This window comes from Actimicrobium antarcticum (genome assembly GCF_039536745.1).
Classification (GTDB): Bacteria; Pseudomonadota; Gammaproteobacteria; order Burkholderiales; family Burkholderiaceae_D; genus Actimicrobium; species Actimicrobium antarcticum.
On record NZ_BAAAZE010000001.1, the window covers coordinates 230,687 to 288,357 of the forward strand.

Consider the following 57,671-nt stretch of genomic DNA (forward strand, 5'->3'; position numbering starts at 1 on the left):
GTCGCCAAAGAGGACGTTGCCGCCATCGCCGGCATCCAGCGTGTCGTCACCGACACCGCCCACCAGCACGTTGCGGCCATCCGCTGCGCGCAACTGGTCATTGCCGCCGATGCCGGTATCGGTACTGACGATCAGCGTCACCACACCCGCATCGCTGGCGATGATCTTGCCGTTATCACCGAACACGATATCGCGGCCGGTGCCCAACGTAATGCGGTCGTTGCCGATGCCGCCGATGGCGATCTTGTCGCCGTCGCCAGCCACGACGACATCATTGCCGCCACTAGCCGATGTATCGGTGGCCGAGACGATCAGCGTCATGATGCCAGCCGCATTCAGCTCGATACGACCGTTATCGCCAAACAGCACATCGTCGCCGTTGCCGGTCGTGATGCTGTCATTGCCCAAACCGCCGAAGACGACGTGGGCGCCGTTTCCGGCACTGATGATGTCGTCGCCACCGATGCCGTCAAAATAATTCTCGGACTGGATCAGCAAGGTGGTCACGCCGGCGGCATCAAGCGTGATGCTGCCGTTATCACCAAGCACCACGGCATTGCCATTACCGAGCGTGATACGGTCGTTGCCAGTACCCCCGATGACGGATTTATACCCATCGGCAGAGACGATGACATCCGCACCACCGCTGCTGTTGGTACCCGCAAACGCGGCGATCAGCGTCGGCACGCCGGCCGCATTGAACACGACCTGGCCGTCATCGCCGAACAGCACATCGGTGCCATTGGCGCTCGTGATGCTGTCGTTGCCGAAGCCGCCCAAAATCACGTGATCGCCATTGCCGGTGCGGATCGTGTCGTCACCGCCCAGGCCTTCCAGAAAGCCCTCGGTCATGACGCGCGATGGGTGAAGTCCTGCCGCATCGAGCGTGATGCTGCCGTTATCGCCAAGCACGATGGCGTCGCCAGTGCCGAGCGTGATACGGTCGTTGCCGGTGCCACCGATGACGGACTTATCACCATCGGCAGAGACGATGACATCCGCGCCACCGCTGCTGTTGGTACCCGCAAACGCGGCGATCAGCGTCGGCACGCCGGCCGCATTGAACACGACCTGGCCATCATCGCCGAACAGCACATCGGTGCCGTTGGCGCTCGTGATGCTGTCGTTGCCGAAGCCGCCAAAAATCAGGTGATCGCCATTGCCGGTGCGGATCGTGTCGTCACCGCCCAGACCCGCCAGAAAGCCCTCGGTCATGACGCGCGATGGGTGAAGTCCTGCGGCATCAAGCGTGATACTGCCGTTATCGCCAAGCACGATGGCGTCGCCAGTGCCGAGCGTGATACGGTCGTTGCCGGTGCCACCGATGACGGATTTATTGCCATCGGCCGAGACGATGACATCCGCGCCACCGCTGCTGTTGGTACCCGCAAACGCGGCTATCAGCGTCGGTATGCCGGCCGCATTGAACACGACCTGGCCATCATCGCCGAACAGCACATCGGTGCCATTGGCGCTCGTGATGCTGTCGTTGCCGAAGCCGCCAAAAATCAGGTGATCGCCATCGCCGGTACGGATCGTATCGTCACCGCCCAGACCCGCCAGAAAGCCCTCGGTCATGACGCGCAATGGCTGGAGACCAGCGGCATCGAGCGTGATGCTGCCGTTATCGCCAAGCACGATGGCGTCGCCAGTGCCGAGCGTGATGGCATCCCTGCCGACACCGCCGAAGATGCGCTTGGTGCCGCTGATGCTGCTAATGGTGTCGTTACCACCAGTGCTGTTACTCATGTCGATAGTCGTCAGCAACATGGCTTTTCCGGTGCCGGAATAGGTCACTCTGCCGTTGTCGCCAAAGACCGTATCGTCACCGCGATCACTGTGGATGATGTCTGCGCCGACGCCGCCGAACAGCAGGTTGCGGCCGTCATGCGCGGTCAGAGTGTCGTCGCCGCCGACCGTGAAGTCGCGTGTCGCTACGGCGACCAGCAACTGTGCTGTGGCATCGAACTGCACCGTGCCGTTATCACCGAGCACGATGTTGTCGCCACTGACCTCGACCTGGTCGGCACCATTGCCGGCGATGACGATATTGCGCCCCACCAGATCGGTGATGACATCATTGCCGCCCATCGTGTCGGCAAAACTGGCGACCTGCACCACGCTGCCGCTGTCGCGCAGGCGGATAGTGCCGGTGATCTGCGTGATGACCCCATGGTCGCCCAGCAGAATATCGTTGCCCAGTCCGCCATCGAGGATGTCGTTGCCGGTGGCAAGGTTGTCACGCGTGGCGAGCGTGTCGCTGCTGGCGGCCTGATTGACCACTGTCAGCAGATCCACCGAGGCGCGGGTCAGGCGCTTCGAGACATCGAGGTTAAAGCCGGCATCGCCGTAGAGTTGGTCGTCGCCGGCACCGCCAATGATGGTGTCGTTGCCGGAACCACCCGCAAGCTGGTCGTTGCCACTGCCGCCGTAAATCACGTCGTCGCCTTGCCCGCCGTACAGCGTGACACCGGCCGTGGCATTGCGTGCATCGAGGATATCGTTGCCACCACCGCTGAAGGCAAAGGCGCGTCCGGTGATGGCCGTTGCCGTCGAATTGTAGAAGCTGCCATCCTGGCTGGTGTCGCCAAACACCACCAGTGGTGCGGCTGCACCGCCGCCGCCATTGACCGTGATGGTGTCGTTGCCGGCGCCACCCTGCACCAGAGTCAGGACGTCATTGACCGTGGCGTTGACAGTGAACTGGTCATCGCCCCGGCCTAGCATGACATCCACCACTTCGATGCCGTGGTACGTGATACCGGCATCGAACTGACGCACATCGGGACGGGCTGGCGTACCCAGGTTGAGCGACAGTGCGTTGCCCATGCCCAGACCACTGAGGTTACCGAAGCTGGCGAGATCGACATCAGCTGCGCTGGCCAGGCCATACAGCGAGGCGATACCCGAGGCATTGCTGGCATGGCCGAGCACGCCGGTGTCGTTCGACAGACTGCCGTCATTGAAGACATTGAGCGTATCGGTATTGCTGCTTTCTGCCGATGGCAGGCTCAGGACAGGCCGGGCGCCATCGGTTTCGGTCGGCAGCATCAGCGCTGTTTTCAGGGAGCGATCGCGCCCTTCGATGATACTGCCTTCGATGAACAGCGGCCCCTGGATGCGACTGACAAGATGCTGCTGAACCGGGAAAGTCTGCACCGTGACATTGCCGACCGCGCTGGCGGCAGCCGGATTGACAGCCACCTTGACCGTGAACGGGATGTTCCAGTTGGCCGTGGTGAACGTTACGGTCGGTACGCCATTAACCAGCGCAAAGCGGTCGTCGATGGCGCGGTTGTTGACGAAGTCGGACAGCGTGGTTTTGCCATCCGACAGCAGCTGCACCGTCACCGGCGCAGTTGGTTGCTTCGACAGGCTGATGGTGTAGCTATCGGTGGTGGTGGCCGACACCAGCGTGCTGCCGTCAGTCTGCGACACCAGCAAGCTGCCAATGTCGTTGTCGCGGATATCGACCGTCAGGTCTTGCGCCGACACCGCCGCATACGCCTGACCATGCCCGCCGTCGGTGCTGCTGACACTGTGGGTAATGACGCGCGAAGTGCGGTTTTCGGGGATGCTGTCATCGACTGCGGTCAGTTTGACGACAAACTCCTGATTCCAGTTGCTGGCATCGAAGGTGATGGTTCCCAGCGCGACATCGATACGACCGGCCTGCGCCGCATCGTTGGCGGCGATGATCAGTTGCGCCGCATCGAACTGCAATGCCACCGTGACGACTTCGCCGGCCAATGGCGGCCGGGTCAGCGACAGCGCATAGGTGTCACCACTCGCCATGCCTTCGACCACCTGGGTTGCGCCATCGGTCTGGCGCACGATCAGGCCGGCCAGATCATCATCGATCACATGCACCTGCACGCTGGCGATGGCCAGGTGATTGAAGGCCGCGTTGGTGCTGAGGATCGCGTGGTTGACCAGCGCCGTACGCTCGCCTTCGGCAGCGGTATCACCAGTGGCGCGCACATAGATTTTTTGCTGGCGGCCCCAGGCATTGGCGCCGCTGGTAGCACTGGAATCAAAGGTCAGTACCAGCGCCTGCGTGTAACTGATACCGTCGATCGAGACTTCGATGCTGGCGCCGCCGATCGCGCGGTCCTTGCTGCTGGCCTGCGTGGCAGACACCGTCAGGTAGGCCAGCGTGCCGGTGGTTGGCGCAGGTACATTCATGCCGATGAAATACCAGTCGGTGTCGGTGCCGTTCGGACCGCTTTCGACCAGTTGCAGGTCGCCCTTGTTTTGCTGGCTGATACCGACGGTGCCGGCGCTCTGGCCTGCCACATTGAGCTTGATGCCATCGGCATAGATGCCGTTGTAGGCCGGGTCGCTGCTGGTGATGGCGTGATTGACAAAACCGCTGCCGCCTTCGACTTCACTGGCCACGATCGGCGTGGTGACATCACCACCGATATCGATGGTGTCGTTGCCCAGGCCACCGATCAATGTCGTGACCATGCCGGCGGACGTGCCCAGCACAAAGAAATGATCATCGCCTTCGAGGGCATCGACTTCCAGCTTTTCGGTATTGCTGAAGTCCACATTCAAGCCCGCGCCCTGCACGCCGTGCTCGGTGATGACGAAGTTATCCGCCAGTTCGGTACCGATCACGACGACCGAGTCGACACCGCTGCCGCCGTCGATGCTGACCGGCGCATTGATGTTGTATTCGATGTGGTCGTCGCCGCTGCCGCCACTGAGCAGCGTATTGGTCACCGACATGCTGCCGCTGCCATCCTTGATCGCAAAGGCACGCACGATGAACTGGTCATTGCCGTCTTCGCCAAACAGTTTCAGTGGCGCCTTGTTGCTGTACACCGAAAAACTGTCGTCACCGTCGCCACCGAACACGGTGGTCGCAAAACTGATGCCACGGGTCAGAAAGCCGAGCGTCGTTTCGACGGTCGCGACCTCATCACCGGCGGCGACCTGCGGCGCGATACGGTCCTTGCCGAACACCTGGCCGAACTGGAAGAAGTCGGCACCGCTGCCGCCATCGAGCGTGGTCAGCGTGGCATTGTCATCGACATAGAACGCGTCATTGCCATCGAGCGCATTGACCAGCAAACGCCCGTTGATCGAGTCGTTGTAATTGATCCGTTCGACCAGCGCGTTACTGCCGTGGAGCAGTGCGACGAATTTGCTGCGCAACAGGAAGGTGTCGGCTTGCGCCGTGCCGTTGATGGTCAGCTGGTCGGCGCCATCGTCGGCCGCACCGCTGTCGTTGACATTGATGATGACGTCGGCATTGCCGTTCACATCGACTGTGTACAGATCGGTGCCGCCATTGCCATCGAGCGACACCTGATCACGCACGCCGTTGTGGATCGACAGCAGCGACCCGAGGTGGCTGACCGTGATCCGGTCTTCGCCGGCGCCACCGCTGATGACGGTGTTGGCCGTCAATGCCAGGTTGTAGGTCGCGTTGAAGCCCGGCGTGCTGCTGTCGGGATTCAGTGCGATCACGTCGTCGCCGTCATTGCCGGCGATGGTGAACGTGGTGGCGTCGACCGTTCCCCAGACATGGATGGTGTCGTTACCGGCCGCGCCCGAAATGCTGATCACTGGCGCACGCAGCGTGCCTTGCAGGTTGATGGTGTCGGCCTGCGATTCGCCGAGAATGTTGATGCCGAATGCAGAGATCACGGTGCCGCTGACACTGATGGTGCTGCCCGCCGCGTCGATATTGGCCTGGCCGGTGGCGTTGCCATCGGTATCACCCTGGTAATCCCCCGCCAGCGTGATCTGGCCCTGTGCCTGCACCAGCGCACCGGCTTCGATCAGCAGATCATCACCCGCCAGCAAGCGTACCGTCGCACCGGTACTGCGGATGGTGACGCCGGATTTGACGATCAGGTCGTCGGCGATGACATCATTCTTGTCATGGGCGACCAGCAGGATCTCGCCACCGGCAATGATGTCGTGACTGATGGTCAGCGGACTCATGGTGGCGATATGGATCGCACCACCGGCAACCAGTGCCGGACCGCTGCCGCCATCGATCGTGCTGGCATCCATCGCGCCGGTATTGACCAGCCAGGTACTGCCGAGTGTCGACTGGCCCTGCAGCGTACCAACCGCGGTGTGCAGCACATTGCTGGCCGCACCGATATCGTTTTTGGCGAACAGATAAGTCTTTCCGCCGGTGACATTGCCGCCAGCCAGACTGCTGCTGCGGCCGTTGAGGATGCTGCCATCCGGTGCGGCGATGAACGCGGTATAGGTACTGCCGGTGCCGACCTGATTGATGAGCAGGTTGCCAGCCACTTCGATCAGGTGGGTGCCAAGTGCGCTAATGGAGGTGAGCGTACCGCTGCCCGAATAGCTGGTATCGATATCGAGGTCGTTGCCCGAGGCGCCGATCGTACCGAAATCGGTGGTCAGCGTGATGTTGCGGGCACGGATGTCCACACCGGGACGCGAGGCCAGGCCGCTGCCGTCAATGCCGGCATCGACCAGCGAGACATGCGCACGCAGATCCACGTCGCCGGTGTCGGACGTAATGCCATCGATGTTCATGTCGCCCAGCGTCTCGTGCAGCCAGATGCTGTTGACGGCGTGGGCGGTGATGGTGCCGGTACTCGACAAGTCTGTTTCCAGCACATTGCTGCTACTGCCGATGGCATCACCGGCCTGCAGTTCGATGCGCTTGCCGGCGAGCTTCGGCATGTCGCTGTTGGGGATGCCGTCGAGGATCGAACCGGCCGCGACCAGATGCACCACGCCTTGCACCGACGAGACACCTTCGACCAGCATGTTGCCGCTGGCTTCGGTGACATACAGGTCAAACAGAGACCGTGCGGTCAGCGTGGCGCCGACGTTCAGGTCCAGCAAAAATGGCGTGCCGATACTGCCGATGGCACCGCGACCGGCTTCGAGGATCAGGTCGCCACTGACGACGTTGACGCCGCTGGTGGCGGCATTGACGATCCCGTTCTTGCCCTTGATGCGCACGTCTGTTGCGGCCACCACGTGCTCGATATTGAGCGTCAATGCCGAACTGCCGGAACCGAGCAGGACGCTACTGGTATCGGAGGTGACATTGATCTTGCCAGTGGCGTCGACATTGATGTCGTCACGCTGATCGATCAGGATCGCAGTAATGGCCGGACGTCCCGACGCCACCGTCGGCGTGACAACGATAGTGCTGCCGACTTCCGGAACCAGAGTCGTGTTCCCGACCACCGTGATGTGCTGTTCATCCAGGCTGGCGATGGTATAGAACGTCGCGCCGCTATTGCTGTTGGCGACACTACCGGTAATCGAGAATCGCATGCCGACGCTGTAGCCATCGGCCAGCCAGTCGCCGCCATCGGTGCGGGAAATCGTCGACCCGGAAAAGTTCACCGTGGCCGACACCACATCCGAGCGATTCGGGTTCAGCGCAATCGGCGTGATCGTCACGGCGCGACCCACTTCGTTCACCAGCGCGGCGCTGGCGGTGAGCGTGATGGTGCTGGTGTATACGCTGCCATCAAAGGTTTCGGTGTAGCCCTTGATCTGATAGGACACGCCCTTGCCAGTGATATTGCTGCTGGTACCGGCGATCTGAATATGCATCCCGACCTGCAGGCCGGTGCTGGTGGCACTGGTGAACGTGATGCTGTCGTTGGCGCCGACGTTGTCGTGGAACGTGGCATTTGTCGCGATCACGGCCCCCGCCAGATAGGTCACGTCGATGCGGTCGGCGGCGGCAAACGCGAGCTGCTGCGCATCGGTCAATACCAGCTTGGTGCCGTTGGTCGGCAGTGTGATGAGCACCGGAGCGCCTGTACTGCCGACAGATTTGCTGGCCCATAGCGTGACGTTGTGGCCGGCAATGTTGGGTGCCTCGATATTGATCTGCGTATCGGCTACCGGCTTGAGCAAGCCGGCGCTCATGGTGTTGAGCAGTTCTTCCTGGGTCCAGATTTTAATGCTGCCGGTCAGGGCCGTGATCTCGGCCTGATTGGCGGCGATGCTGGTGTCGAACGTGTACGCCGCGTCGTAGGTCGGGCCGACTCTGCGATAGAGGCCATCGAGGCGCGCGTAATCGGCCGCGATCTGATTGTTCAGCGTGGTAATGCTGGCCGTGTCGTAGTTCAGCGTGGTGCGGTAATAGTCTTCCTGTTCCGCAGTCAGGGTCGGCGCGGTCTTGCCGCCGGTGAGCTGATTGCGGTAGTCCCAGTAGGTGCGGTATTCCTGCACCTTGGCGGCTTTGAACGCGTCAACGGTTTCGGAGACTTTACTGGCGGCATCGGCACCGGTCAGGCGCAAGTCTTTCCAGACGCCGTTGAGCAATTCGGCGACGGTGCGTTCATCCCGCTGCTGGATCGTGTTGGCATCGATCAGTGCGCCGTCATTGACGCGGATCGAAATCGTGCCGGTTTCCGAAGTCGAGATGATGCTGTTGACGCGCAGGTTCCCGGCCGGTGCGACCAGGTAAATGTTATCTGCCGCCAGTGCGCTGACGCTGTTGTTGAGCGCCGTGCCAGCATACAGCGTGATGGCCTGACCGGCCTTGCCGATGCTGCCGCTGGCGGCATTGAGGCTGATCGAGCCACCGGCCTGGCTGGCCTTGCCGATGGCGCTGGCGGCATTGTTGGCGAGGATGGAACCCTGTGCGGTGAGCGTCACATCCTGCCCGGCACCGGCGACGATGGTGGCAATCGTCAGGTCGCCGATGATCTCGTTGATCTGGACCTTGCCGGTGACCGAGGTGGCCGTCAGGCCCGGGGTCGAGGCGACCAGTGCCCACTTGCTGGTGTCGGTGTAATCCTGTGCCGACAAGTCCATCTTGGCGGGCGTACCGGTGTAGCTGTAGACCGCCCCTGCCGTGCCGTGGCCGGGCGTGTAGTCGTTACCGACCAGCACGCGCTGGCCGTGGATGACCGGGCTGCTGTTGGTGGCGATGTAATTGAAGCTGTTCGGACTGGCCGATGTGCCGGCGCTGGCCAGCACCCACTTGGCGGCATTGGCAAAATTCTGCACGCCCAGTTCGAGCGAGGCCGCGCTGCCGGTGTAGACGTACACCTTGCCGGCGACGCCGCCGCCGAGATAGCCGGCGCCAATTTTGACCTGCGTGCCGGTAACCAGTGCGGTCAGTCCGCCACCGGTGGTGAAGTCATGCACCGGCGTGTCGACCAGGTCGACATTGAGGCCGATGGTCGGTATCAGCGCATTGCTTGTCTGTAGCAGGCCGATGCTACCGCTGGCAGTGAGCACGATGTTGACGCCGCTGATATAGGCGTTGTCGGTCAGTTGCTCGATGCCTTTTCCGGCGATCAGCGTGGTGGTGCCGGAGCTGTTGAGGATAGGCCCCTTCAGCAGGATCGCACCTAGCGACTTCACCGTCACATTGCTGGTCGAACTGCCAATGAATTCAATGCCGATGACATGCGACGCATTGATCGAGTTGGTATGGGTGTCGGTGAATTTCTGTTCGACGACGAAGGTGGTCCACTGGGTTTCCTTGCCATACCAGGTGCTGGTGGTGTGCTGGTCGGTCTGGTAGGGCGCCGGGGTCGGATCATTGACGCGGTTGTACGAATACTGGTACTCGTAGTCAACATCCCCGCTTTTCAGCAAGGGATCGACGTAGTAGTAGGCGGCATCGCCGACCAGTGTCGGCGTGCCCAGCGCTTCGGTGTTTTGCCAGGTGATGGTGCTTGGATCCTTGGCGAAAGCATCGATGCCTAGCCATGAGCTACTGCCAAATGTCGCGGATTTACGCTCTGCGGCCTGCTGCGCCACGGCCCAGCCATAGCGCTGTCCGGTCAGCGGGTTGTAGCTAGACGAATTGCCGACGGTAGATAATATCGGTGCCGTCCCGCCGCCGGTATCGACAGTTTTGGTGACGACATCGCCGGCCTTCTGGTACAGCGTAGCGGTGAAGGCGCTGCCGGCCGAAGCCTTGGAACGGTCGACGATGAGCAAGGTACCGATGCCGCGCTGCGAGGCATCGAGCCGGTTGATCTCCATGTCGTAGCCGGTCTGGTTATCGATGGTGATGTTGGCAAAACCGCCCAGCACATTGATCTTTCCGGTACCGGTATTGGTGATGTGGCCATCGAGTTCGATATAGCCGCCGCTGACGCGCAGTTCCTCGACCTGGATGTGGCCGGTGGCGTTGTTGTAAAAGACCGAGAAATCGGCGGTCGAGACCGTCCCCAGCTTAACCAGCCCGCCGGCAAACTTGGCCAAAGTAATCTCCAAGGCGGCCGACGCGCCTATGGTTAGCGTGTAATCGGCGTGACCGCTCTGCATTACGCCGTCGACATTGATGTACTCGGCACTGATATGAATGCGATCGCCGTAGACGTTGATGCCGGGATAGGTCTGCGTCTGGGCGGCACTGATCGGCGTACGCGTATAGGTTTGTGCCAGCACGTCGCTGATCGCCGCCGTGATGCCGGTTGCATTGAGGCCGGGACCGGTACTGCCAGGGCTGGTGCCCATCGCCAGGTTGCTGACGGTTTTCCAGGTGCCGTAGGCTTCGCCGCCGACCGAGTACGAGGTCACACCATCGATATAGACATTGCCGCCGGCGACGATCGCCATGTTCTTTGCGCGCACTTGCGCCGTGATGCGGACATCGCCCTTGCCGCCGGTGATTTCCAGCAGCAGGCTGCCGGACAGGTTGCTGATGGCGCCGATGACGGTGATGTCCGGAGTCGGATCGTTGACCGTGGCCGTGAAGGTATTGCGCACGATGATGGCCGGCTCGGCGCTGGTGCCAGGCTGGGTGATGCTGGCGAACTGCGCCACCGTACCGTCCTGATTGAACCCGGTCAGCGCAGCGTTGTTATTGACCAGCACGCCGTTCATGTACAAGCCGCCGTTGGTGTCGGGAATCGTGATGCCTTCGAGCTTGAGGAAAGCTTTGGAATTATTGATGATCATCACCGTGGCATCGCCCGGCGTATCGAAGACGCCGCTGCCCTTGAGGACATCAGCGCGGATATCGATCAGGCCGGCCTGCGCCCAGATCGGATTGACGTAGACCGTCAGCACGGTTTTGCGGATCTCTGCACCGGGAACGATGACGCCACCGGCGGTGGTGCGCGTTGCACCGAGCAGGCCATCAGCGGCCAGCGCGGCGCGGATGCGCACGATTTCATTGGTGTAAAACGTGATCAGCGTGTTGTTGCCTGAGGTGGCGTAATTGTTGAGCTGCGCTTGCGCATTGACCAATTGCTTGGACAGGTCGCTTTGCAAATCTTCCTGCACCACGCTGTAGCTGATGCCGCCGGTTCGGGTGGCGGCCTGCAGCGCATCGGCCGGGGTCGCACCGTTGCTGCTGGTCTTGTCGTTCAGTACCAGTGTCTGGTTGCGGGCGATGCCGGTACGGATCGTGCCATCCATCGTGACCGTGCCGACTGCGTCGCTCGACAGCGATCCGCTGAACGATTCCGAGCCGTTGATCGCATCTGCAATCGCGCTGGCCCAGTTGGTGGCCTTGGCGCGACTGGTCATGTTGGCATAGCCGAGGCGCTCGGCATGCAGCTTGGCATCGCGTGCGGTTTCCAGGATGACGCCGGCAGCTACCGTGATGTTGTTGGTCTGGGCCAGCGTGGCGCGTGAATCGACATCGTCGATCGGGATCGCGCTGCCGGCAAACGTATCGGTGCGGGCGCTCAATGTGTATTGGTCGCGGTCGAACGTGATGCTGGTACCGGCCGAGATATTGAGGTTGCCATCGGCATGCACGACTGCATTGGCATCGATCAGAATTTCATTGACGGGCAGGATCTCGACCACGGTCTTGGCGACCGCCACGGTGGCAACGCCGTAGGTTTCGGCGGAGACGGTGGCCGACACGGCACCCTGCCCGCGTGCCGACAGATTGACCGTGCCAACGCCGGTCAGCGCCGCACCCTGGCCGATATGAACCCGCGCGACATCACTGAGAGTTTTGATGGTCGAGAACGCGCCGGCACCAGACAGCGCGCCGCCGGTGATCAACGTGACCTTGTCGTAGACGACCAGGTCATTGAGGGCGGCAAGATGCAAATCGCCGGCGGTCGCAGCCAGTCCGCGCACGTCGAGCAGCGCAGTGGCACCGACATTGACGACGGTATTGAGCGTCATCACGACACTGCTGTTGGCCCCTGCTGCCGACGCCAGGCCACCCGTGACGCCGATGATATTGGCGCTTTCCTGATAGGCCTTGAGGACATGGCTGGTCGCATCGATGGCGATCTCTTTGGCATGCACGATGACATTGGTGCCGACGCCGGCCGTGGTGCTGGCAGTGACAACATGATTGGCCACCGCACCGGCACCGGCAATGACGCCGCCAGCGATGGCTTTCTGGTTGCTGTTGAACGCCGCCATGTGATTGGCCGAAATGGTCAGTTTGCCGGTGCCGTCGAGTATGCCGATGGCGCGCCAGTAGTTGGTATTGCTGAAATCTTCCGTAGCCAGGTTGATCGAGGCGGTGGCCGACCGGCCGGGACCGACCCGCACCCAGCGCGTGGTGTCGGTGTAATCCTGCGTCGCCAGGCTGACGCCGGCAGTTTGCCACAGGTGGGTATCGCTGTAGTCGGCGGTACTCAGATCGAACCCCGTGACGAACGTGCCGATGTATTTGTAGGATTTCGGCGTGATACCTGTTTTGACCGAGACCGTGTCACCGGTGTTGAGCGTGACAGATGTCTGCGTCGACGCGTAACCGGCCCCGACCGGACCGACATAGCGATAGCGCGCACCGATCTCGCCGGCACCGGCAAAGCCGATGAAGACGTCGACAGTGTTACCGGTTTGCGGCGTCTGGGTGCCGCTGTTGGTGGTGTAGTTGGCGTCGGCATCGGTACCGAGATACTGGTAGCGGGTGCCGGCATCGCCACCGCCACTGCCACTGCCCAGATGGGCCGCATCGACATCGACGGTCTGATCGCGACCGACGACTTGCAAGCCGTCGCCGGTGTCGAAAGTGGCGTGCGAACTCGACACCAGAATCGGCAACTGGTTGTCAGCACCCAGCTCGATGCGGCGACTGTTCGCGCCGTCATGGATGGTCGCGCTGGTGACGCTGATGTTGCCGGTATCGGCCTGTGCACCGGCACCGGCCAGGATGCCGCCACTGCCGGCCACCGTATTGGCGAGGTTGTTGTCATTGCCCAGCGCGGTGATCCGCAAGCTGGCACCGGCGAGGCTGACGCCGCTGCCGAGGTAGGCGGTCGTGACGGTATTCGATTCGGCCTTGCTGCCGGCAGTGCCGGCAGCAACCAGGGCAATGGTAGCGCTGAGTGCCTCGGCATTTTGCTGCGACTGGCTGTTGGCCGTGACACTGGTGGCTCCACGGATGACCAGCGTGGCGTTGTCGGCGACGTAGCTGCTGACGGTCGATGGACGGGTGCTGTTGCCATTGCCGGCATGGGCATAGGTCGACGCGACGCCGATCAGTGCACCACTTGATGCCACGGCATAGGCCATGGCCGAGTCATCGCTGCCGTCTAACAATTGCGCGGCGCTGACCGTCAGCGTGCCGGTCGTGATGCTGCCACCGGCATGCGCGGTGACGGTCGGAGCGACGCTGGCATCGGCCGACGAGACACCGACGGCGATACCGCCGATGGCAATCCCGAAGGCATTGGCGATAGCCTTGGGCGTGGCACTGGCCGTGACCGTGACCACGTTGCTGGTGACGATACTGTGCAGCGCGGACCCGGCAGCGGCATCGACGACGGAGGCGACTGTGGCGTAGGCCATCGCGCCGCTGCCGGCTAGTGCGCCACCAGCCGCCGAATTGGCATTGGCAGTGGCGTTGTCGCTGGCATGGGCCGTGATGATCAGGTCGTGCGCGGCAGTGATGTTGCCATCGACATGCGCGCTGACCGCGCTGGCCGCGCTGGCGTTGGCCGTGCTCACCCCGATCGACACCAGGCCGCCGGCGACGCCGATGGTAGTGCTTTTGGCGGAACCGGTCGCGGTGGCTGACAACGTGATATTGCCTTTGGCAGACAGGATGGCCGCGCTGCCTACGCGCACTTCCAGCGTCGGCCTGACGGTCGAGGTGGCGCTCGCGCCCGCACCGGCACCGCCGATGGCAACGGCCACTGCCGTAGCGATGGCCTCGGTGAAAACGGTATCGCTGGCAGTGCTGGAAAGGTCGATGGCACCATTTGTCGAGCTCACCGTGGCACTGTCAATCGTCGTACTCACGCTGCTGGAAACGGTGTTACTGGACAGCGAGACGCCGATCGAGGCACCGCCAACTGAGCCGGCGAGCGCGCCGGCACCAACACGCGCCGTGATGCTAGCGGCTTCATTGGCGCTCAACGCAATCCGACCATCTGCCGTGGCGCTGCCGCCCCGTATGAAACTGGCGATGGTGCTGTGGACGGTATTGAACGAATTTGCACCGGCACCGGCGAACGAGGCGCTGTCGGCCCCGGCCGCGATGGAAACTGCCGCAGCCACGGAGAGGGCCACGATCTCGGCCGAGGCACTTGTCGACAGCACCATCTCGCCGGCTGAACTCAGCACCGCATTGTCACTGTAAGCGCGCACGGTGTTGCCGATATCGTTCTCGGCGATGGCCGCGCTGATGGACATGGCCTTGGCGTCGGCACCACTGGCAATCGCGACCGCCGCGGCGATGGTCTTGGCATGGATGCTGCCAGCGTCGGTGGCACCGAGGCTGATCTTGCCGCCGCCACTGGTGGTGACGACCGAGCCGCCACTGACGAAGGCTTCGACCGTATTGGTCAGTTTGCCGATGGACGAGCCGCCGGCACCCGACGCCGCCGTGCCACTGCCCCCAGCGGCAATCGCGATCGCACCGCCGAACGACAGCGTATCGATGCTGGCTGTTTCGCTGGCATTGAGGACGATATCGTGGTTTTGCGCGGTCGCGGTCGATGCGGTGATGCTGGCGCGGACCGTGTTGCCGATGGTGTTGCTGGCCGTCGCGAAACCGATCGCACCGGCTGCTGCGACGCCGCCACCGGCGATGCCGATGGCAACGCCACCCGCATTGGACAGCATGGTCGAGGTATCGGTGGCGGTCATGGTCAGGGTGCCGCCATTGGCGCGCACGCCTATGCCGTCAGCGCTGCTGTTACTGATCGTTGCCAGGACCTGGTTGCCGATCGTGTTCCCGGAAGTCGCACCTGCTACGGCGGCGGCACCGCCGCCCACACCACCGGCGACGGCCAATGCACCGCCAAGGCTGAAGCTCTGGATGGTCGCGTTTTCGGTGGCTGTCAAGCTGACTGCGCCACTCGAGATGACTGTTGCCGCATCGATCTTCGCCTCAACGAGGTCGTGGATCGTATTTTTGGAAAACGCCACGCCCAGCGATACGGCACCACCGACCATGCCGGCACCCAGCGCCAGGCTGACACCGCCGGCATCGGCCTTGATGGCGGCGCTGTCGGTTGCAGACAGCACGATGCCACCACTGGCAATGGTGCTGACAGTGCTGCCATTGCCGATCATGGCGCTGACGCTGTTGCCGATCGTGTTGCCGGAATAAGCACCGGCGGCGCCGAAACTCAAACCGCCACCGCCACCGGCCGCACCTGCCAACGCGCCGCCGATCGACAGCGCCTTGATGACAGCGGTTTCATTGGCACTGACAGAGATGTCGCCGCCGGTGGCCGTCACGCTGGCGCTGTCGATGGTTGCCAGCACGGTGTCGGCAATGTCATTGATCGCGACCGAAATGCCGATCGAGGCAGCCACGCCATCACCGGCCACCACGGCCAATGCCAGCGCCCCGGCACCGGCCAGGATTTTCGCGTTATCGGTAGCCACTAGCTCGATGGCACCGGCGGCCTTGATACCTTTGCCATTGGCGGCAAGGCTGTTGCGGATGCTGGCCGAGACATTATTCTTGACGGTATTGCCGGAGCCGGAACCCGCCGCCGAGCCGCTCAGACCCGAGCCGCCCGAGCCGACGCTGAGCGCCACGCCGATGGTCAGCGCTTCGATGGTCGCCTTTTCATTGGCGGTCAATTTCACACCGCCGGCCGATTTGACCCAGGCGTTGTCGATACTGGCAGTGGTCGTGTTCTCAATCTCGTTGAGCGCGACCGAGACACCGGCGGCAAGCGCCGGTCCGCTCTTGGACAGCGCAATGCCGATGCCGCCGGCGAGCACCCGGATCGTGGCGTCATCGGTGGCGCTCAGAGTAACACTGTCGGCGGCGGTGCCGGTCGTGGTGATCGCACTGGCATTGAGAATACGGGCGTCGGTGGTGTTGCGGATGCGATTGATCGATATGGCGCCACCGAGCGCGAAGTTGCCGGAACCGGCACCGGCGACGGTGATGTTATTGATCTGGCCGTTGTAGGTCGCGCCGACGTCGAGGGTGCCGGCGGTGATGCTGCCGGTGACGTTCTCGATCGAGGCGCGCACCAGGTTGTTGGTGCGGGACGTCGGATCGTTGGGGTCGCCGCCCAGATAGTTGTACGACACCGACGCACCGATCGCGCCGGATGCAGCGGATGCACCGATGCCCGAAATCGCAATCGCGCCGGCCAGCGAACTGATGGTCGAATGGTCTGATGCGGTTACGGCGAGTTTGCCAGCCGCATTGATGCCATCGAGTGCAACGATGTTGGACACTTTCGCAGTGACGCTGTTGCGGATGAAGTTCAAGGCGACCGAACCGGCCCCGGCCACCGCGCCGGCACCGGCACCGCTAACAGCCATCGCGGCGATCTGTACATCCAGCCCGGCTGGCAGGCTGGTCGGCTTGGCGAACGTCGCGTCGACCGTGATGTCGCCGGTCGTGGTGCTCACGATAGAACTGTCGATCAGTGCGCTGACAGTGTCCTGCACGCTGTTGACGGCGAATGCAAAGCCGGCCGCAAAACTGCCTCCGAAGGTGGCGCTGATATTGCCGGCCAGCGTGGCGATCGAGGCGGTGTCTTTGGCCCGCACGGCGACATCGCTGCCGGCCTGCACGGTCGATCCGGAGTCGATGGACGCATCGATACTATTGCCGATCAGGTTGATGGCAAACGAACCGCTGAGCGACACCGCACCGCCAACCGAGGCAGCGCCACCGAGCACGACATTGATGATGCGCGCCGATTCTTCGGCGCTGACGATCACGTCACCGGCACTGGCGCGGACCTTGGCGGCACTGATCTGCGCCAAGATGTTGTTGCGAATGTCATTGACGCCAACCGACGCGCTCACCGCCGCGCTGTTGAGCGAAATGCTCAGTGCGCCGGTGCCCGAATTGACCTGCGAGACATCGTGCGCCATCACGCGCACATCGTCGGTCGTCGCGACGACTTCATGCACGGTACCGGTATTGCTGATGTATGCGCTGATATTCATGCGCACGAAATTGAGCGTGATGGCACCCGCACCGGAGGCACTCGTGCCACCCGCACCGGCCAGCGTGACGCTGGTGATTTGCGCACCGACCGACGACGGCAGCGCCAGGTTCAGGCCGCCCGCATTGATCGCACTTTTCTTGATGACCAGGCTTTGCGCAATACCGCTGCCCACCGAGGTCAGGAAAATGGCCTTGGCCGTGGTGGCCATTGCATCGGCATAGGTTGCTGCAAGACGCACATGGTTGGCATCAACATTGATGACGAAATAAGTCGCGCCATCGATCAGCCCGCCGATAGCGGTATTGCCGATCGCGCCAGCGCGATAGACCAGTGCGTCGCCGCTGTGCAGGCCATGCGCAGTCAATAGGATCGTGTCGCCCAGTGCCTCTGCCAGTTTTACGGCGAACGGATCAAAGGTTTTTGCATGTGCGCCAAGGTTGGCTGTTTGCTTGAAGCCGACGCCTTGGACTATGCCGTTGCTGGTCAGCGTAATGGCTGTCCCCGACGTGGCATCAGCCGCGGTGGCAGCGAGCTTGATGGTGCTGGCATCGACGCGAATGACATAAAACTGTGCGCGCGGATCGCTACCGAGTCCTCCGGGACGTTCCCCTGCCGTGACGCTGTAAGTGATCAGGTCCCCGGTGTTGTAGCCGTGTGCGTTCTTGAAGTGAATGCTGCTGGTGGCGGTGTCTACGTTATCGACCGCAGCGGCCGGACCAGCGACGGTGACTGTTTGGTTGAACTTACTGATCCCGGCCGTGCCGTCGCTGGTCAGCGTAATAGCTGTCCCCGCCGTGGCATCAGCGAAAGTGGCAGCGAGCTTGATGGTGCTGGCATCGACGCGAATGACATAAAACTGTGCGAGCGGATCGCTACCGAGTCCTCCGGGACGTTCCCCTTCCGTGACGTCGTAAGTGATCAGGTCCCCGGTGTTATAGCCGTGTGCGTCCTTGAAGTGAATGCGGCTGGTGGCGATGTCCACGTTATCGACCGCGGCGGCCTTGCCAGCCAAGGTGGCTGTGAGGGAATGATCTGCGCCGATGCCATTGCCGGTCAGCGCGATGGCGTTATTGCCCAGTGCATCGGCTTGCGTGGCGGCGAGCTTGAGGGTGGTGGCATCGATGCGGATGACATAAAACTTCGTCAGCGCGTTGCTGCCAAGTCCGCCAAGCCGTGTGCCGGTACCGGCACTGTAAGTGACCTCGTCGCCGGTATTGAAACCGTGCGCACTATCAAACTTGATGGTGCTGGCGGTGATGTTCACGTCAGTTGCTGGCGTGATGGTCTTGATGCCGGCGACCAGCGGATTCGATTCCAGCGTCGCCGACGGATCATCAAAACCGGCCAGCACCAGTACGCTGCCGCCGGCATGTACCGCAGACGAATCAATGTACGCAGTCACGCTGGCGGCGGAGGCTGTGTCGGCACCCGCGACCGTGACCGTCTTGCTGCCGTCAGCACCCAGCGCGGGCGCATCAGCCATGCTGATCAGGTTCGGATCGGCGGCATTGGTCGGCGCGCCGACATAGTTATAGGCCAGCATCGCGCCAACTGCCGAGCTTTGCGCCGATATCGCCACCGACAGCGACGCCGCGTACAGGGTGGCCGCTTCGCTTGCCGTGACGGTAACATCGCCATTGGCCGTGACGATCGCGTTATTGCTGATGTGCGCATCGATGGCGTTGGCGATCGAATTGATCGAGAGCCCGCCCGCACCAGCGGCACTGCGGGCGCCACTGCCGGCGACACCAACGCCGACCAGCAATGCAGTAGAGCGGGCCAGCAGCGTGACCGATCCGCCGCTCGTGACGGTGGCATTGTTGACGTACGCCGTGATGGCATTACTGACCCGGTTCCAGCCGATCGAGACACCCAGGCCGCCGCCTTGCAGCGAGACCGCCACCGCACCGACGACCGATACCAGCGTGGATTTGTCGAGTGCATCGAGTGCAATGGTGCCGGTAGCGTTGACTGTGCCGCCAAGGATATGGGCGTCGGTGCCATTGGTGATGACGTTGATGCCGAACGAACCGGACGCAGCCGTGTTGGTAGCGCCGGCCAGGGATGCGGCGATGCCGATGATGCTGGCGCTTTCCTGCGCGTTCAGGCTAGCCGTGCCGGTGGTATTAAGGGTCGAATCTTCGATCGCTGCCGTGGTGCGGTTGTTGATCACGTTGAGGCTGGTGGCAATCCCGAAAGCGCTGCCGCGACCGACCGCAAAACCGCCAGTGAATGCAAAGATACCGGTACCGTCGGTGGCCTGAAGATCGATGGCGCCGCTGGAACCGGCATCCGTGCCGGTGTTGAGGATGCGTGCCGATATCACGTTGCTGACCATGTTCACGGCCACGGTGCCGCCCAGCGCGGTGGCCTGCCCGCCAATACCGCCAGTGGCGACGCCGAGAGACGCCGCCACCGAGACGATATTGGCATCCGAAACCGCATGCACCGACAGACCGCCAACATGCACGAGCTTCGCAGTATCGATGGTCGACGTGATGTTGTTGCCGATCAGTGTCACGCCAAGCGCAATGCCGTAACCACCCTTGCCGCCGAACGCCACCGCGCCGGCCACGCTGATGAGATTCACGTCATCGTGCGCCGTGAGCGCAATCGCGCCGCTGACCGTACCGGCCACGTTGGCCAGCCGGGTACGGGTATTGTTGCTGGTGCTGGTGACGGCCACCGAGCCCGCCAGCGCACTGCCAGTCGAGCCGACTGCGCCGCCGATACCGGCAGCCAGCGACACGATCGAGCCGCTGCGTTCGCTCTTGAGCGTGACGCTGGTGGCAGTCAGTCCGGTCACGCCATCAATGAAGGATTCGGTATTGCCACCCATGAAATTGAACCCGAATGCGCCGGCCATCGCCTTGGCATCCTTGCCCGGCGACGCCGTTTTGGCGAACGAGGCCGAGCCGGCCAGCGACGCGACCAGTGTCGTGTCGAGCGCGTTGAGTTGCAGGTCCTGCACCTCCAGCGTGCCGAGATGGTGGATGTAGGCGCGTGCATTGTCATAAATCAGGTTCAGCGTCACGGCACCCGAGACAGCGGTGCTGCCTTTGGCTTCGGCGGGTTTGTCGAGGCCGTCGGTGCCGGCTGGCGTGGCCGACTTGATAGCGGTGTCAGCCTGTTTCAGGACAGCCGCCATGCGGGCTTGCCAGCTTACCAGATCCGCCGCACTCTGTGCCGTGCCATCGGAACCCTGGGTGCCGCCGGTGCCGGTATTAGCCGGTGGTGTCGTCGCCGGAGGTTCGGTGGCGGGCTTGCTGGACGCGCTGGCGCCAGCGGCCGCCAGGCTACCGATGAAACCGGCATTGGTGGCGTTGACGTCGACCAGACCGCCGGCGTTAAAACTGCCAAGCGTGCCGACCACGATGCTGTCCCTGTCATTGCCGATCAGCGCCTGCGTATCGCGGGTGACCAGGTTGCCGCCCAGAGAGATACCGACACCGGTATTTTCACCGGCAGCGACTGCTCCGGCGACGGTGAACAGATAGGTCGTGTCGAGCGCACTCACCGTAGACGAACCGGCAAGGAAGATGGTCGCGCCGTTGTCGATGTGCGCGATTGTCGTGTTATCGACCAGATTCATGACCAACACGCCGTTGCCGGCAGTCGCGCCGCCGCTGCTGCCAGAAGCGCCCAGCACGATGCCCATCACGCTGCTGCTGGCAGTCACTTTGAGGTTGTTGCCATACAGCGCGACGCTGTCCTCGATGCGGGCCGTGACGGCATTCTTGTAGACGTAAAAACCGGCCGAGGCGCCGACCGAGGTTCCGCCCGCGGCTGGTGCGACGCCGCCGCCCGGACCGGTGGCTTCGAGTTTGTTCTGGAATTCCTTGCCACTGACGCCCAATGCAACGCTAGGCAATTTGATATTACCGACCAGATTGACCGTTTGCGCGATGCTCTCTGCATTCAGCAGGACATCCTGACCAACCGTGCGCAACTTGGCATCCTGATTGATCTGCGCACCGTTGCCGATGATCGCGCTGGCGGTGTGATCCATCACCAGCGTCGTCACGGAGACGGCACCGGCCTTGACCTGGCCTTCGGCCGTTGTATTGCTCCAGGTATCGACCAGACGATCATCGAGTCCGAGATTGTTGTTGAAGTAGGCGCCGATACCCCGCAACAGGTTTTTGGCGGCGGCCGTTGCCGGTGCGCCCAGGTCTTGCCACTGGGTCGTGTCGGTGAAGTCGGTCGTGCCAAGGTCGATATTGCGGGACGACGGCAAGCCCAGGTACTGGTAGCGACTACCGACATCGCCGCCGGCGCTGTGACCGGTGCTGACTTCGACGGTGTCGCCAGTCGTCACGTAGCTGAGGCCGACGGCATTGCTGTTGAAGGTCGCAGCGGCTGTGGTCGCATTGAACTGCGTGGCCAGCTCTTTCCCCCAGATCGGTCCAAGCTTGCTGTGCGTGAGTGCGTTGACGCTCAGCTTGCCGCCGGCATTGACGGTCGCGTCGCCGGCGATGTGGGCGTCCGTGTTGTTGGTATAGATGCCGATCGCCACCGCCAGTGAAACGCCTTTGTCGGCATTCTTTTGAGTTGCCTCGGCGGTCTCGTTCTTGATCGACGAACTGGCCGACACATCGGGACGCATGTCGATCGTGGCAGTGACGTCGATGGTGCCGTCGGCGTTTACGTCGGCAACCGAGGCACTGTCATCGCCGTCACCAATGCGGGCAGTTACCTTGTTGGTGCTGAGCGCAAAGGCAAGCGCACCACCGGCGTCGTAGGTATTGGTAGGCTCTGATTCGATCTTCTTTTTGAGCCAGTCCCATTTCTTGGCAATACTGGTGACGCCTTCCTCCATTGCATTGGCAGCCTTGGAAATAAAGTCGATCGATTTTGTTGCTGATGACTTGAGATCGTCGATCACATTGCCACTGGACTTGGTTCCGACGCTGCTGCTGGCACCGATGCCGGACACGTCTCGCGTGACAAGACCCGGAATCACCGACGCCTTGATGACGTCCTGGGTGCGCTTCGCGCTCACCGTAACGTTGACTGCCCTGGCGTATCCGTCCAGCGTGGCCTTGGTCTCGGTATTGGCAACGCTCACCGTGAAAGCCAGCGCCACCTTGCCATCGGTGCCGGCGACAGCTTGGGCCAGCGTGCGATTGTGGTCAGTGGTTTTGGCCTCCACCGTCAGCGCGCCACCGCTGGTAAGGTGCGAGGTACCGGTGGCTTCGGCAGTCGATATCGAGTTCTCGATGCTGACCGCGATCCCGACCGCATAGCCGGCTACGCTGCTCGGTTTCGCGACCACGTTGAGCGTATTGTCGGCATTGCTGCGCAACATGATCGAGCCGGTGGCATCAATGTTGCCCGCCACGGTGACGATGGCCGTCGTGTCGACAATCCCGACGGAAATGCCAAGGATGAAGCCAATCGGATTCGGATTAACTTTGGTCGTGGCGGTGGCTTCCGCGGTGAAATCACGCGCATTGACGAAGCTGGTCGCATCGATCGTGATCGTGGCACTGGACGTTGCGATCGACACACCGGCCATCAGGGCCAAGTTGTCAAGCGCGCTCAGCGCGCCGTGGGCCGCCGAAGTCAGGTTCTTGGTGACCCACGAATCGCCGAAATCGACGTCGTAACGCGCCGCTGCGGCGGTTGAAAGCAGCGTGACAACCTTGCCGGTGATGTGGGAATTAATGACATTGATGCTTGCGGCGTTGTAATCGATGTTGGCAAAACCGAGACCCGTGATCTTGTCGGCCAGGTCTGTCGCAGTGATACGGATATCACCATTGTCGCCAATGGACTTGATTTTGCCCGAGGTGTCAGAAGCAACACCGCCGAGGGCAATCAGGCTGCCATTATCGAGATTGATATGCTCGCCGCGCAGCGTAATGCTGCCTGCAGCCCCGCCGACCCCGACGGTCCCCTCAATGCCGCTAAGGCCGCTGGTATCGATCGTGTGGCCATTTAGATTGATCGTGTCGTACTCGAAGGACAGGTTTCTTCCGGCGGCAATGACGTTCGCGCCGAAGGTCTGGGTCACGCCTTTGCCGCCCTGGAAAACAAGCTGCGTGCTGTTCGTTGACAGCGCGAAACTGACCCAATCCTGGTCGGCCAGGACAAACCCGAACACACCGCCCGTCTTCAGATACACCGTGTTGGACGTCCCCACGTCGTCATGGACGGCGACTTGCTCACCGCTCATGAGCTTGCTGGAATCGACATGAAACACGTTGGTGGCCGTACCGCCGGTGAGACTATCCTTGCCACCTTCGCTAAACAGCGTGACATTGCCCGTAAATGCCGAAGCGTCGAGCTTATTTTCACTGATGCCGCCATGCAGGATGGCGTTCGTGATGCCGCTCAGCGTGTCGGTTTCGCCGTTGATCAACAGCGTGCCATTGGTCAGCGTCATGTCGGCATCGCGGGTCTCGACGAGCGTGTCGCTGCCGCCGCCACCCTGCAAGATATCGATCCCTGTGCCGCCGGTCAACGTATCGTCACCCGTGGTGCCGGTGAGGGTGTCGTTGCCGGCACCACCGTCGAGGACCACCACATTGAGCGTGGTCACGGTGAGGTCGTCGGAGGCTCCCGAAAAGCCGCTGGCATTGATGATGTTATTGCCGCTACCCCCGGTCAGGATGGCGCGCTCGACACCGATCAGGGTATCGAGCGTCGTACCCATGGTCAGGCTTGCCGTAGTCAGTACGATGCTGGCGGCATCGCTGGTTTCGATCACGGTATCGATGCCGCCGCCGCCGATGAGCGCATCGCTGCCGGCACCACCGGTCAGGCTGTCGTAGCCAGCGCCGCCATCGAGCGTGTCATTGCCGATGCCACCGATGAGGACATCGTCACCGTAGCCACCGCTGAGGAGTACGGCATACGAAAAGGCGTGGGCGTCGATGAGGTTGTTGCCGTTTCCGCCCGTCAGGTTTGCCGACTGAATATTGGCCAGCGTCGACCTCGCGACGACGCCTGTCACACTTTGTGTCACCGCGACGGTGCCGCCGCCGTTGAGCACCGACGCACTCGACAGGGCGCCGACGGCCATCCCGCCGAGGTTACCGGCGAACGTGACTATCCATGCACCGCCGCCGCCGCTGACCAGCACTTCGCTATCGCCGATACCGGCCAGGCCGGTCAGTGCGGTACGCACTTCGTCGGCACTGGCGTCAAAGCCGATGGTACTGGTGCTTTCGCCATTGAAGCTGAGGGTAAAGCGACCGCCGGTGACCGCGCCCGAAAAGTGAATGGCCTGGACAGAACTGGTGCCCTGCCCCATGTCGAGCGAGGTGTCGGCCAACACAAAACGGCTGTCGGAAACCTCGCGCAACGTGTTGACACCGAGACCGCCGTCGATATTATCAACGCCACCGCCGCCAGTGAGGGTATCGTCGCCGATACCACCGGTGAGCGTGTCATTGCCGAGACCGCCGATGAGGATGCCGCCGAGTGCACCGCCCTTGAGGATGTCGTTGCCATCGCCGCCATCGAGCGTGACGGTGATATTCGTCGTCGCGGACGCATCGAGCGTATTGGCGCCCGCGCCACCGGTCAGGATGGCCTTGCCGATGCCGGTCAAAGTATCGGTATCGGTACCATCAAACAGTGTCGCGTTGGTCAGCGTGAAGCTGACGTCGCGCGATTCGGCCAGCGTGTCACTGCCGCCGCCTCCAATGATGATGTCCGCACCCGCGCCGCCGGTAAGCAAGTTATCTCCCGCGTTGCCGGTGATGTTGTCGGCGAACGCCGATCCGATGACGTTGTCGAAGCCGCTGATGGCGGTGACGCTACCAATGGCGGAGAAGCCGGTGCCGTCACCCGCTGCCAGGTCGACTGCGACCGCGCTGGCATAGGCCGCGTAATCGATCGTATCGGCGTGCGTCCCACCGGCGATGCTCTGGAAATTTTCGAAGGTGAGGTAACCGCCGATGTTGCCTTTGCCGGCTGAAGTGATGCTCCACAGAGTATCTTCATCGGCACCAATCAGCCGGTTAGTGCTGCCAGATGCGGTGGACCCGATGACCTTGCTGATATTGACGATGCCGCCCGTCGCGGTGGCGGCGCCGCTGGCCAGATTGACGAGTACGTTGCCGGCATAGCTGGCGTAATCGAGGACGTTGCTGCCGCCAACCGTACCGGTGATGGTGCCGGCCAGCGCGCCCGCAAAGGTGTAGGTATTGACGCCGATGCCGCCGATGAGATTCTCGATGCCGCTGGCCGATACCGTATTGGTCGTACCGGACACGTAGCTGACGGTGACGCTGCCGCCGCCGTTGATCGTGAAATGCAGGTCCTGCGTGACCAGCGAAAAGTCGAGCGTGTCGGTGCCGGACGAACCGGTGACCGTGTCGTGCGCGAAATCGTCGGCAAACTTGTAGATATCGTTGCCGCCACCACCGGTGATCACGTCGTTGGCGAGCGTGCCGATAATGACATCGTCGCCCGAGGTTCCCGTCAGGGCATCAAGTACATACGCATAGGCATCAAGCCGGATGGTGCTGGTATCGATGGTGCCGGTGGCGTATTCGAGGGTCCAGTCGCCGCCCAGTGCGGCACTGCCGGTCAGGTCGGTCGAGGCGGCCACGTCGGCACCGGTCAGGCGCGCCAGGCTTTGCACGAAGTTGATACCGTAACTGCCCTGACCGACATCGCAACCGTACAGCAGGATATCGCTGCCGGCATGGAGCGCTTTGCCCCAGCTGGCAATGCTTTGCTGGTACTGGTCGAGATTGCTGCCGTCGAGCTGGGTACTGCCGAGCCGCAGGGTGCCACTGCCGCCGTGCGACAGGATTTGTACGGCATCAAGATCCTTGTACGTGCCCAGGATGGCGGTGATCTGTTCGACGCCATCGAAACGCGCATCCAGCATGACCAGGTCGACATCGCCACGGTGCACCACTTGCAGCAACGGACCGGTCGTGTCAGTTGTGGCAGATGCTGCGGTGGCAGCCGAAGCGCTTGCTCCCGGTGCGAGCGCGTCGAGCACACCATTGATCAGCGTGGCGACATGCGGAATCGCGGCATCGACGATCACCAGCTGGCTGCCGGCCGGGCGCGACTGCATGTACGCGGCAAAGTCGGACAGGCCGATCGTCACACCGGGAAGCACGGTGCTGGCGTCGGTCATTTTGGCCTGAACGCCCTGCGCTGCCGGCGATACCGCACCACCCAGAACCAGCGTCGCCAGTGCAGGATCGGTCGGCGGCGTCTGGGCCACGACCGACAGCAGAACCGGACCGGGCTGATTGATCTGCAAGGGTGCAGCGAGGACGGCTTGCTGCATCGGCGGTGGCGGCACGATCAATTCGGCAGAAAGCAAAAAACGCTGTTCGAGTGCTTCGAACAGCGTTTTGCGCGGTGTCGCCGGGCGTGGAGCGCCCGAACGCCGAAGTGATCGCGCTACGCGCCCGCTGAGTGCTGCCAGTTTTTTCGATGCCATGCCGACTCCAGAAATGCTGTTTTACGTCTGATTTGATGCGCAATAAGTATTGCCCGGCGCACGCACCGGTATGGCTTGCTAGTTTGCTGCGGCCCTGCCGACTTGCACCAGATCGCCTTCGGCAAGCGTGCCGGCGGCCTGTTTCAGGCGCAGTGTGTTGAGCTGGAAGTCGTAGCGCGATTGCGCGGCGTCACGTCGGGCGGCATACAGGTCGCGTTCGGCATCGAGCACACCGAGGATGGTCGACACACCCGCCTTGTAGCCTTCCTCCTTCAGTTGTCGTGCGCTTTCGAAAGCGATCACGGACTTGTCGAGTGCCCGTACCCGAACCATGCCGCTGACGACGCCCTGATAGGCGGCGCGGGTCTGGCGCTCGACCTGTCGACGATCGCGTTCGAGGTCCTGCAAGGCGGTATCGTGATGCTTGACGGCCTGGCCGGTCTGGGCCGAGGTGGCGCCGCCCTCGTAGATCGGGATATTCAGGCGTACCGCGACATCGTTGGTATTGACACTGCTGCCGCCACCGAAGAGGCTGCCGCCAGTGGTGCGCTGGTTGCGCGAGATCGCCAGGTCGACGGTCGGGTAGTAGCCGGCCTTGCGTTTTTCGATTTCCTGACGGGCGACATCGACGGCTTGCACGCGTGCTTGCAGCAGCAGATTTTTTTCCAGTGCGGAGGTGACCCAGGCATCGGCGTTGAGCGGCTCCGGCGCGGTCAGGCGGATCGACGTCGGCAACGGCATCAGGTCGGCAGTGGTGGCGCCAGTCATTTCGCGCAAGGCCTGGACCTTGTCGGCAAGATCGTTGCCGGCTGCGATCACGTCGGATTCCTTGAGCGCGTTGCGGGCCTGCGCGTCGTACAGATTGGCTTTGATGGCCTGGCCGTTCTGGTACTTGGTCGTCGCCAGATCGAGCTGGCGCTTGATCGACTCATTCTCGCCGCGCGCAAATGCCAGTGCATCGCCTGCGGCCAGAACCGCCATGTACGCCGTCGCGGTGCGCACGATCAGATCCTGCTCGGACGCTGCGTAGGCGGCAGCGGCCTGCTTTTCGTTGGCTTCGGATTGCTTCCAGTTGCGCCACGACGCCAACCGGAAAATCGGCTGCGTGATCGACAACGTCTTGTCATTGGTCGGATAGGAAGCGCTACCGGTCGCGAACACCGCGTTGTCGCTGCTGAGGATGTTTTGCGAGGTGTTGGTGCGCCCGTACTGAAAGCCCACATTTGGCAGCAGCGCGGCACGCGCTTCCTTGACCGCAAAACCAGTTGCTTCGAATTCGGATCGCATCGCCAGGAACTTGGGATCGTTATTGCGCGAGAGTGCGTAGATGTCGGTCAGATTTTCGGCTGATACCGGCAGGGACGCACAACTCAGTAACGCGATGGCAAGGAACTGATGCGGTCTGAAGGTGCTGATGACGCTTGGGATCGAGGTGCGGGTCATGGTACTTTTCTCACAAATCAGTGTAGGAAAACAATCTCCCTGATGAACCTGAGGCACAACTTACGGGCTGTCTGAAACAACTTTTAGTTGCATTTTTTACTATAAAACCAGTCGGCAGTATGGGCCGGTGCTATGACATCCACAAGCTGAATAATTACTTTTATTCAATTCCGTTCAGCAATTTTTAATCATCCATACCATCGTGGGTTCAATGACAAATGACGGCATGAAAATTGACCGCTGGAGCGCGCACTGGTCACAACGACGCGTGCTGCTGCGCTTCGCTTCCGGCGCCTCGACGGCAGCGATTGCGCTTTCTCCCGAGGCGGCCAAGGAACTGGGAACGCAGCTGCACCAGGCCGTACAAACCTTCGAAAACGAGCACGGCACACTCTGGTGCGAACAGCACAGGCTGCATGGACAGCGCACCGATCGCTGCATGGATGGCGCCCGTCTGCTCAATGGCGACAGCGATGCGCGCCGGGTTTATCAACTGATACGCAACCTGCCGCTGACCGGCTTCGAACGGTCATTCAAGATGCGCCAGGGCCAACTCGACAGTGGCCGCTTTCTGGTGGGGTTTCCGGTCAAGGCGATGGCTGACGCCGATATCGACTACCTGGCAAGTCAGCTGGGCGCGCCGCTGGCATATCGGGCAGCGATCGCCGCCACGCTGGCGCAGGCGAATTTCGTGCACGTGGGATTCGAACCGGGCGACGGACAACGCATCTGCAAGATGTATCTCGAATTTCCGGAGCCACAGGCGGCCGGGCAGCCTCTGTACATTGGCTATAAATGGGATCTGGAAGAGACGCAGCAACAGGCGGTATCACATTACGTACCGACGACCATGCCCGGTAAATTGGCGCTGGTCGATCCGGAGGCATGTGCCAGCCTGCAGGACATCCTCGGGCTGGCGACAGAGCGCGTACTGCTGTCGGCGTTACGGTACGTGGAAGTGACCGACCAGGACACGCAACGGATGTCGTTCGATATCAACCTGTATCCGGCCGGGCTGCGCATGCGCGATCTGCGACCGATGTTGGCGGCATTGCAGCACCATTTTTCGATTCCGGACAAGGCAATGACCGCACTGATGGAGCACATGGCCGACGACGTGGTCGGCCATGTCTCGGCGGGCACCGATCGTCACGGACGTGCGTTCGTGACGGTGTATCACGCCCGCCCGGAAGCGCTGGCGCCGGCCTGACCCGAACGGCTTAATGCACCACGTCGCTGGCAGGCACTGGCGTGCTGTCCAGCGCGGCAATGCGGCGCGCATCGAGACGCTTGGCCAGGCGCGCAATATTGTTCAGCGAGAGCAGATGCGCATAGACCCAGCCCAAGTAACCCGTGCGTACCAGCTCCAGCATGCTGGCATCGTCGAGCGCGTCGAGTTTGGCTTCGTCGACGACCCACAACCCTTCCAGCGTCTGCTTCTTGCCATCGCGCTCGATCGTGATGACCTTGGACGTCAGGATGCCAAGTTCGGCCAGCTTTGCTGCAAAAGTGCTGGTGCGCCGCATTTCGCTATGGAACAGCCGCAGGAATTCGATCACGTTATTGAGGTAGTCGGATTGGGCGCCATCCACTGCAAACAGTCCTTCACCGCGCTCCTCATTGAGGCCGCCGTAAGCTTCGTCCACACAGACGGTCAGCGATTCGGCATCGTCGGTGCCGGCCAGCACAAAGGGATAACGACGGATGAAGGCAGGGATGTACGTGCCCTCCTCCCACTTGCCGGACGCCGACACCATCAGGTTTTCCTTGTCACCGAGGCCGACCAGCGCTGCCAGTGTGAAAGGGCCGCCTTCCTTGCCGACAAAGACGATCGGGTAGTCGCGTGACGCTTCCGCAAACTCGCTTCCGGCCAGCAGGACCGAATTGGTGTTGGCTGCGAACGTGAAGTGGTCAGACTTCAAATCGAGCTTGAGATTCTGATGGCGTGCGCGGTTGAGTGCAATGGCGCGCTCGTAAAAAATCATGGTGGTCATCGATATCTTTCTGGGCGCAGTTGGGGGGTGAGCTGCGCGATCCAGGAACGCGCAGTGAGGCGGTCTCAAACCGCTTGATTATATTGGCATAAGTCGGCATGGCAATATTTTTTTGACATCGTGCTACGCGCGGTCGATCTATCGGAGCAGTTTCAGTAATGTGCACTCATCACACCATGTGCAATTGCGCGCGCGCTCGGGCACAAGAAATAGACAAAAAGACGCTTGGAAATATCTCTATATGGTTGCGATGCGGAGAGCCTTGCCAACACATTCTATGTACGCTGACGCGCTTAAACAAGTAATCCGCCACATTAGCGTCTGTCGGTGGCGTAACATCAAAGCAGGGCTCTCAAACTTTACTCTTTTATTTTCTGCTACGGCCTGCGCACGCCGATAAAAAAACTCAAGAATGAAGAATTGCATCCGCTGTCAATGTCAACCGTATTCACAAAAATTTCTCTTCCGAATGCCTCCGATCCGGGCAGAAAATAGATTAAATAGAGAAAATTACTATGGAACTTGCCCACTTCATTCTTCAGAATACCGAACAAATTCTACATGCGTGGGAGACGTTTGCCCGAAATATTCATTCTGCGCGCGACATGACCGTCCTGGAATTACGGGATCACTCAAGAGGCATGTTGAGCACCATCGTTGGCGATCTTACAAATCCTGCTATTTCCGACGATAAAACAGATAAATCGGGCAAACCGCTCCCGCGAAGCGCTCGGGACACCTATGCGGCTCTACATGGCGAGGATCGCGAACTGGCAGGGTTCAGCATTAGCGAAACGATTTCCGAATTTCGCGCTTTGCAAGCCAGTATCCTGGGCATGTGGGACGATGCAAACAAGACAATACCGCTGTCTAAAGATCAACTAACTTTGTTTAATGAAACTATCGATCAGGCACTTTCCGAGTCACTGGAACAATACTCGACTGATTTGAAACGTTATGCCCGGTTATTTCGCACAGTTCTCTCCTCAACACCTGACCTCAATTGCATGTTCGATGCAGACGGTCGAATAATTTATGCAAACAGCACGTTTGCCGAATTCTACAACCTGACGACAAAAGACATTATCGGGAAAAACTTGCATGAATTCGACGCTTTTAATGCGGATGTCGTGCAGGAAAAACTACAACAAGTAATCGCTACCATGTTGACGTTTCGGGGAGAGATACCATTTACCTCTCCGTGGGAAAATGAAATTATTTACGAATACTTCTTTATACCTGTATTGGATGAAAAAGAAGCCGTTGAAAGTATTTTATTGACAGCGCGTGATATTAGCGAGAGCAAAAAGCTGACTGAAAAAATAAGCACAAGTGCTAACTATGACTCTTTGACTGGCTTGACCAACCGCAGCCTTTTTCGTGATCGGATGGACTGGGAAGTCCAACGTTCCGAGCGGAGTGGCCTGCCAATTGCCTTGTTTTTTATTGATCTCGACGGATTCAAGGAAGTCAATGATTTGCTGGGCCACGATGCGGGTGACCTGTTACTGCAGCAGGCTGCCGAGCGTATCGGTTCTTGCGTGCGTGGTACAGATACCGTTGCACGCATCGGTGGTGACGAATTTACCGTCATTCTCTCTGAGGGTAAAAGCCCGTCAAGGGTCGACATTATCGCGCAGCAAATGGTCGATGAACTATCCAGACCTTTTCAGATTAATGACAGGGATATAAACATATCCGGCAGCATCGGCATTACTATTTATCCGCAAGATGCAATGACAACCGAAAGCTTGATGAGAAATGCGGATCAGGCAATGTACGGAGCGAAGAAAGCCGGCGGTGGCGGTTTCTGCTTCTTCGACACGCGCATGAGAGATTCAGCCTCGACACGTCTCAAAGAAATCGAGATGTTGCGCCATGCCCTGCGGGAAAACCAGTTTGTCGCCTATTACCAGCCCATTGTCAATCTATCGACAGAGCAGATTGTAAAGGCAGAGGCATTGGTACGATGGCACCATCCTCAGCGTGGCTTGGTGATGCCGGATGAGTTTATCGGACTTGCCGAGGAAATCGGCCTGATTAGCGAAATCGATGACTGGATGTTCGGCGAAGCCGTACTTTGCTCCAAGAAATTTAGTGCGTTGATTGATGCGCCTTTCCAAATCAGCGTCAACAAGTCCGCGCTGGATTTTACCAACAAGGTACCGACAAAAAATCTGGCTATTTACCTCGCATCGTTCAAACTGGATAAAGGAACAATATGCGTTGAGATTACCGAAAGCGTACTTCTCAATGATTCGTCGATTGTCATCGACAAGCTCGCGGAGCTTCAAAAAGCTGGAATTCAATTGGCAATCGATGACTTTGGTACTGGATATGCCTCGATGTCTTTCCTGAATAAATTCAAAGTCGATTATCTTAAAATAGATCGATCGTTCGTACAAGACATGGCAGCGAACAAGGATAGTCGTATATTTGCGGAGACTATCATTGTGATGGCCCATAAGCTGGGATTAAAAGTCATCGCGGAAGGCGTTGAAACAGTTGGTCAACGCGACTTGCTCAAGGCAGCAGGATGCGATTATGCACAAGGTTATTTCTTTTCAAGACCGGTGCCGCTTGAAAACTTTGAGCGATTGCTGCAGATTATAAAAACCTGAATGCAGATCGGGACACCGTTGCGATAATATTCTGATTTGGCATAGCTGTTGGTGGGATATGCGGCACACTGCACCGCGTGCCAGACGCGACGGGGAAAAATGTTGTTGACGCTACCAAAATGTCAACGATGCGCAATCCCTTCCGCCGCCTTGGAGTCCACAGCCATCTGGTATCCTCTATCGTTCGCTGGCATACCTGCCCCGACGACCTTCCGGAACTGAAAAATTACCCCCATGGCTGTTGAATCAAAAAAATCCCTGGAAGCGCCCAAGGACAACCACACCCCGATGATGGTGCAATACCTGGGCTTGAAAGCCAACCATCCCGACATTTTGCTGTTCTATCGGATGGGCGATTTTTACGAACTGTTTTTTGAGGATGCGGTCAAGGCGTCGCGCCTGCTCGGCATCACGCTGACCCAGCGTGGCAATTCGAACGGCGTGCCGATCAAGATGTGCGGTGTGCCATTTCATGCTGCCGACCAGTATCTGGCCAAACTGGTCAAGCTCGGCGAGTCCGTGGCGCTGTGCGAGCAAATCGGCGACCCTGCCACCAGCAAGGGACCGGTCGAACGCAAGGTGGTGCGGGTGATCACGCCGGGCACGCTGAGCGATGCCGACCTGCTGCCAGAAAAATCCGATCGCTGCCTGCTGGCGCTGTCGGTTCTGCCGCAGCGCAAGAACCTGAGCGTCGGACTGGCGTGGCTGTCGATGGCCAGCGGTGCGTTGCGGATGATGGAGTTTGGGTGCGATGCGAAGAGCCTGGATGCGCGACTGAAGCAGGAAATCGAACGCATCGCGCCCGCCGAGATCCTGATCCCGGACGCCACCGATGACTGGCTCAATGATATTGCGCTGGTGGCACGCACCCCGGTGCCGCAATGGCATTTCGATGCGGCCAATGGCCACAAAGCGCTGCTCGATCAGCTCGGCATCGCCACCCTGCAAGGTTTTGGCATCGCCGATCAAGGTGCCGGCAGCGGCGCTGCGGGCGCGCTGCTGTGGTACGCACAAACGACCCAGGGCAAAGGTTTGCAGCATGTGCGCACGCTCACGGTCGAATCCGAAAACGAATTTGTCGGCCTCGATGCGCCGACCCGGCGCAACCTCGAACTGACCGAAACCATCCGCGGCCAGGAAGCCAGCGTAAGTACGCCGACGCTGTTCTCCCTGCTCGACCATTGCCGCACCGCGATGGGTTCGCGTCTGCTGCGCCACTGGCTACATCATGCGCGGCGTGACCAGCGCGTGGCGCAAGCCCGCCACGTCGCGATCCACGCGCTGATGGACACCACGGACATGGCAACCATTGTGCAGACGCTGGCATCGGTACCCGACATCGAGCGCATCACGACCCGTATTGCCTTGCTGTCGGCGCGGCCACGCGATCTGGCTGGTTTGCGCGGCGGCTTGCAGCAATTGCCGGCGCTGCGGGATGGCATTGCGCAGTGTCAGCAAAAGAACGAAGCGCCGCTGCTGCAGGCGATCCATGCAGCACTGGCGACACCCGACAGCTGCCTCGGCCTGATCGAACGCGCGATTGCGCCGGAACCGGCGGCAATGGTGCGCGATGGCGGCGTGATTGCGCGCGGCTTCGATGCCGAACTCGATGAATTGCGCGGCTTGTCAGAGAACGCCGGCCAGTATCTGGTCGACCTCGAAACACGCGAACGCGCCCGCACCGGCATCGCCAACCTGCGTGTCGAATACAACAGGGTGCATGGCTTTTACATCGAGGTGACGCACGGCCAGACCGAGAAAGTGCCGGACGATTACCGTCGCCGCCAGACCCTGAAAAACGCCGAGCGCTATATCACGCCGGAATTGAAAGCCTTCGAAGACAAGGCGCTGTCGGCACAGGATCGTGCACTGAGCCGTGAAAAAATCCTGTACGAGCAATTGCTGCAGGACCTCGCGCCACACATCGGCACGCTGCAGGACATCGCTCATGGCCTGGCACGACTGGACACGCTTGCCGCGCTGGCGGTTCACGCTACACGACACGACTGGCGCGCGCCCACATTGGTGTCCGAACCGGCAATCCTGATCGAACAAGGCCGGCATCCGGTGGTTGAAACCATGATCGAGCGCTTCATCGCCAACGATTGCGTGCTTGATGACGAACACCGGCTACGGCTCATTACCGGTCCGAACATGGGCGGTAAATCGACTTACATGCGCCAGGTCGCACTGATCACGCTGCTGGCCTACGTCGGCAGTTTCGTGCCGGCCAGCGCTGCCACGATCGGTCCGATCGACCGCATCTTCACGCGCATCGGCGCCGCTGATGATCTCGCTGGCGGGCGCTCCACATTCATGGTCGAGATGACTGAATCCGCAGCGATCCTGAATGGCGCGACCGAACAGTCGCTGGTGTTGATGGATGAAGTCGGCCGCGGCACGTCGACCTTCGACGGTCTGGCACTGGCCTGGGCGATCGCCAGGCACATGATTGAAAACACCCGCTGCTTCACGCTGTTCGCCACCCATTATTTCGAGCTGACACAACTGGCAGACATGCACCCAAGCGCTGCCAACGTGCATCTGTCGGCCATCGAGCACAAGGACAGAATCGTGTTCCTGCACGCGGTACAGGATGGTCCCGCATCGCAGAGCTACGGATTGCAAGTGGCGCAACTGGCGGGCGTGCCACAACCGGTGATACGCGCCGCACGCAAACACCTTGCCATGCTGGAGAACCAATCCGTGCAGCAAACGCCGCAGTTCGATCTGTTTGCCGCCCCGTTTGCTGACCCGTTGGACGAAAGCAGTTTCACCACACCGACGCCGGAGATAGCGCAAGCAAGTGCGCTTCTGACGGCGCTCGATCAGATCGATCCCGACGCGTTGACGCCACGCGAAGCACTAGAGCAGTTGTATCAGCTCAAGCGCATCGCCAGCGCAGCAATGGATTGAGCGGCAGATGCTGAATCGATCACTTGCGGCGTCGCTGATCGGCCTCGCGCTCCTCTCCGGCATGCCGGTGCGCGCTGCCGACAACAGTTTCAGTATGGCGGTGATTGCACCGAGCGATGACAGCGCCTTGCGACAAGCCATCATCGACACCGATGACGATAATCTGGCCTTCGTGGTGGTCAACGGCATCAAGGCGACCAGTGAAGCCTGTACCGATGCGACCTATCTTGAACGGAAAATCCTGTTCGATAACGCCAAGAACGGGTTGGTTGTGTCACTGGCAGGGTCGGACTGGACCGGATGTAAAAGTACCGCCGGCAAGTCGATCGCCATCGAACGCCTGAACCGGTTGCGCGAACTGTTTTTTTCAGAGGACTTTTCTTTTGGAGCCACCAAAATTCCTCTGACACGCCAGTCCAGCGCACCGAAATTTCGCAGCTATGCCGAGAACAGCCGCTGGGAATTTGGTCCGGTGATGTTTGCGACGCTCAATCTTCCGTCGGACAATAACCACTTCCTGAGCGCGGCCGGCCGCAACAACGAATTCGAAGATCGGCTGATCGCCAACCGTGAATGGTTGCAGCGGCTGGTGACTGTCGCGACCATGCGAAAAATGGAAGCCATCGTGTTGTTCAGTGATAGCGATCCGCTCGCATTGCCAGCCGCGCCCGTGCCGCGCCGTGACGGATATACCGAGATGCGCACCCAGCTGACGCACCTTGCAGGACGTTTTCACGGGAAAATTTTAGTGATCCACGATGATGTTCGCCCGGGCGCCGGTCCGCTCGGCGCAATCCGCTGGTCGAAAAATCTTGGCACGCTGGCCATCGGATCACGCTGGGTGCGGTTGCATGTCACGCCGGGCGCCGACATGATCTTTGGTATCAGTACCAGCGGTGGCGTGACCTCCAGCCGCAGCGGCAATGAAAAAGCCGCCACCATGAAGTAATTCCATGGCGGCGGCTCTTTTGCCGACCGACCGATCGACGTGAATACTGTTATTGCCTAGTGAATCGGATGGCTGCGGAAATGATCGCCAGCGTCGTCATCAGGCTCTTCGTGATGATGGCCGTGGGCGCCATGCACATGCTCATGGGTGATTTCTTCGTCGGATGCAGCTCGCACTTCGGAGACCTTCAGGCTGAAACGCAGCGCCATGCCGGCTAGCGGGTGATTTCCGTCCAGTACAACTTTGTCATCAGCGATATCGGTGATGGTGAAGATCAGCGATTCGTCATCATCGCCGCCATCCGGCAAACCTTCGAACTGCATGCCCACTTCCAGCGGGGTAGGCAAACGGTCACGCGGTTCGACCTTGACCAGCGCCGGATCGTATTCACCGAAGGCATCATCGGGTTCGACCTGCAGTTCAACTGCATAACCTTCTTCCTTGCCATCGAGTGCTTCTTCAATCTTCGGCAGCGTGTTCTCGTAGCCACCGTGAAGGTAGACCATCGGGTCTTTGCTTTCTTCGATCAGATTGCCCTGGGCATCCGACAAGGTGTAGTGAACTGTCACTACGGTATTTTTGGCAATCTTCATAGTGCATCCTTTCGTTGGTTGACGGCAGATTATACCTGTCGAAATTCTGCAGGAACGCGTTACACATCAAAAACTGCCGATGCCGCGCCTTGCGCAAACGCCCTCGCAGCTATAATGCGACCATGAAAAAACTGACGCTCCTGGGTGATCTGACACCCGCACAATTCCTCAAGGATTACTGGCACAAGAAACCGTGCGTGATCCGTCAGGCCATTCCCGGTTTCCAGCCATTCATCGATCGTGATGCCCTGTTCGAGTTGGCCAAACGCGATGACGTCGAATCCCGCCTGGTGACCCACGTCAAACAGAAATGGGACATGAAATCGGGACCGCAGGACGCGCTGCCCGCGACCACCAAAAAGGACTGGACGCTGCTCGTGCAAGGCGTGAACCTGCATGACGACCACGCCGACGCGCTGCTGCGCCAGTTCAACTTCTTGCCGGACGCCCGACTGGATGATCTGATGATCAGTTATGCCAGCGATACCGGTGGCGTTGGTCCTCACTTTGACTCGTATGATGTCTTTTTGTTGCAGGCTCACGGTACGCGGCACTGGCGCATCGGCGACCAGAAGGATTTGTCGCTCCAGCAAGGTGTCCCGCTGAAAATCCTGCGCAATTTCGAACCGACCGAAGAGTTCGATCTGGAACCCGGCGACATGTTGTACTTGCCGCCACATTACGCCCACGAGGGTGTGGCTGTGGGCGAATGCATGACCTATTCGATTGGTTTCCGGGCACCGTCTTTTCAGGAGCTGGGCGAGGCCTTCCTCACGTTCATGTCCGATTCGATCGACTTGCCTGGCCGGTATGCTGACCCAGCCCTTGCTGCCACCAGCCGACCGGGTGAAATCAGTACCGCGATGCTGGCGCAGGTCACGGCTGAAATCAACAAAGTACAGTTCACCAAGGACGACATTACGATTTTCCTTGGCGAGTATTTATCCGAGCCAAAAGCCAGTGTGTTTTTCGAGGGGCCAAAACGGCCGCAAACGCTGGACAAGTTCATGCAACTGGCCAGCAAGCGCGGTGTTTTCCTGTCACGTAAAACCCAGATGCTCTATCGCAGCGAACTCATCTTCATCAACGGCGAATCCTTTGAAGTCGATGCAGCGGACAAGGCGCTGCTCAGCGTGCTGGCCGATAGCCGCAAGCTCGATGCCACACTCACCGCCAGTGCCTCCCAGGATGTCGCCGAAGCACTCCATGACTGGTATCGGCAAGGTTGGCTGTCGATACAAAAATAGCAGTACGGGGGATGAAAATTCCCCCGCCTGTGACGGGCTGGCCGGTACACGTGAAGCGGTATTTTTTCTGAAGGCCCACTGAAAATCGCCTTCGCAAGGCCTGCATGCCGTTGCTTACCATTAAGCAAAGTTTCTATGCCGTGCCGCACAAAAAAGCCGTATAATCGGCGACTTAGAAAAGCAAGCCAGATTCCGATTCGCAATTGTCTGGGACTGACGGCGCAAATTTTCTATAGAGCGATAATTACCGGTAATTATTCATCGCACAATTCGATAAATTAAGATTAAAGGAAAATCCATGAAAAAAACTCTGTTGATCGCATCCCTGTTCGCTCTCGTTCTTGCTGCATGCGGCAAAAAAGAAGAAGCTGCTCCAGTCGTAGTTGCACCAGTTGTTGAAGTTCCTGCTGCTGCCGCTCCTGCTGTCGAAGCTCCTGCCGCTATGCCAGCCGCTCCGGCTGCTGATGCTCCAGCCGCTGCTCCTGCTGCTGACGCTCCTGCTGCACCGAAGTAATTTTCGCTGCAATGAAAAAGCCGACTTTCGAGTCGGCTTTTTTTTCGTCCATCAATTTGTGGCAGATTGCTGCGACATTTCTCGCCAGCCCTCCGTACCTTATTCCATCTCAATCCAGCCAAAACCATCACTTTGCCCAGCGACGCTGATTTCAGCATCGGCTCCTGCCAGCCCCAGCGCAATTGCCGCTGCAGCGAGTTCCGGCGTGTTGTTCTGCTGGCTTAAATGCGCACCGACCACTCTCCTCAATCTGGTTTTATCGATGGCTTGCAGGATGAGCGTACTGCTGTCGTTGGACAAATGGCCATACGCGCCGCCGATGCGCCGCTTGAGTGACGGCGGATAGACCGATGTGGCCAGCAATTGGGAATCGTGATTACATTCCAGCACTAGCGCGTGGCAGCCGGCAAGCGCATTGACCAGATGGGATGTGAGATGACCTGCATCAGTCAATACGCCCAGGCGGGACTGGCCGTCCTGAGCCACGTACTGCACGGGCTCGCGCGCGTCATGCGGCACCGTGTACGGTGTGAGCTCCAGGTCGCCGATGGCAAGCGCATCTCCATCGCGGCAAAACCGGATATCGACATCCTTGCAGTCGGCCTGGACCGCCTGAAATGTGCCGTGGCTGAGCCAGACCGGAACGCGATGGCGGCGCGCGAACTTGAACGCACCGCTGACGTGATCCGAATGCTCGTGGGTGATGACGATACCGCCGATATCGCTGGCGGCCAGCCCCGCGCGTGCCAGCCTGCGTTCGGTTTCCTTCACCGAAAATCCGCAGTCCAGCATGACCGTCGTGCACGTCATGCCAGATGTGGCGGAGATCAGCAGCGCGTTGCCTTCGCTACCGCTACCGAGACTGGCAAACTTCAATGGTGCAGATGCAGCATGTCGGCAAGTCTTATTTCAGCTGCTCATTGAGCAGTGACAGGATGCGATCTGCAGCGCCCGAGACTTCCGGCTTGCCATCCGCATTCAAGACAGTGATACGGCTGACGGTACCGGTTTCCTTGACCGAAACCCGGTAACGCTGGGCCGTCTTGGCTTTATCATCCGAGCTGCTGAACATGCGCGAGAAAAAGCCTTTTTCGGCAGTCGGCTTCAGCTGCGCATCCTGGCCCAGATCGATGTACCGCACAAAGTAAGTTCCCTGTGCGCGGTCACGGTCTTCCACCGTAAAGCCAACCCGATCCAGTGCCAGGCCAACCCGACGCCATGCGCGGTCGAAGCCTTCGTCCACTTCGACGTAGGCGGAATTGGCATCCTTGGTCAGCTTGGCGCGTGCCTGCATCGGCTCTGCCCTGGCAACGATCGCTTTTGCTTTGACCTCTTCGACACCAAGTCGGCCCATCAGACGCGACAGGAATTCTGCTTCCAGCCCTGGATCAGCCGGACGTGGTGTCCAGATGGTGCTGTCTTTTTGCTGGCCAACCAGCATTTCCTGGGCGCCGCGATGGCTGATGTAGATCTCGGTACTGCCGTCCGCAGTGCGTTCGAGACGGGTGCGGAATTTGTCGCGCTCGCCGGTCGAGTACATCGAATCGAGCACTTTGCCGATCGTATTGCGCAGGAAGTCCTGGGGAATCTTGGCGCGGTTTTCTGCCCAATCGGTTTCCATGATCCCGGCTTCCGGCTTTTCGATATTGATCAGAAAGCCGGAGTCTTGCCAGAAATCCTTGATTTGCGGCCAGAGCACTTCCGGGCTCTGCTTGACCACTAACCAGCGCGAACTGCCGTCGCGTACGACGCGGGCTTCCGGTGACGATGCAGGTGCGATCACGGAGGGTGTCGGGCTGGTGGCAACCGGTTGTGTGCCGGTGGTGGCGCTGTAGGCAGACGCTGTCGCGACACCGCGATTGCTTTCCGGGATTGCATAGCGGCTGTCGCGCTGCAGCTGTGTCAGGTCCGGCGGCACTTCGAGTGTCGTGGTGGCCGCTTTGCTGGCGCTTTTGTAGTCGAGCCGGTCAGGCTCCATCAGGGAGTTCAGTGAACTGCAACCGGCGAGGCTGGTCAGTGCGACGGCAAGCAGGAGGGTACGGGCTGTTTCAGGATTCGTGCGAATAGTCATGTCGATACGGTATGAGAGTCGAATTGCGTTCAAAAAAGGCCTCGAACAGGACAGCCTGACGTGGCAGCTTAGTGTGTTGAACCCTGCATCAGGCCAGATTCGCGGAGGGCGGCACGGACCGTCTCGTGATATTCGGCAGCCAGCGGAACAAGTGGCAAACGCATGCCGGAGTCAATCAGGCCGATTTCATGCATCGCCCACTTCAACGGTACCGGGTTCGGCTCCACAAACAGCTTGTTGTGCAGCGGCAGCATGCGGTTGTTGATCTTGATCGCACCAGCGATGTCGCCGGCCATTGCGGCGACGCACAGCTCATGCATGGCACGCGGCGCAATGTTGGCGGTGACGGAAATATTGCCTTTCCCACCGCAAAACATCAGTGCCATGGCGGTCGGATCGTCACCCGAGTACACCGCAAACGAGGCTGGCACCAGCCGCATCAGATCGATACCACGACCGATATTGCCGGTCGCATCCTTGACGCCAATGATGCCGGGAATCGCGGCAAGACGCACGATCGTATCGTTGTGCATATCGGCCACCGTACGACCAGGCACGTTGTACAGGATCGCCGGCAGATCAACCGATTCGGCGATTTTCCGGAAGTGCTGGTACATCCCTTCCTGCGTAGGACGGTTGTAGTAAGGCACCACCAGCAGCGACGCATCGGCGCCCGCACTCTTGGCGTAGCGCGTCAACTCGATGGCTTCTGCGGTCGAGTTGCCACCGGTACCAGCGATGATCGGAATGCGCTTTGCAGTGTGGTCGACCGCGACCTTGATCAGCTCGCAGTGTTCTTCCACCGTCACGGTTGGCGATTCGCCAGTGGTGCCGACGATGACGATACCGTCGGTGCCCTCGGCGATATGCCAGTCAATCAATTTACGTAGTCCCGGTAAGTCGAGACTGCCATCTGCGTGCATCGGAGTAACGATTGCGACTATGCTGCCGTGGATCATGATTATCGAGGGGCGAAATGTGAAGACTGTGATTGTAGCGGATAGCCAGGGGCTGCGGTGCGGTGTCAGCCTCGTGGCGCGGAAAACGATGACAACTTCAAGGCTTCAGGAGCTGGTTCGGCGGACGATCGGATTGCACACAATCGTTGTCGCATCGCCGGTCTGGGTGCGCCGATGAACCCATCTTCGTAAGCCAGTACATGCATCTTGCAGGGAGCCTGTGCCACCGCGTCCAGCAATTCGCCGGACTGCAGCAGAAATGCCGGACTCGCTGGTTTGCCGAAAGCGCCATTGCCTTGTGCAAAGGTGTCGTAGATCAGCACCCCGCCCTCGACCAGACCGGAAAACAGCATTGGCAACAGCGGCCGATGCAGATAGTTGGTGACGATGATGCCGGCGAACGTATTCAGACTCAGCAGCCTGGTCGCCGCATCCCCGGTTTCCAGATCGATGCAGCGTATCTCGATCGACGCACTCGCCAGTTCGGCTAACACTGCGGCGTTGCGGTCAACCGCCAGCACCCGATGACCGGCATCTGCCAACAGGCGCGCATGGCGTCCGTTACCGCACGCCAGATCCAGCACCAGCCCCTGCGGAATCACTCCGGTAAAACGGCTCACCCATTCCGACGGCGACTCTCTCACAGGATGCATGGAGGATGTCGGCATCAGGAGTACGACAGCCCCATCGCTTCACGCACATCGCGCATGGTTTCCTGCGCCAGTTTGCGCGCCGTGTCGCAACCGTCGGCGACGATCGCCCGCACCAGCGACGGGTCATCAAGATACACCTGAGCCCGCTCACGCATTGGCTCCTGTTCCTTGAGGATGGCGTCGATCACCGGCTGCTTGCATTCAAGGCAGCCGATACCGGCAGATTTGCAACCCTTGACGACCCATTCCCGCGTCGCGCTGTCGGTGTAGACCTGATGCAGCTGCCACACCGGGCAGCGCTCCGGGTCCCCCGCATCGGTACGACGTACCCGGGCCGGGTCGGTGGGCATGGTACGGATTTTTTTGGTCAGCGAGTCTTTGTCCTCGCGCAGGGCAATCGAATTGCCGTAGCTCTTGGACATTTTCAGTCCGTCCAGTCCTGGCAGGCGCGATGCCTCGGTCAGGTACGCCTGCGGCTCGGACAAAATCAGCTTGCCGCTGCCTTCGAGGTAACCGAACAGGCGCTCGCGGTCGATCATGCTCAGGTTCTGCGTATCCTCCAGCATGGCCTTGGCCTGCAGCAGTGCTTCGGCCTTGCCTTGCTCCTGATATGCCTTGCGCAGTTCTGCATAGATCTTCGCGCGCTTGCCACCGAGCTTTTTGACGGCATCTTTGGCTTTTTCTTCGAAGCCTTTTTCCTTGCCGTACAGGTGATTGAAACGACGTGCGATCTCGCGCATCATCTCGACGTGGGGCACCTGGTCAGCGCCGACGGGTACATGGCTGGCGCGATAGATCAACACATCCGCCGCCTGCAATAACGGGTATCCGAGAAAGCCATACGTCGCCAGATCACGGTCGGCCAGTTTCTCTTGCTGGTCCTTGTAAGTCGGCACCCGTTCCAGCCAGCCGAGCGGCGTCGCCATCGACAACAGCAAATGCAGTTCCGCATGCTCGGGCACTTGCGACTGGATGAACAGCGTCGACTGCGACGGATCGACACCGGCGGCCAGCCAGTCGATCAACATCTCCCACGTACTGGTTTCGATAATGCTCGGATCGTCGTAATGCGTGGTCAGGGCATGCCAGTCGGCGACGAAAAACAGACACGGCAATTCGGATTGCAACCGAATCCAGTTTTTCAGAGCGCCATGATAGTGGCCGAGGTGCATCGCACCAGTGGGGCGCATGCCGGAGACAACACGATCAGGATACATAGTCGATCAGTTCAGAAGAAAGTTAAAAGGAAAGGTGATTAACGTCAGGAAAGAAGCTCCGACGAATACCATCGGCTGGACCCAGATCGGGTACAGGATTTTGGTCAATGCGAGGCCGAGCACGATGAAGAAACCGTAGGGCTCAAGCTTGGCATACTGGTAGGCGATTTTATCTGGCAGCAAACTGAACATGACCCTGCCGCCATCGAGCGGTGGAATCGGAAACAGGTTGAAGGCAAACACGACCAGATTGGTGGTGACGCCGGCTTGTGCCATCTTGTAAAAAAACGGTTCCTGGACACCCACCGCCGACAGGATGATCCCCAGCATGGCCCAGATGAATGCCATGAACAGGTTCGATGCCGGCCCGGCAAACGCCACCCAGCGCATGTTGCGCTTGGGGTTGCGCAACCGGCCAAAATCGACGGGAACCGGCTTGGCGTAGCCGAACAGGAAGGCGCCGCCGGTGGAGAAATACAGAAGTATCGGCACCACGATCGTACCCATCAGATCGATGTGGACGATCGGGTTAAGCGTCATGCGCCCGGCCGCGTAGGCCGTGTTGTCGCCGAAATAGCGCGCCGCATAGGCGTGTGCTGCTTCATGCAACGTGATCGCGAACAGCACGGGTAATGCGTAAATTGCGACAGTCTGGATCAGATCATTCATGGGCGAATAGTAGCAGAGGGAGAAAGGGGCTCTGCGAGATGTCGCAAAGCAAACAGGTTGGCATGGCGTGGCGCGTGTTGATGGAATCTGTATTGCGCTTCGAAAAACACCTCAAAAACCGAACAGCGAAATCGCTCCGCGCCCTTCGCGGATCAGCACCGGCTCGTCGCCGCTGAGATCAACCACGGTAGTCGGTTCCAGGCTGCAGGCGCCGCCGTCGATGATCAGCTCCACCTGTTTTTCGAGTCGACTGCGCACACTGTCGGCATCGGTCAACGGCACATCATCACCTGGCAGTATCAGCGTGGTGCCGAGCAGCGGTTGTTTCAATTCCTCCAGCAAGGCCAGCGCAATCCGGTTTTCCGGCACCCGCAAGCCGATCGTCTTGCGCGAGGGGTGGCTGACCCGTCGCGGAACTTCCTTGGTGGCTTCCAGAATCATGGTGTAGGAACCCGGCGTCGCGGCTTTCAATAACCGGTACTGCTTGTTGTCGACCTTCGCATACAAGGCGATTTCAGCCAGATCACGGCATAGCAGCGTCAGCAAATGCTTGTCGTCGACACCACGGATACGGCGCAGACGCGCGACGGCATCCTTGTCGTCGAGGTGGCACACCAGCGCGTAACTGGAATCGGTCGGCATGGCAACGATGCCGCCGGCGTGGATGATCTCGGCGGCCTGGTTGATCAGGCGCTGCTGCGGATTGTCCGGATGGATCTGGAAGAATTGGCTCATGAAAAACAAAGGCGGCCATCACGGCCGCCGATCCTTAAAAAAATGCGCGATTAACGCTGGCCACGCAATGCGGCGATCCGCACTTCGATGGGGGGATGCGTGGAAAACAAGGCCATGAAACCGGGCTTGTCGCTGATACCCAGCGCGGCGATGGATTGTGGCAGCTCACCGGGTGCGATACCGCCAAGTCGCGACAGAGCCCGCACCATCGGCTCGGGCGAACCCAGATACCTGGCCGAACCGGCATCGGCACGGAATTCGCGCTGACGCGAGAACCAGGCGACGATGATCGAGGCACCGATACCAAACACGATCTGCGACACCAGCACCGTGACCGTGTAGCCGATGCCGGGGCCGCTGTTATCGCCGCGTGACAAGGCGCGATCAACGGCGTAACCAACCACGCGCGACAGAAACACCACGAAGGTATTCACGACACCCTGGATCAACATCATCGTCACCATGTCACCGTTGGCGACGTGGGCGATCTCATGGGCGAGGACGGCTTCGATTTCTTCCTTGTTCATCGATTCCAGCAAGCCGGTCGACACGGCAACCAGTGCAGAATTCTTGAATGCGCCGGTCGCAAACGCGTTTGCTTCACCGTCGTAAATGGCTACTTCCGGCATGGTAATTTCAGCGCGTGTGGCGAGGCGGGCGACCACATCCAGCAACCACACTTCGGTCGAACTCGACGGCGCCTCGATGACGCGCGCGCCGGTCGACCATTTCGCCATTTGCTTGCTGATCAACAATGAAAAGATCGACCCTGTAAAACCGACTACCAGCGAGAACACCATCAGCATGGGCAGGTTGAGGCCGGCCCTGGTCAGAAACCGGTCGACGCCCAGTACGGACAGCACCACGGCCATCACCGCCATCACCGCGATGTTGGTGGCCAGGAACAGGAAAATTCGTTTCATGCGGACTACCTCGTGGTCAAAGTTGAGTAGGTACCTAAATGCGACCAGCGGCGCTGAATTTCAAGTACCTGTTTTTTCTGAGCACTGGTTCACAAATTCCAGTCCGCCCACACCGGCGTGACCGACGCAGGCAACGGCGGCAATGCGCCAAGGTCGATCCGGGATTCACCCGGTCCGTGGAAGTCGGAGCCGCGCGATGCGCGCAACCCGAAGCGGTTTGCCAGGCGTGCGTAAATGTCGTACTGGTCTACCGTATGGCTGCCGGTAATGACTTCGATGGCGCGGCCACCGTGCTGGATGAACTCGTCGAACAACGCAGTCTGCTGCATGTCGGTGAACGCATAACGCCCCGGATGGGCCACCACGGCGGTGCCACCCGCACCACGTATCCATTCGACGGCCTCCTGCAAAGTGGCCCAGCGATGCGGCACGAAGCCCGGTTTGCCTTCGATCAGATACCGGGAGAAGACGCCTGACACATCGGCGCAGACACCGAGCTCGATGATGTACCGCGCGAAATGTGTGCGTGAAATGAGATCGGGATTACCCACGAATTTGAGTGCGCCGGCAAACGCATCCGGGATACCCGCGATGGCAAGTTGTGCCGCCATTTCATGGGCCCGCCCCTCGCGCCCGCAGCGCGTTGCATTGAGCCCGTTGATCAGAGCCGCGTTGGTTTCATCGATTTGCAAACCCACGATATGCACGGTCTCGCCGCCCCAGGTGACCGAGATTTCGACACCGGTCATGAAACGCAGATCCAGTGCCTGCGCCGCCTGCCGCGCCGCAGCGATGCCACTGACTTCATCGTGATCGGTCAGAGCCCAGACGTCGACACCGTTCGCTTTGGCGCGAGCGGCGACCTCCTCTGGCGCCAGCAGGCCATCGGAAAACGTGGAATGACAGTGCAAGTCGATATTAGGCAAGGTGGGCGGTGGTGAATGGGTGACAGCCGATTGTATCCCGCATGAGGGTCATACGCAGGACAGAAGGCGCGACACGGATCAATTTGGCGGCGGGTCACCGCCACTTTTTCACATCGCAAGAAAGTCGTCGATCAATCGTGCGAGCTCTTCCGGCTGATCGTGATGCAACATGTGCCCCGCCTGCTCAATCATTGCGGTCTGCACTGACGCAATAAACGTGATGCGTCGATCGATCTCGACACGGGCCTGTTCCTTCGGCCCCATCCAGCGCCAGACGTCGGTCTGCGCGGCCTCTACCCACAAGACCGGTGCCGTGATCTGCTGCCAGCAGGCCATCGCTTCTTCGACCTGATACAGCAACGGACTGGTCAGTTTATGTGCCGCGTCTCCGAGGATGCGCCAGCCGCCGTTTTCCTGTTGCGCGGCCCAATGTCCGGACAAAAAGGCCGCACGTTCATCGGTGAGTCGCGGATTGGTTTTTTGCAGGCGCGCGGCCACCTCGGCTTGCGACGCATAGCCGCGCAGGAATGGCACGGCAACCAGCTCGTCGAGCCATTTTGCGTAGCGTCCCGGCGCCTGTAGCGGGCGCGTGACCGGCATGCCGAAGCCTTCGAGGTTGATCAGCTTTTTGACCCGTTCAGGCCGGATACCGGCATACAGCGTGGCGACATTGGCACCCATGCTGTGACCCAGCAGGTTCACCGCCTGCTCCGGCGCATAGTGGCGCAAGATCGCATCGAGGTCGCCCAGGTAATCGGCAAACCAGTAGCTGTCGGAACCGGAACCATCAGTCAGGCCAAAACCGCGCCAGTCCGGCGCGATCACGTGCCACTCTTGTTGCAGGCAATCGACCACGAACTGGAACGAGGCAGACACATCCATCCAGCCATGCACCATGAACAGCACCGGCGCGTCCGGATTGCCCCAATGGCGAATGTGGTACTGCAGACCGCGTACCGTGATAAATTCCGAGCGAGAAGATTTCATGTTTTCCTGTTGATTCATTGTTCCGAATTGGCCGGCCCAGCGTGAAATAGAACGACCGTTCAAAATTATACCGGAGTGCAAATGCCCGCAGTCATCAAGAGTAAGGTCATCGATCAATATCAAGCGCTGTATGACGATTTCGTCTGGCATGTTCCGACCCGTTTCAACATCGCCGAGGTCTGCAGCAAACGCTGGTCGCGTGATGCCAGTCGCATTGCGCTGCTGTGCGAGGACGAGTCCGGCGACGCCCTCTCGTTGACCTACGAGGAATTGCAGCTCGAAGCCAATCGCCTGTCGAACGCATTGCGCTACCTCGGCGTGCAGCAACAGGAGTGCGTTGCCATCATCCTGCCGCAACGCGTCGAGACCGCGATCGCCCACATCGCCTGCTACCAGATGGGCGCGGTTGCCATGCCGATGTCGATCCTGTTCGGCCCCGACGCGCTCGAATACCGCTTGCAGGACAGCGATGCCAGCGTCGCCATCGTCGACCAGGCCGGATTGGCCAACCTGCTGACCAGCCGCGAACGATGTCCGGCGCTGAAGCACATCATTTACGTCGATGGCGAGATGGCGCTGTGCCTGGACTGGCATGAACTGCTGGCCGAAGCCTCCACCGACTTCACGCTGGTCGACACACTGGCCAGCGATCCGGCCATCCTGATTTACACCAGCGGCACTACCGGCGCACCGAAGGGCGCGCTGCTGCCGCATTCGGCCGTGATCGGTAACCTGACCGGGTTTGTCGCGTCGCAGAACTGGTTTCCACAAAAGCGCGATATTTTCTGGTCGCCCGCCGACTGGGCCTGGACCGGCGGCCTGATGGATGCACTGTTGCCGAGCCTGTATTTTGGCCAGACCATCGTGGGCTACACGGGTCGCTTTACCGCCGAGGTGGCGTTCAGCCTGATGGAAAGATACGCGGTCACGAATACATTCCTGTTTCCGACCGCGCTGAAGATGATGATGAAAGCGGTGCCGCACCCGCGCAAACACTACAAGCTCAAACTGCGCGCGATCATGAGTGCTGGCGAAGCCGTGGGGGATGCGGTGTTCAACTGGGCCAAAAGTGCACTGGGCGTCAGCGTCAATGAAATGTTCGGCCAGACCGAAATGAACTATATCGTCGGCAACAGCGCCAAAAAATGGCCGGCGCGCCCCGGCAGCATGGGTCGCCCGTATCCGGGTCACCGCGTCGCCGTCATCGATGACGCTGGCCGCGAAGTCCCTGCCGGCACGATCGGCGAAGTGGCACTCAATCGCTGCGACCGGCACGGCACGCCCGATCCTGTGTTCTTCCTTGGCTACTGGAAAAATCCGCAAGCCACTGCACAAAAATATCGCGGCGACTGGTGCTGCACCGGTGATCTGGCACTGATGGATGGCGATGGGTATCTTTGGTATCAGGGCCGCGCCGATGACATGTTCAAGGCGGCCGGCTACCGCATCGGCCCCTCCGAGATCGAGAATTGCCTGGTCAAGCACGCCTCGGTGGCCAACGCCGCAGTGGTGCCAAAACCCGATGCCGAGCGCGGCAATCTGGTCAAGGCATTTGTCGTGCTGGTTCCCGGCGTCGCGCGCAATCCGGATGCTGATGCGGCGCTGAAACTGGCGCTGCAGGCACACGTCAAATCGCAGTTGGCACCCTACGAGTATCCGAAAGAAATCGAGTTCATCGATGCCCTGCCGATGACCACCACCGGCAAATTGCAGCGTCGCCTTCTGCGCGATCTGGAACAGCAGCGCGCACTGGACAATCCCTAATACCGTCATCGCGGGTACGGCAGTAAAATGCCGGACTCGCTTCCCCTCTTTCAGGAATTCACAATGGCAATCTATCAACTCGGCGACGCTATCCCCGACATCGACCCGTCCGCTTTCGTCGCCGATGGCGCCACCGTCATCGGCCTTGTGACATTGGCCGCCAATGCCAGCGTCTGGTACAACGTCACCCTGCGCGGTGACAACGAGCCCATCATCGTCGGCGAAAACAGCAACGTGCAGGAAGGCTCTGTCTGCCATACCGATATGGGATTTCCGCTGACCATCGGGCGCAATGTCACCATCGGCCATCAGGCCATGCTGCACGGTTGCACCATCGGCGACGGCGCCTTGATCGGCATTCAGGCCATCATCCTCAATGGCGCAAAAATCGGCCGCAACTGCCTGGTCGGCGCTGGCGCACTGGTCACCGAAGGCAAGGAATTTCCGGATAATTCGCTGATCATCGGCTCACCGGCCAAAGCCGTACGCACCCTCAGCGACGAAGAAGTAACGCGCTTGCAAGGCAACGCGTCCACTTACGTCAAGCGCGCCCAGCTCTTCAAGACCAGCCTGAAACGGATCGACGGATGAGAGACCAGAGCACCCGCGACACCCTGCAAAAATTTATGTTCGACGGTGCGCCGGTCCGTGGCGAGCTGGTCGAGCTGTCCGACACCTGGCGTCAGGTTCAGGCACTGCGCGAGTACCCGATCGCCGTCAAGACACTGCTGGGCGAAATGATGGCGGCAGCCGCGCTGCTATCGGCCAACCTGAAATTCAATGGCGCGATCATCATGCAAATTTATGGTGACGGTCCGGTACGCCTGCTGGTCGTCGAATGCGATGGCGACCTGCAGATGCGTGCCACCGCCAAGTTCGACGCCGATGTCGTTATCAGTGAAGCATCGATGCTGCCGGATCTGGTGAATCAGAACGGCAATGGCCGCTTCGTCATCACGCTGGACCCGAAAGACAAGTTGCCGGGACAACAGGCTTATCAGGGCGTGGTGCCGCTCGACGGTGATTCCATCGCCACCGTCATTGAACATTACATGCTGCGCTCCGAACAGCTCGACACGCGGTTGTGGTTAGCCGCCGATGGCCATGTCTCGCGCGGCCTGCTGCTGCAGAAATTACCCAGCATCGGCGGCATCGATGCACCGATCGATGACGACCTGGCGACCTGGGATCGCAGCGTGATGCTGGCCTCGACGCTGCGTAACGCCGAACTGCTGGAAACCGATATCGAAACCCTGATGCGCCGGCTGTTTTGGGAAGAAACGATCCGTGTCTTCGATCCGCAGCATCCCAGCTTTCGCTGCACCTGCAGTCGCGAGCGCGTGGGCAACATGCTGAAAATGCTGGGGCAGGAAGAAGTCGACTCCGCACTGGTGGAGCTCGGGCAGATGGCGGTGGATTGTGATTTTTGCGGACAGCACTACGAATTCGACAAGGTCGATTGTGCGCAATTGTTTGCCGTGGCGAACGCCTCGGATGTATTGACGGGCGACAGCGACGTCAAGCACTGATCGCCCATGAAAAAAGCGCGGGTTCAATCACTGAACCCACGCTTGATTAGCCTGACCGATTACAACTGACTTACCGCACGGCCGGCATGTTCTTCGCCGGCGTCTTTGGCGGAGGTACCGCCAGCAATGGCGCAGGCGTGTCCGGTGCCAGCACCTGCACAAACACTTCATTGTCCTTGATCATCCCGAGCTCGTAACGGGCCCGCTCTTCCACCGCACCGGTACCAACCTTCAGATCCTGAACTTCGGATGCGAGCTTGTCATTGCGCGCCTTCTGATCCTGTGTCTTCTTGACCGCAGCAACGACCTGCTGGTCGAGTTCGGACACGCGCGCCCAGCCGCCTTTGCCCAGCCATAGCGGGTACTGGATCAGCAGCAGCAAGGCAGTCAGGCAGGTCAGGATCAGGCGCATGGAAGTGGCGTCGGTATAGGGTCAAGCCGGGCACGCAGGCCCGGCGCAACAAGTGGTTTAACGGAGATTGTAGAACGCCTGACGTCCAGGATAGCTGGCGATATCACCGAGGTCTTCTTCGATGCGCAGCAACTGGTTGTACTTGGCCATGCGATCCGACCGCGACAGCGAGCCGGTCTTGATTTGCAGTGCATTGGTACCAACGGCGATGTCGGCAATTGTCGAATCTTCAGTCTCGCCGGAGCGATGCGAAATCACCGCGGTATAACCGGCGCGCTTGGCCATCTCGATGGCTGCAAACGTTTCGGTCAGGGTGCCGATCTGGTTGATCTTGATCAGGATCGAATTGGCGATGTTCTTGTCGATGCCTTCGCGCAGGATCTTGGTGTTGGTCACGAACAGGTCGTCGCCGACCAGCTGGATCTTCTTGCCGAGTGCCTGGGTCAGGGTGGCCCAGCCTTCCCAATCGTTTTCGGCCATGCCGTCCTCGATCGAAATGATCGGGTACTTGTCGCACCAAGTGCTCAGCAGATTGGTGAACTCGGTCGAGGACAAGGCCAGTCCACCTTCACCGGCCAGCTGGTATTTGCCGTCTTTGTAAAATTCGCTGGCGGCGCAATCGAGTCCCAGAGCGATCTGCGTGCCTGGCTCGTAGCCGGCTTCTTCGATCGCCTGAATGATCAGCTTGATCGCCATCTCGTGGTTCTCGACGTTCGGTGCAAAACCGCCTTCGTCGCCCACCGAGGTTGCCAGGCCTTTGCTCTTGAGGATTTTTTTCAGGGTATGGAACACCTCGGCACCGTACCGGATCGCTTCCTTGAAACTCGGCGCACCGATCGGGATGATCATGAATTCCTGGATATCCAGGTTGTTGTCCGCATGCGCGCCACCGTTGATGACGTTCATCATCGGCACCGGCATTTGCATCGCGCCGCTACCACCAAAATAGCGATACAGCGGCAGGCCCGATTCTTCGGCAGCGGCTTTGGCCACCGCCATCGATACGGCCAGCGTCGCGTTGGCACCCAGGCGTGCCTTGTTGTCGGTGCCATCGAGGTCGATCAGTGTACGGTCAAGAAATGCCTGCTCGTTGGCGTCAAGGCCCATGATGGCTTCGGAGATTTCGGTATTGATGTACTCGCAGGCTTTCAGGACGCCTTTGCCGAAATACCGGTGCATGTCGCCATCACGCAATTCAATCGCTTCGCGTGAACCGGTCGACGCGCCGGACGGCACCGACGCACGGCCCATGACGCCGGACTCCAGCAGGACGTCGCACTCAACGGTGGGGTTGCCGCGCGAGTCAATGATTTCGCGGCCAATGATGTCAACGATTGCACTCATGATTTCTCCAGAAACTTGCTGTTTTTAAAAACGATGATCGCGCCTGAAGCGTGCATGTCCAACGCTGGTATCAGCCTCAGACAGCTTCAGGCAAAGTGGTAATACGGATGCGTCCGACCAGCCAGTGTCAGGAAAAGTTGGTTTCAATGAAACCGTTTTTCTTGACCACGCGATCGAGTTCGATCAGCGTACTGAGCAATTCGCGCATGCGACCCAGCGGCACCGCGTTCGGGCCATCGGATTTGGCCTCTGCCGGATTCGGATGGGTCTCCATGAACAGACCGGAAATCCCGACCGCAATCGCAGCCCGCGCCAGCACAGGAACGAACTCGCGCTGGCCACCCGATGAACTACCCTGCCCGCCCGGCAACTGCACTGAATGCGTTGCGTCGAACACCACCGGGCAACCCGTTTCACGCATGATCGCCAACGAGCGCATGTCGGACACCAGGTTGTTGTAGCCGAATGACACACCGCGTTCGCACGCCATGAAATTGTCTTCTGCCAGCCCGGCTTCTTTCGCCGCGGCACGCGCCTTGTCGATCACGTTGACCATATCGTGCGGCGCCAGGAACTGACCTTTTTTGATGTTTACCGGGCGACCCGATTGCGCACACGCGTGAATAAAGTCAGTTTGACGACACAGGAAAGCCGGTGTCTGCAAGACATCGACGACCGCCGACACCGGTTTGATTTCCTCGATCGCATGGATGTCCGTGAGCACCGGGACGTTCAGTTGCTGCTTCACGTCGGCCAGGATTTCCAGGCCTTTTTCCATGCCCAGACCGCGAAACGAGGTACCCGACGACCGGTTGGCCTTATCAAATGAGGACTTGTAAATAAACGGTACCCCGAGAGCTGCCGTGATCTCTTTCAATTGGCCGGCGGTATCGAAGGCCATCTGGCGCGATTCGATCACGCACGGGCCGGCGATCAGGAAAAAAGGGTGATCCAGTCCGATCTCAAAGCCGCAGAGCTTCATGCTGCATCCTTCAGTTGTCCCGCCTGTTTGTGCGCCAGTGCCGCCTTGACGAACGAAATGAATAGCGGATGGCCGTCGCGCGGTGTGGATTTGAATTCAGGGTGATATTGCACGCCGACGTACCACGGATGGGCGTTGTCGCCGGTACGTGGCAATTCCATGATCTCGCACAGATTTTCGGTCGGTGTGCGGGCTGATACGACCAGCCCGGCTTCTTCGACGCGGTGCAGATAATGGTTGTTGGCTTCGTAACGATGACGGTGACGCTCGGTCACGACGCTGCCATATATTTCGGCGGCCAGCGTCCCCGGTTTGACGGCGCAGGTTTGTGCGCCCAGGCGCATGGTGCCGCCGAGGTCGGAGTTACTGTCGCGCTTCTCGACCTTGCCGTCGTGGTTTTGCCATTCATTGATCAGGGCCACGACCGGCTGGTCGGTGTCGCTATCGAACTCGGTCGAATTGGCATTCAGCAAACCGGCCTTGTTGCGCGCATATTCGATCAGGGCGACCTGCATGCCCAGACAAATGCCGAGGTAGGGAATCTTGTGTTCGCGGGCAAAACGGGCGGAGGCAATCTTGCCTTCGACACCGCGCTTGCCGAAACCGCCTGGCACCAGGATCGCATCGTATTTTGCCAGGTTGGCGGTACCGCCGACTTCGATGTCTTCGGAATCGAGATACTCGATGTTGACCTTGCACTCGGTATGGATGCCAGCGTGGCGCAGTGCTTCGGTCAGTGATTTGTAGGACTCGGTCAGGTCGACATACTTGCCGACCATGCCGATGGTGATCTCGAATTTCGGGTTTTCCAGTGCGTAGACCAGCTTGGTCCACATCGACAGATCGGCTGGCTTCGGCGACAGGCCGAGCTTGTCGCAGACGATCTTGTCGAGCCCCTGGTCGAACAGCATTTGCGGAATCTTGTAGATCGTATCGGCATCCCATACCGAAATCACGGCGTCTTCCGGGACATTCGAAAACAGTGAAATCTTGGCGCGCTCGTCATCCGGAATGCGGCGGTCGGCGCGGCACAGCAGCGCATCCGGGAAAATTCCGATTTCGCGCAATTTTTGCACGCTGTGCTGGGTTGGCTTGGTCTTCAATTCACCGGCAGACACCAGATAGGGCACCAGCGTCAGATGCACGAATGCGGCTGCATTGCGACCGGCACGCAGGCTCAGCTGACGCGCTGCTTCCAGGAACGGCAGCGATTCGATATCGCCGACCGTGCCGCCGATTTCGACCAGCGCGACGTCGTACCCTTCGGCGCCGCGATGGATGTAATCCTGGATTTCATTGGTGATGTGCGGAATGACCTGAACCGTCTTGCCGAGATATTCGCCACGACGTTCCTTGCGGATGACCGATTCGTAAATCTGGCCGGTCGTGAAGTTGTTCACCTTGCGCATTCTGGCGGTAATAAAGCGCTCGTAGTGGCCGAGATCGAGGTCGGTTTCGGCGCCGTCATCGGTGACGAACACTTCGCCATGCTGGAACGGGCTCATCGTGCCAGGATCGACATTGATGTACGGATCGAGCTTGAGCATGGTGACTTTGAGGCCGCGCGATTCGAGGATCGCTGCGAGAGAGGCTGCTGCAATCCCTTTGCCGAGGGATGAGACGACGCCACCAGTTACGAATACAAATTTGGTCATTGCAGATAGTGCCGAATGGCACGTGCGGGAAATCGGAATTATACCGCACGCGGATTGTCTGGCTGCTTATATTGACGGCTAAATTGACCACTTAATTGGCAGGATTATTGATGTGCATTTTTTGGCGATAGGGATTGCCGGACAAGCCAATCACATCGCCGCCGTTTCGTAGGCTGGGCTGCAAAGCCCAACATGCGTCAGGTTCCTTTGCGGGTCGCCACGACGCGCAGTCTGCGGTAGCTAAAACGGGTTACGCTCCGTTGATGCAAGCCGGGGGCGGCCCGGCAGCCGGTCACTTCTTTTTGCTTCGCCAAATAAAGTCGTAGGTTGGGCTGCGAAGCCCAACATGCGTCAGGTTGCTTTGCGGGTCGCGACGACGCGCGGTCTGCGGTAGCTAAAACGGGTTGCGCTCCGTGGAGGCAAGCCGGGTGCGGCCCGGCAGCCGCTCACTTTTTTTGCTTCGCCAAATAAAGTAAGCAAAAAAAGGCGACCGCTAGACCGCTGCCCTGCGGGTTCCCAAATACCGCGCCCGGTCAGGGGGAGGGCCGCAAACTCGCTACGCTCAGACAATGCGGCCCTCTTATCCCCTGCCCAGTCACGGTATTTGGCAGCGGCCTTTTATGCGGAATTCAAGGTCAAGACCAAGCCCAGCCTTGGTATTTGAATGATGGCCAGGCTCGCTTTGCACGAGAACGATGGCTTGTAAAAGCCTTGTAGGTTTTGGTTTTGATGTTGGTTTTGACGTTGGTTTTGACGTTGGTTTTGACGTTGGTTTTGAAGTTGGTTTCGATGTTGGTTTGGAAGTCGATGTCGATCACGACGAGGAAGTTTTCTCGCGCAAAGCGAACACGGCCATCAATCAATCTCCAAGGCTGGGCTTGGTTTTGACGTTGAATTCCGCATAAAAAGATCGTTGCCAAAAACCGGGTACGGCAAGAGGATCAGAAGCCCGCACTGTCTGAGCGTAGCGAGTTTGCGGGCTTCCCTCTTGCCGTACCCGGTTTTTGGGTACCCGCAGGGCAACGGTCTTGCGGTCGCCTTTTTCTTGGTTACTGCTTTTTGGCGAAGCAAAAAGAAGTGACCGGCTGCCGGGCCGCCCCCGGCTTGCACCAACGGAGCGCAACCCGTTTTAGCTACCGACGACCGCACGCCGTGGCGACCTACAAGGCAGCTTGACGTAGGGCTTCGCAGCCCACGACTACGACTAACAACTTCCGCTACCGAAGACCGTACAAGAACCGCACAGGAAGCTTGACGCATGTTGGGCTTGGCAGCCCAACCTACAAATTACCTGATTGAACACTTTGTTATCGGAATTATTGCGGTGCATTTTTTGGCGATGCAAATTGCCACGCCGGACGATCACAGGGCATAGCCAAACACCAGCCGCACGATATTCTGTGTGCCCACCTCGTTGGGCAAATCCCGGATTTCATTGCCGCGCCTCAGAACCGCCGCACTCAGACTGAATGGCGCACGCTGCCAGACCATACCGGCTTCGGCTTCGGCCACCAGGTGTTTCGGCTCGACCGTGTGCGGGTTGCCGGTTGAAAAATAGCCTCCCTGCAGCGTGGCGTTGTATGCCACAGCACGTGCCTCTGCACGTATGAAAATGTGCAATGTGGGTTGATCCGGCAGCGCATTCAATTGACCCGCACGTAGCAGCAAGCTGCCACTGGCGTCAGCAAAGATATTACCGAAGCGCCCCTGCACGGATGGCGTCAGATCCATCGCACTGCCAAACTGCCAGCGCACCGGCGCCAGTTCACCGTACAGCACCGCGCCGAATTCGTTGCGGAGCTGCTTGCTCCAGCCTTGCGGCTCGGGTTGCCTGATCAATCGATGCAAACGGGTCTGGA

Annotated in this window: 29 protein-coding genes (2 of these 29 running past the window's edge); 10 read left to right on the plus strand and 19 right to left on the minus strand. The window is 59.8% G+C overall.

The window, feature by feature from the left end:
* Both ABD720_RS01015 and ABD720_RS01020 read right to left on the minus strand, forming a co-directional pair.
* Positions 1-26,709: the 5' portion of a DUF4347 domain-containing protein gene (locus tag ABD720_RS01015; protein WP_344761343.1), read on the minus strand. The gene continues 1,170 nt to the left of window position 1, outside the view; the window shows 26,709 of its 27,879 coding nt (coding positions 1-26,709); the start codon lies at positions 26,707-26,709; its stop codon lies off the left edge, out of view.
* 78 nt (positions 26,710-26,787) lie between these two features.
* Positions 26,788-28,152 carry a TolC family outer membrane protein gene (locus ABD720_RS01020; protein ID WP_344761344.1) on the minus strand — a complete coding sequence of 455 codons (1,365 nt, stop codon included), beginning with the start codon at positions 28,150-28,152 and terminating at the stop codon, positions 26,788-26,790.
* Between the two features lie 202 nt (positions 28,153-28,354).
* On the opposite strand from ABD720_RS01020, the gene ABD720_RS01025 reads away from it, so the two are divergent.
* Complete coding sequence (locus ABD720_RS01025; protein WP_344761345.1) at positions 28,355-29,362, plus strand: hypothetical protein; 1,008 nt, start codon at positions 28,355-28,357, stop codon at positions 29,360-29,362.
* 10 nt (positions 29,363-29,372) lie between these two features.
* On the opposite strand, the gene ABD720_RS01030 is transcribed toward ABD720_RS01025, so the two are convergent.
* The gene (locus ABD720_RS01030) at positions 29,373-30,146 is read right to left on the minus strand and encodes a SapC family protein (protein WP_344761346.1); all 774 of its coding nucleotides are present in this window, start codon (positions 30,144-30,146) and stop codon (positions 29,373-29,375) included.
* Between the two features lie 515 nt (positions 30,147-30,661).
* On the opposite strand from ABD720_RS01030, the gene ABD720_RS01035 reads away from it, so the two are divergent.
* The 3 genes from ABD720_RS01035 to ABD720_RS01045 all read left to right on the plus strand — a co-directional run bounded on the left by ABD720_RS01035 (position 30,662) and on the right by ABD720_RS01045 (position 36,632).
* Positions 30,662-32,767, plus strand: coding sequence for a putative bifunctional diguanylate cyclase/phosphodiesterase (locus ABD720_RS01035; protein ID WP_344761347.1), 2,106 nt, complete (start codon positions 30,662-30,664; stop codon positions 32,765-32,767).
* Between the two features lie 234 nt (positions 32,768-33,001).
* The gene (gene mutS, locus ABD720_RS01040; RefSeq protein WP_344761348.1) at positions 33,002-35,683 is read left to right on the plus strand and encodes a DNA mismatch repair protein MutS; all 2,682 of its coding nucleotides are present in this window, start codon (positions 33,002-33,004) and stop codon (positions 35,681-35,683) included.
* Between the two features lie 7 nt (positions 35,684-35,690).
* A complete protein-coding gene (locus tag ABD720_RS01045; protein WP_344761349.1) occupies positions 35,691-36,632 on the plus strand; it encodes a hypothetical protein in 942 nt (313 codons plus the stop codon).
* Positions 36,633-36,688: 56 nt separating this feature from the next.
* Here the strand turns inward: ABD720_RS01045 and ABD720_RS01050 are convergent, their stop codons facing one another.
* On the minus strand, positions 36,689-37,225 hold the full coding sequence (locus ABD720_RS01050; RefSeq protein ID WP_344761350.1) for an FKBP-type peptidyl-prolyl cis-trans isomerase: 537 nt from the start codon (positions 37,223-37,225) through the stop codon (positions 36,689-36,691).
* Positions 37,226-37,347: 122 nt separating this feature from the next.
* Between ABD720_RS01050 and ABD720_RS01055 the strand changes: the two genes are divergently transcribed.
* Both ABD720_RS01055 and ABD720_RS01060 read left to right on the plus strand, forming a co-directional pair.
* Entirely contained in the window at positions 37,348-38,472 is a 1,125-nt protein-coding gene (locus tag ABD720_RS01055; protein WP_344761351.1) for a ribosomal protein uL16 3-hydroxylase, read from the plus strand.
* A 298-nt stretch (positions 38,473-38,770) separates the two neighbouring features.
* On the plus strand, positions 38,771-38,986 hold the full coding sequence (locus ABD720_RS01060) for a hypothetical protein (RefSeq protein ID WP_344761352.1): 216 nt from the start codon (positions 38,771-38,773) through the stop codon (positions 38,984-38,986).
* A gap of 99 nt (positions 38,987-39,085) precedes the next feature.
* Here the strand turns inward: ABD720_RS01060 and ABD720_RS01065 are convergent, their stop codons facing one another.
* The 10 genes from ABD720_RS01065 to ABD720_RS01110 form a co-directional block, all read right to left on the minus strand.
* Positions 39,086-39,862, minus strand: coding sequence for an MBL fold metallo-hydrolase (locus ABD720_RS01065; RefSeq protein WP_344761353.1), 777 nt, complete (start codon positions 39,860-39,862; stop codon positions 39,086-39,088).
* Between the two features lie 28 nt (positions 39,863-39,890).
* A complete protein-coding gene (gene bamC / locus ABD720_RS01070) occupies positions 39,891-41,057 on the minus strand; it encodes an NlpB/DapX family lipoprotein (protein WP_344761354.1) in 1,167 nt (388 codons plus the stop codon).
* 68 nt (positions 41,058-41,125) lie between these two features.
* A complete protein-coding gene (dapA, locus tag ABD720_RS01075) occupies positions 41,126-42,016 on the minus strand; it encodes a 4-hydroxy-tetrahydrodipicolinate synthase (RefSeq protein WP_344761355.1) in 891 nt (296 codons plus the stop codon).
* A gap of 65 nt (positions 42,017-42,081) precedes the next feature.
* Positions 42,082-42,669 carry a class I SAM-dependent methyltransferase gene (locus ABD720_RS01080; RefSeq protein WP_344761356.1) on the minus strand — a complete coding sequence of 196 codons (588 nt, stop codon included), beginning with the start codon at positions 42,667-42,669 and terminating at the stop codon, positions 42,082-42,084.
* A gap of 14 nt (positions 42,670-42,683) precedes the next feature.
* Positions 42,684-43,886, minus strand: coding sequence for a tryptophan--tRNA ligase (locus tag ABD720_RS01085; protein WP_344761357.1), 1,203 nt, complete (start codon positions 43,884-43,886; stop codon positions 42,684-42,686).
* A gap of 6 nt (positions 43,887-43,892) precedes the next feature.
* Positions 43,893-44,555: a site-2 protease family protein gene (locus ABD720_RS01090; protein ID WP_344761358.1), complete on the minus strand. Its 663-nt coding sequence runs from the start codon at positions 44,553-44,555 to the stop codon at positions 43,893-43,895.
* A 111-nt stretch (positions 44,556-44,666) separates the two neighbouring features.
* The gene (locus ABD720_RS01095) at positions 44,667-45,290 is read right to left on the minus strand and encodes an L-threonylcarbamoyladenylate synthase (RefSeq protein WP_344761359.1); all 624 of its coding nucleotides are present in this window, start codon (positions 45,288-45,290) and stop codon (positions 44,667-44,669) included.
* Between the two features lie 50 nt (positions 45,291-45,340).
* Entirely contained in the window at positions 45,341-46,213 is an 873-nt protein-coding gene (gene htpX, locus ABD720_RS01100) for a protease HtpX (RefSeq protein ID WP_344761360.1), read from the minus strand.
* Between the two features lie 89 nt (positions 46,214-46,302).
* Entirely contained in the window at positions 46,303-47,139 is an 837-nt protein-coding gene (locus ABD720_RS01105) for a 3',5'-nucleoside bisphosphate phosphatase (protein WP_344761361.1), read from the minus strand.
* 108 nt (positions 47,140-47,247) lie between these two features.
* Positions 47,248-48,126 carry an alpha/beta fold hydrolase gene (locus ABD720_RS01110; RefSeq protein WP_344761362.1) on the minus strand — a complete coding sequence of 293 codons (879 nt, stop codon included), beginning with the start codon at positions 48,124-48,126 and terminating at the stop codon, positions 47,248-47,250.
* A gap of 81 nt (positions 48,127-48,207) precedes the next feature.
* Here ABD720_RS01110 and ABD720_RS01115 point away from each other — a divergent pair, with 81 nt between their 5' ends.
* The 3 genes from ABD720_RS01115 to hslO all read left to right on the plus strand — a co-directional run bounded on the left by ABD720_RS01115 (position 48,208) and on the right by hslO (position 51,419).
* Positions 48,208-49,890: an acetate--CoA ligase gene (locus ABD720_RS01115; RefSeq protein WP_344761363.1), complete on the plus strand. Its 1,683-nt coding sequence runs from the start codon at positions 48,208-48,210 to the stop codon at positions 49,888-49,890.
* Between the two features lie 63 nt (positions 49,891-49,953).
* Positions 49,954-50,481: a gamma carbonic anhydrase family protein gene (locus ABD720_RS01120; protein ID WP_344761364.1), complete on the plus strand. Its 528-nt coding sequence runs from the start codon at positions 49,954-49,956 to the stop codon at positions 50,479-50,481.
* Positions 50,478-51,419 (plus strand): Hsp33 family molecular chaperone HslO, encoded by a 942-nt coding sequence (gene hslO, locus ABD720_RS01125; RefSeq protein WP_344761365.1) that lies wholly within the window; start codon positions 50,478-50,480, stop codon positions 51,417-51,419. The genes ABD720_RS01120 and hslO overlap by 4 nt, the downstream gene beginning before the upstream one ends.
* A gap of 70 nt (positions 51,420-51,489) precedes the next feature.
* Here the strand turns inward: hslO and ftsB are convergent, their stop codons facing one another.
* From ftsB to pyrG, 4 genes are all read right to left on the minus strand, one after another.
* Positions 51,490-51,831, minus strand: coding sequence for a cell division protein FtsB (ftsB, locus tag ABD720_RS01130; protein ID WP_344761366.1), 342 nt, complete (start codon positions 51,829-51,831; stop codon positions 51,490-51,492).
* 57 nt (positions 51,832-51,888) lie between these two features.
* Entirely contained in the window at positions 51,889-53,175 is a 1,287-nt protein-coding gene (eno, locus tag ABD720_RS01135) for a phosphopyruvate hydratase (RefSeq protein ID WP_344761367.1), read from the minus strand.
* A gap of 127 nt (positions 53,176-53,302) precedes the next feature.
* A complete protein-coding gene (gene kdsA / locus ABD720_RS01140) occupies positions 53,303-54,157 on the minus strand; it encodes a 3-deoxy-8-phosphooctulonate synthase (RefSeq protein ID WP_344761368.1) in 855 nt (284 codons plus the stop codon).
* Positions 54,154-55,812: a CTP synthase gene (gene pyrG / locus ABD720_RS01145; protein ID WP_344761369.1), complete on the minus strand. Its 1,659-nt coding sequence runs from the start codon at positions 55,810-55,812 to the stop codon at positions 54,154-54,156. Before pyrG ends, kdsA begins: the two co-directional genes overlap by 4 nt.
* A gap of 695 nt (positions 55,813-56,507) precedes the next feature.
* Here pyrG and ABD720_RS01150 point away from each other — a divergent pair.
* Positions 56,508-56,717 carry a hypothetical protein gene (locus ABD720_RS01150; RefSeq protein WP_344761370.1) on the plus strand — a complete coding sequence of 70 codons (210 nt, stop codon included), beginning with the start codon at positions 56,508-56,510 and terminating at the stop codon, positions 56,715-56,717.
* A gap of 457 nt (positions 56,718-57,174) precedes the next feature.
* Here ABD720_RS01150 and ABD720_RS01155 read toward each other — a convergent pair whose 3' ends face one another.
* Positions 57,175-57,671, minus strand: partial view of a lipid A deacylase LpxR family protein gene (locus ABD720_RS01155; protein ID WP_344761371.1) — the 3' portion only. Its footprint extends 433 nt past the window's final position; 497 of the gene's 930 nt are visible here — the last part of the coding sequence; the start codon falls outside the window, past its right edge; it ends in the stop codon at positions 57,175-57,177.

Coding starts and splice junctions, on each gene's coding strand:
- ABD720_RS01020 (WP_344761344.1), bottom strand. CDS start 28,152: ATGACCCGCACCTCGATCCCAAGCGTCATCAGCACCTTCAGACCGCAT.
- ABD720_RS01030 (WP_344761346.1), bottom strand. CDS start 30,146: ATGACCACCATGATTTTTTACGAGCGCGCCATTGCACTCAACCGCGCA.
- ABD720_RS01035 (WP_344761347.1), top strand. CDS start 30,662: ATGGAACTTGCCCACTTCATTCTTCAGAATACCGAACAAATTCTACAT.
- mutS (WP_344761348.1), top strand. CDS start 33,002: ATGGCTGTTGAATCAAAAAAATCCCTGGAAGCGCCCAAGGACAACCAC.
- ABD720_RS01045 (WP_344761349.1), top strand. CDS start 35,691: ATGCTGAATCGATCACTTGCGGCGTCGCTGATCGGCCTCGCGCTCCTC.
- ABD720_RS01050 (WP_344761350.1), bottom strand. CDS start 37,225: ATGAAGATTGCCAAAAATACCGTAGTGACAGTTCACTACACCTTGTCG.
- ABD720_RS01055 (WP_344761351.1), top strand. CDS start 37,348: ATGAAAAAACTGACGCTCCTGGGTGATCTGACACCCGCACAATTCCTC.
- ABD720_RS01060 (WP_344761352.1), top strand. CDS start 38,771: ATGAAAAAAACTCTGTTGATCGCATCCCTGTTCGCTCTCGTTCTTGCT.
- bamC (WP_344761354.1), bottom strand. CDS start 41,057: ATGACTATTCGCACGAATCCTGAAACAGCCCGTACCCTCCTGCTTGCC.
- dapA (WP_344761355.1), bottom strand. CDS start 42,016: ATGATCCACGGCAGCATAGTCGCAATCGTTACTCCGATGCACGCAGAT.
- ABD720_RS01080 (WP_344761356.1), bottom strand. CDS start 42,669: ATGCATCCTGTGAGAGAGTCGCCGTCGGAATGGGTGAGCCGTTTTACC.
- ABD720_RS01085 (WP_344761357.1), bottom strand. CDS start 43,886: ATGTATCCTGATCGTGTTGTCTCCGGCATGCGCCCCACTGGTGCGATG.
- ABD720_RS01090 (WP_344761358.1), bottom strand. CDS start 44,555: ATGAATGATCTGATCCAGACTGTCGCAATTTACGCATTACCCGTGCTG.
- ABD720_RS01095 (WP_344761359.1), bottom strand. CDS start 45,290: ATGAGCCAATTCTTCCAGATCCATCCGGACAATCCGCAGCAGCGCCTG.
- htpX (WP_344761360.1), bottom strand. CDS start 46,213: ATGAAACGAATTTTCCTGTTCCTGGCCACCAACATCGCGGTGATGGCG.
- ABD720_RS01110 (WP_344761362.1), bottom strand. CDS start 48,126: ATGAAATCTTCTCGCTCGGAATTTATCACGGTACGCGGTCTGCAGTAC.
- ABD720_RS01115 (WP_344761363.1), top strand. CDS start 48,208: ATGCCCGCAGTCATCAAGAGTAAGGTCATCGATCAATATCAAGCGCTG.
- ABD720_RS01120 (WP_344761364.1), top strand. CDS start 49,954: ATGGCAATCTATCAACTCGGCGACGCTATCCCCGACATCGACCCGTCC.
- hslO (WP_344761365.1), top strand. CDS start 50,478: ATGAGAGACCAGAGCACCCGCGACACCCTGCAAAAATTTATGTTCGAC.
- ftsB (WP_344761366.1), bottom strand. CDS start 51,831: ATGCGCCTGATCCTGACCTGCCTGACTGCCTTGCTGCTGCTGATCCAG.
- eno (WP_344761367.1), bottom strand. CDS start 53,175: ATGAGTGCAATCGTTGACATCATTGGCCGCGAAATCATTGACTCGCGC.
- kdsA (WP_344761368.1), bottom strand. CDS start 54,157: ATGAAGCTCTGCGGCTTTGAGATCGGACTGGATCACCCTTTTTTCCTG.
- pyrG (WP_344761369.1), bottom strand. CDS start 55,812: ATGACCAAATTTGTATTCGTAACTGGTGGCGTCGTCTCATCCCTCGGC.
- ABD720_RS01150 (WP_344761370.1), top strand. CDS start 56,508: ATGGCTTGTAAAAGCCTTGTAGGTTTTGGTTTTGATGTTGGTTTTGAC.